The organism is Alcaligenes sp. DN25 (genome assembly GCF_023674485.1).
GTDB classification, from domain to species: Bacteria; Pseudomonadota; Gammaproteobacteria; order Burkholderiales; family Burkholderiaceae_B; genus Alcaligenes; species Alcaligenes phenolicus.
The window spans coordinates 2,044,547-2,101,078 of the sequence record NZ_CP098408.1; the positions used below are offsets into that span (position 1 = coordinate 2,044,547).

Below are 56,532 nucleotides of genomic sequence, written 5' to 3' on the forward strand. Positions count from 1 at the left end.
CTGTCCGCGAAAAAACGCGAACCGGAGTTCATGCTGGAATGGCGCCTGGCTGCTTACCGCCAGTGGCTGACCATGAAGTATCCCAAGTGGTCGATTGTGGAATATCCACCTATCGACTTCCAGGACATCAGCTACTACTCCGCGCCCAAGAGCAAGGCCGACGGCCCCAAGAGCCTGGACGAGGTGGATCCTGAATTGCTGCGCACCTATGAAAAACTGGGTGTGCCCTTGCACGAGCGCGCGCGTCTGGCCGGTGTGGCAGTTGACGCCGTGTTTGACTCAGTCTCGGTGGCCACCACCTTCCGCAAAGAGCTGGAAGAAGTGGGCGTGATCTTCTGTTCCTTTTCCGAGGCTGTGCGTGAATATCCGGAACTGGTGAAAAAGTATCTGGGTACGGTTGTCCCTCCTAGCGACAACTTCTACGCCGCCTTGAACTCGGCCGTATTCTCCGATGGCTCCTTTGTGTTCATCCCCAAAGGCGTACGCTGCCCGATGGAGCTGTCCACCTACTTCCGTATCAATGCTCGCGACACCGGCCAGTTCGAGCGCACCTTGATCATTGCGGAAGAGGGCGCTTCGGTCAGCTATCTGGAAGGCTGTACGGCGCCGATGCGCGATGAAAACCAATTGCACGCAGCGGTCGTGGAACTGGTCGCCTTGGACGACGCCAAGATCAAGTACTCCACCGTGCAAAACTGGTACCCCGGCGATAAAGACGGCGTAGGCGGTATTTACAACTTCGTCACCAAGCGTGGCGAATGCCGTGGCGCACGTTCGCACATCTCCTGGACGCAGGTTGAAACTGGCTCGGCCATCACCTGGAAATACCCCAGCGTGGTGCTGCGCGGCGATGATTCCCAAGGCGAGTTCTACTCGGTCGCCCTGAGCAACCACCGCCAGCAAGCCGATACCGGCACCAAAATGATTCATATGGGTCGCAATACCCGCAGCACGATTATCTCCAAGGGGATTTCGGCTGGCCAAGGTATCAATACCTATCGCGGTCTGGTTCGTATTACCCCCAAGGCAGAAAACGCCCGCAATTACACCCAGTGTGATTCGCTGCTGATCGGCAAGCGCTGCGCTGCACACACCTTCCCAACTATGGAAGTGCAGAACCCCAGCGCCAGTGTGGAACACGAAGCAACCGCTTCGCGCATTGGCGAGGACCAGCTCTTTTATGCCATGCAGCGCGGCCTGACTGCCGAAGATGCCGTCTCCATGATCGTGAACGGCTTTTGTAAAGAAGTGATTAAAGAATTGCCCATGGAGTTTGCGGTCGAAGCACAGAATTTGCTCGGCGTCAGCTTGGAAGGCAGTGTAGGTTAAGGAGAATAATGAAATGCTGACGATTAAAGATTTGCGCGCTTCGGTTGAAGATAAACCTATCCTTAAAGGTCTGAACCTGGAAATCAAGCCCGGTGAAGTCCACGCCATCATGGGCCCGAACGGCTCGGGCAAGAGCACCTTGTCCCAAGTTCTGGCCGGTCGTGAAGACTACACCGTGGAAGGCGGTTCGGTTGATTGGCTGGGTCAAGACCTGCTGGAAATGAAGATTGAAGACCGTGCCCGTTCCGGTCTGTTCCTGGCCTTCCAGTACCCCATCGAAATTCCCGGTGTGTCCAACGCCTACTTCCTGCGCGCTTCCGTGAACGCCGTGCGCCGTCATCAGGGCTTGCCTGAGCTGGACGCCATGGACTTCCTCAAGCGTGTCAAAGAGGAAATGAAGACGGTTGGCATGCGCGAAGAGTTTCTGTACCGCTCCGTGAACGAAGGTTTTTCCGGCGGCGAAAAGAAACGCAACGAAGTTCTGCAAATGAGCCTGCTGGAACCCAAGCTGGCCATCCTGGACGAAACCGACTCCGGTCTGGATATTGACGCTTTGCGTGTGGTGGCTGACGGCGTGAACCGTCTGCGTTCCCCCGAGCGTTCCTTGCTGGTGATTACTCACTACCAACGTCTGCTGGACTACATCGTGCCTGACTTTGTGCACGTATTGGCCGGCGGCAAGATCATTCGTTCCGGTGGCCGTGAATTGGCTCTGGAACTGGAAGAGCGTGGCTACGGTTGGGTGCTGGAGCAAGCAGCTGCCGAACAAAAAGCCAAGGGAGCTGCGGTATGAGTCTGCCGGATTGGGTCAACAGCTTTGCCGCTCAGGCTGCACAAGCACCTGGAGCCGGCCTGCCATGGCTAAGCGCCGTGCGTCAGCGCGCGCTGGATCGTTTCGCTCAAGAGGGCTGGCCAACCACGCGTATTGAAGCCTGGCATCACACTTCCTTGGCTTTGCTGGAACAGCAAAGCTTTGCTCCTCAGAAATCGGCTTCGGCCGCGGAATTGGTGGCGTCAGTGCGCCAGCAAGAAGACGGGTACTTCCTGGTCTTTGTGGATGGTCACTACGATGCGGCTTTGTCGCACCTGAATGAGTTGCCAGCAGGCGTGCGTTTGGCCTCGCTCAGTACCTGTCTGGAGCAAGATGCAGATTGGTTGCAGCAGGCTTACGGGGATGAGTCCCTGGGCGCCTCGACCGCGGCCTTGAACCTGGCTTTGGCCCAGGATGGCGCGGCCTTGCACATCGCTGCGGGCAAGCACCTGGAGCAGCCTGTTCATCTGGTTTTTGTGCGCACCCAAGGTGGCAGCGCCAGCTTCACGCGTAACCTGATTTCTCTGGAATCCGGTGCCAGTGCAACGGTGGTTGAACACTATGTAGGTCAGGAAGGAACGGATGCTTCCTTGAGCAGCGTCGTGACTCGCCTGAACGTGGCGCCTGATGCCAAGCTGACACACATGAAGTTGCAGCAGGAAGCCTTGCAAGACTTCCACCTGGCCGCAATCGATGTGCAGCAAGGTCGTGGCTCGGTATTCAATTCGCACTCCCTGTCCTTCGGTGCCCGTATAGCCCGTAACGATATTGCTACTGTTTTCAACGGCGAGCGCTGCGAAACCTTGTTCAATGGTTTGTATTTTGTGGATGGCCGCCGTCACGTGGACCACAACACCATCATTGATCACGCTCAGCCTAACTGCCAAAGCCGTGAGTTCTACCGTGGCATTTTGGCCGACACCGCCCGCGGTGTGTTCAGTGGTCGCGTATTGGTAGGCAAGGGCGCGGATGGTACGGATTCGGTACAGCGTTCGGACAGCTTGCTCTTGTCCAAGATGGCACGTGCAGACTCCCGCCCTGAGTTGGAAATCTACGCCGACGACGTCAAGTGTGCACACGGTGCCACTGTGGGTCAGCTGGATGCAGATAGCCTGTTCTACCTGCGCTCGCGTGGCATGACCATGGAAGATGCACGCAATATGCTGATTTACGCATTTGCCGCTCAGTCTCTGGAGCGCATTGCGTCCGAGAGCCTGCGTAGCCGTGCCACAGTCGGTATTAATGCTTTGTTGCCTGGCGGTCTTGCCCTTGGAGATCTTGCATGAATGCGCCTATGCCCGTAACTGCTGCTGGTTTGCTGAATCACCGCGAGGATTTTCCTATCCTGGCTCGCCCCATCCGGGGCCAACGCCTGTCCTATCTGGACAATGGCGCGACGACGCAAAAGCCGCGCTCGGTCATTGAAGCCGAGGCGCGATTCTATGAGCAGTCCAATGCCAACATCCACCGTGGTGTGCATTGGCTGTCTCAGCATGCTACTGAGCTGTACGATCAGGCCAGAAGTACAGTGCGGGCATTTCTGAATGCCGCGCGCGACGAAGAAATTGTGTTTACGCGTGGCACCACAGAATCCATCAACCTGGTGGCCTATAGCTGGGGCATGGACAACCTGAAAACAGGCGACGAGATTCTGCTGACCGGCCTGGAGCATCACTCCAATATCGTGCCTTGGCAATTGGTTGCCCAGCGTACCGGTGCCGTTATTCGCGTGGTGCCTGTGCTGGATAACGGTGAGCTGGATCAGGAAGCCTTCAAGCAACTGCTCAACGAGAGAACCCGCCTGCTGGCTGTGGGCCATGTGTCCAATGCCTTGGGCACGATCAACCCCATCGCTGAAATGACCCGTCAGGCGCATGCCGTCGGCGCCAAGGTGCTGGTGGATGGTGCCCAATCCGTTCCCCACGGTGTGGTGGACGTACAAGCCCTGGATGCGGATTTTTACACGTTTTCGGCCCATAAACTGTACGGTCCTACCGGCATGGGCGCCTTGTACGTGCGCTACGAGATTCTGGACAGCATGTCGCCCTGGATGGGCGGCGGTGACATGATCACCACCGTCAGTTTCGAGCAAAGTAATTACGCCCCTGTGCCACAGCGCTTTGAGGCAGGTACGCCCAATATCGCTGGTGCCATTACCATGGCTGCCGCTATCGATTATTTGATGGGTATAGGCATGCAGCGTATTGCCGACCATGAAGCGCTGTTGCTGGACTACGCCACCGAAGCCTTGCTGGCCATGCCTGGCATTCGCATTATTGGTACGGCCGCACACAAGGCAGGCATTGTGTCCTTCCTGGTCGACGGTATTCACCCGCATGATCTGGGCACGATTCTGGACATGGACGGCGTTGCTGTGCGTGCCGGTCACCACTGTGCCATGCCCTTGATGACGCGCTTTGGCATTCCAGGTACGGCTCGTGCCTCCTTTGCCTTGTACAACGATTACGCTGATATTGATGCTTTGCTGGGCAGCCTGCGCAAAGCTCAAAAACTATTTGGAGTTGGCTAAATGAGCCAAGATTTCAACGGGCTGCGCGAGCTCTACCAAGAGGTCATTTTTGACCATAACCGTAGCCCGCGTAACTTTGAAGTAATAGAAAACGCCAGTCATTTTGCCAATGGCCACAATCCGCTGTGTGGGGATCAACTGGCTGTGTACGCCGTGGTTGAAGACGGCATTGTGCAAAAAGTCAGCTTTGTGGGGCATGGCTGCGCTATTTCCAAGGCTTCGGCATCCTTGATGACCGAAGCCGTAAAAGGCCTGAGTCTGGCCGAGTTTGAGTCTCTATTTCAAGATATGCACGCCATGTTGACAGAGGCCCATCCCGATCGAGATCTGGGCAAGCTGGAAGTGTTATCTGGTGTGCGTGAATTCCCCGCACGGGTTAAATGTGCCACTCTGGCCTGGCATACCCTGCATAACGCCATCAATCAGGCCAAAGAAACCGCGCAAACCGAATAAAGGCGCAAACAAGCCATGAGCTACTTTGAACGACATGATGTGCTGGTCAGCCGGGATTGTCCGGCTGTCAGTATCCCTTACGGTGCTCCCGTTACGATCGAGGCGGGTTGTACAGCAACGATTACCCAGAAGCTGGGTGGCAGCTATACCGTGATGGTAGAGGGCAACCTGTACCGAATTGAAGGTGTCGATGCCGATGCGCTGGGTTTTGAGGCCCAGGACAAGCCCGAGGTTTTTGTACCCGAGCTGCCCCTGAGCGAAAAAACCATTGAAGACGCCGCCTGGATTGTGCTGGCTAGCGTTTATGATCCGGAGATTCCGGTCGATATCGTTAATCTGGGCTTGGTGTACGCTTGTCACGTGAAGCAGACTGGTCCAGAAGCGTTCTCCATCACCATGGAAATGACGCTGACGGCTCCGGGTTGCGGTATGGGCACCATGATTGCCGATGAGGCCCGCTACAAGCTGGAGACTATCCAGGGCGTAGAGAAGGCCGTAGTGGATCTGGTTTGGGATCCACCGTGGAGCCGGGAACGTATGAGTGAATCAGCTCGCTTGCAACTAGGAATGCTGTAATAGAAAAGCCTGCGGTTAGCAGGCTTTTTCGATGTGGGTGTTGGGCATCCCTAGCCTGGCTCCTTTGGAGACCGCGTGATAGACGGCCTCGTTACGGTTGTGTACGTTCATCCGCATATACAGGGTTTCAGCATGCGCCTTGGCTGTAGCCGATGAAATATTCAACTGCCGGGCCACGCCCTTGATGGTCATGCCTCGTGCCAATAACACCAGCACTTCATACTGGCGCGGTGTCAGGCCCAGCAGCCGCGCTTCGTCAAGATGGTCTGTCTCAGGATCGGCGGGTGGCCAGCGTATGGGCTCGTAGGACGTAATCAGCTTGTCGGAATGAGCTTGGGACGGCGATGGACTCGATGGCTGGGTTACAGTCGTGGTCATTGCCATCGTTTGACGCTGGGGCGCAGGCGATGGAAAACAGGAGCCGCCGGCCAACACCAGATTGATCGAAGCCGCCATTAATTCCGGTGTGGCGGTCTTGAGCAAATGTCCCATAACGCCGGCAGGCATGTCTTGAAGCGCAGGCAAGGCGTAGTGGGAGTCGGCTATCAGGAGTACGGCGCTGGGTTGCAGGCTGCGGTACGCATCAGCCAGCAGCTTCAAACAGGCCTTGGCCGATGGCACCGACAATAGCAGCAGCTCACAACATCGTGTCTGCAGACCGGTTTCCATAGATTCGTAGTCCATGCTGAGCAGTTCCGCGCTGGGCAGGGTGTCTGCCAGCAGCCGTACGATACCCAACCTGTATAAGGTGTGTGGCTCTACGATGATAATTGTTGTCATTTTATGTCTCCCTCGCTGCGTCATGGGCTCTATGTCATTACGTTGAATAAGCCTTTTGTTGGTTCGATTGCATGTGTCATTGTCTTTGGTAGTTATGGGTATTTTCTTTTTTCATTCCTATTGGCAGCCTAATTTTCAGATGGCTAGCCGCATTCAGAACGGGCGAATCATGTGAAATTGTTAATCATTGTTTGTTTTGGTTAAATTTTGATGTTTTAAACGCCATACCGTGCCCAAAAGCGCGGATCAGGTATCTGGAAAGCCTTATAAACTCGGGTTACTCCTATGCTCCATAATCCCTAAACCGCTTACATATCAATAGCTTGAGTGTTGTCAGCGGCGCCTACTATATAACATATTGCCGCTGACATTTGGCTTACGTCAGCCGGTTAATGTTGGTTGACATACGCATTGTTGAAATTACCCGTCTGGGTGACGGTACTGTTGTGGTTCAGGCCGCTTTGCACCACTTGGGCACGGTTGCCCCAACCGTTCTGCATAACCGACGAATCCAGGTTGAAACCGACCTGGGTAACCACGGCCTTGTTATAGCCGCCGCTCTGGCTGATGTAGGAATCGTTGCCGATGCCTGCTTGGGAGTTATAGGCGTCATTGCCCAGGCCACTTTGGATGATGTTGCTGTCGTTGCTGTAGCCGGTCTGTTCAGTAACGGCTTTGTTATGCGAGCCGATCTGGACAATACTGGCGTGCAGGCGATCCGAATTGCCCCACCACGTGCCGGTTTGGCTGATAGTGGCATCATTTTTGTGGCCACCGCCCTGGACGATGGAGGCGTTCGAGTTGGAGACATTCCACTGATCGATCACGCCTTTGTCGTACTTGCCCCTGTCGGTGATGCTGGCGGTCGAGCTCATGCTTTTGTATTGATTGATGTACGCATCTCCTTTGTACCCCGATTGGGTAATGAAGGCGTTGACATGGCTGCTGTTGTCTTGCTCAATGACTGAGTCGTTGCGCGCGCCGCTGTCGTTGATGACAGCCAGTGCGTCACGGGTTCGGTATTGATTGACATAGGCATCGCCCGCTTGTCCCGTTTGGTTTACCCAGGCCTGGTCACCAGTGCTGCGGACTTGTTCCACAACCGCCTTGTTGTCCGAGCGTAATTGCTTGATGCCGATTTGCGATCCGTTGGCCTGCCATTGGCTGGCAAAGGCGTCGTTGCGGTTGCGTGACTGGGTGATGGTGATCGTGGAGTTGCCGCCGCTGCGGCTTTGTTCCACCACGGCCTTGTTGTCGTTGCCGTTGATGACCTTCACGGTGGTGCGAACCGTACCGTTATCCCACTGGTTGATGTAATCGTCGTTGCGGTCTCCCTTCACGTCGATGGTCGCGTTGGCGTTGGCGTTGTGGTTTTGAAGAACTACGCCTTTGTTGAAATTGCCGGTCTGCGTCACGGTGGCGTTGTCAGCCAGCGCCAGTGTGGGCAGGGCCAGCGCGGTGCCCAGGGCAATAGCTAATGTGGACAGTTTGCCGTTCATATACTTCTCCTCAGTGCATGTCGAAGACCGTTGTTAGGAAAGAGAGCGGTGGCCGGTCTTCTCGGAACCACCGCGCTGTCTGCTCGTGTTCAACTGCCGGTGACTGGAGCTGTCTGCACCTCATCGCTTGTGGCCTCATTGGCTTGCGTGGCCTCAGGAGCGGCCACAGCGGTCTGGGTGCGCATGCTGCGATAGGTTTCGTTTTGCTTCATGTAGTTCTGCACGATGGGGTTGTTACGGTCGGCCTCGTTTTGCAGTCGCCATTGGCCTTCCTTCATGCCTTGCACGATCAGATGCACCACCGCCGATTCAATGGCCTCTTTGACCGAGAGCTGGGCCGGTTCGTTGTTGGTTACGCCAGCCTCGATTTCCAGCAGGTCTTTGAAGTTCACGAACTTGTAGACGCTGGGCCGGACTTCGTAGGAAAAGATGGTCTTGGTCGTGGACACGCTTTGCAAAATGTTGCCGGTGCGCACGTCGATGGCCCGCAGGTTGACCGTGACTTGGTCCACCCGATACTGGGTAGACAGGCCTACGCCCAGAAAGCGTGCGCCCGCGCCGCCCGTGCGCACATTGCTTTCATAGGAGATGATGCCTCCGTCCATCATGATTTCGGCCGGGGCTAGCGGCGGGATGTTAATGGCGGTGCGCTGGCCGTTTTCCTGCGATCCGTCCAGGGCGCGCACGATGCGCCGCTCGGTCAGCAGTTCCTGCAGGCTTTCGCGCTCGACCGGAGTGAACCAGCGCGAGTCACGCAAGGCTTTGACCAGCAGGGCGGCGGCTCCCTGGGTGACTGAGGTGGAAAAGGAACTGTCCGGATTGGGCTTGTATTGGCCGGTCTGGTCACGAAACCCGTAGACGGCCACGGTCAGGCGCTGGGCGGGCGCGGGGAGCTCCAGCAGATCGTGTGTGGCTGGCGAGGCGGGCGTCAGGTAGGCAGAGCCTTTGACTTCGGCCGGGGTGGAGGGGACGGCGCAGGCAGCCAGGGCCCAGGTCAGGGCCAGCACGCTTAACAGGCGTGTTGGGCGCGCGTTCAGGACGGTCACTGTGCTCATCATGGTTGCATCACTCGGAAAGTAGTGGAAGCGCCGGTGATCCGGTCCGTAGTGGTGATCGTCAGTGCTCCGCCGCCGATATCGACGACGCTGACAGTAAAGCTGCCGGTCTCGAAGGTCCCGGGTACAAATTTGCCGTTGCTGTCCACAAACTGCGAGGACGCGGCCGAGGCCAGGCGACTGAGTACCGAGCGCTCCAACTGATCGTTGAAGTCCTGGAAGGGCGTGCGCTGCTCAAAGGATGAGCCCAGGTCTTCGGCGTCGGGGTCCGTGTGCTTGTTGGTGACCTGGGCCGAGTTCAGTAGCCATTGCCCATTGAGCGGGCTGCCGCCGAAATTGGGATTGACGGGGGTATATATCAGTTCGGTTGCGTGGACGGGAGCAAATAGCGCACCGGTCAGCAGAACAGAGGCAAGGGGCAGGAAGGTCTTCACGTTATGTCTCTCTTGTTAAAGTTCGTCCGGAGCAAGGTCCGGGTTGTTGGTGAGTACGCGTTCGATCTCGCTTTTATTGACGTTTTCCAGAACAAGATCCACAGCCCGCTCACTGGCCTTCTTTGTGCCGGAACGCGCGGGCGTGAGAAAAGCGTGATACATGCGCTGGCGGCGGTATTCGACCCAAATTTCGCTGCCCCAGCGGGCCGACGGGCGCTCCACCACCGTCAGGGTGAAGGGACTGGCCCCGGTCAGCTCGCGCCAGCGATTGCTGAAGTAGCGGTAAAAGTCTTGTCCTTGCACCGTTACGGTGCGGTTGATGACGATGCCCGCGAGCGGATCGTCAAACAGGTTCTTGCGAACTACTTCAGCCTGCCGGATGGCTTCCATGAAGTTGGCCGGTTTGGGCTTGCTGGTATCTCTGCCTGGTTGCGCAGCGGCGCTGCTCATGACACACAGCATTGCCAGGAGCACGGCCCCTTGTTGGTATGGTTTTGTCATTGCAGCACCTGTTGTTCCTTCGCCTTACGGCTTGATACATCGGCGTTACTGACTATGGTAGAGACGGCCATCTGCAATTACATGAGCCGCATTTCCTAGGCTGTTTGCCCTTGCACAGGGCTGTTTTTGCGTCGGTGCTACTGATTCGGCGTAGGCTGTTTGGGGTAGGCGCGCGGACGAAAGATCAGCGGTGTCAGTGGTTCTCCGTCGTGTGGGCCGGTTGCCTGCTGCATGGGTAGCGGATTGGCTGCTTCTACATGCTGTACCGCGCCGTCCTGGGCGTTGTAGAGCACGACGATGCGGCTGTGGCGCACGGTATCGATCTGCTCGTGATCAAAGTGCGGCAGGGGGGGCTGCTTGACGCGATGCGAGCGGCTGCGTTGGCGGTACAGGGCCTGGCGCAGGTGGCGCTGCTGGCGCTGCTGGCGTCGCCAGCGTGACCAGGCCAACAGCAGCAGGCCGTTGGTCAGCAGAACCGCCCCGTAGAACAGAAAGGTGGTCAGGGTTGGGAAGATCGGATCTATCTGTTCGTAGCCAGCTTTGTCCATGGTGTGACCGATCAATAGGAGCAAGCCTTTGGCGATCAGGTAACTGAAGACGAACCAGCCGGCGATGGTCAGTAGACGGTCTATCCAGCGAGTGATGGGATGGCGTTGGGTCGTGATGATCATGACAGCTCCTTGATACCCCGGTCGGGGCTGCTCCAGCGGGCGCGTTTGCGACGCAGGCGCAGCATGACCATGGGGAAACTCCACAGCGTGGTTAAAAAATTGATCAACCAGTAGGCAAATGGGTACCAGATGATCCAGAACATCGTCAGGGGCAGATCGGGCTCGTAGCGACGGTCGATCCAGATACTGACGGCGAACTGCAGCAGGCACATGCCGGCCAGCACCATACCGGTGAACGAGGGCGGGAACAGGCCGTCGATCTGGGTGGCGGCAGGCAAGTGGAGCATTTGTCCAAGCAACCAGATCAGCATCGCTACGCCCAGGGCGAAACTCCATAAGGTCGAACACAGGTATTCCAGGGTCAGGGGCCACATGCCGCGGTTTTCCCAGCGCAGCACCTGCGGGGTGTATTTCAGGAAGGTTTCCGCACCGCCCTGAGCCCAGCGCAAACGCTGCTTGAACAGGCCTTTCAGTGTTTCGGGCATCAGCACCCAGCACAGGGCGCGCGGCTCATAGAACACCTGCCAGCCGGCCAGCTGCAACTTCCAGGTCACATCGATGTCCTCGGTGATCATGTCCAGACTCCAGTAGTCCACTTCGTCCAAGGCCTGGCGACGAAAGCCTGCGATCACGCCGGAAATCGTGAAGATTTTTCCGTAGACGCGCTGCGTGCGCTTGATTAGCCCGATGATCGAGGAGAACTCGCCAACCTGGATGCGGCCGATCAGGGTGGAGCGCGTGCGGATGCGCGGATTACCGGTGGTGGCACCGACTTCCGGGTTACGCAGCATGGGGGCGACCAGGTAATTGACGCCTTCCGGGTCCAGGTAAGCATCCCCGTCTATACACACGAAGTAATCGCCGCTGGCGCTCAGGGCTCCCATGCGCAGGGCCAGTGCCTTGCCCTGGTTCTGGGCCAGGTGGATGACGCGCAGCTTGTCGTACTCCTCGCTCAGATCATTGAGCACTTGGGCGGTGCGGTCGCTGGAGCCGTCGTTGATGGCGATGACTTCGATGTTGGGATAGACCTGGTTCAGCGCGGACAGGATGGTAGAGCGGGCGTTGGCCTGTTCGTTAAAGCAGGGGATCAGGATGCTGACCAGCGGCATGCCTTCCAGTTCGGGTGGGGCGTGTGGTTTATAGGTCCAGCGGCGTTCATGCTGGAACCAGAAGATCAAGCCGCCGCCTATCCATATGCCCGACATGAACAGCGGGTACATGAAGATGAAGTAGAGCAGTAGGTGGCTGGTCAGGGCGACGGTGATTCCCAGGGGAATTCCGACGATCAGGCACAGGGCCAATAGGGCGATCAGTCGTTCAATCATTTTTTGTTGGATACCATTCAATCGTGATTTCCGGACGAATCACGTTCATCTTGGGCTGATTGTTGACAAAGTCGTCGGGGTAATAGCCGACATGTCGCGCCCCTCTTGCCGTCAGTGCATTGAGCCAGCCGGCCACTAGATGGGAGTCCAGCGGACGGGATGGTTGACCTTGGCCGGGCCAATCGACCGATTGCACTTCGAACACGGTGCGGCGCAGGCCTTCTGGGTGGCTGGCCACCTTATCGACCAGCTCGTTCAGCCAGGTCACGGCATGCTGATCGAGGATGTCTTCCATGCGGGGCATGGCCATCACGGCAGTCCAGTCATAGGCTTGCAGAAAATCGTTCAGGTTCTGGGCAAACCACTGTTCGCTCTGGGGCTTCAGAACCGGTAGAGCGTACATATTGCGGGCCGTACTGATCTGCGGGCCGCGCTGCTTGCGTACCCGATCAGCTAGTTCCCGGGTCAAGTCGATCAGGGTTTGTGATTTAAAGCGCGTCCAGCGCTCAAACTGCTCGGGATTGGCTCGTATCGTTCTGATGTCCCTGCCAAAGCCGGCGTTTTCGTAGGCGTCCAGGGCGGCGGGCGAGGCATCTTCAAAGTCGGTCAGCGTGGCATCGTCATGGAATACGACACCAAAGAAGATGGCGCTGCGTCCCAGGTCTTCGTACAGATCGCCCATGATCTGGCGAGTGCGAGGGTCAAAGGGGGACAGGCGGCGGTAGCCTTGTGTGGGCAGGGAAGGTGGGCTGCCGTCGGCATGCCATTGCAGCACGCGTTGCGCCGGCTCGGACGTCTCGATGGCCAGCACGGGCATCCATGCAAAGACATTGACGTGGGCGCGCGAACTTAATTGCCAGGCCGTGCGATTGAACAGGTCGGCGCGCATGGGCAGGTGGCGGTTGGGGAAGTAGACCGCGCGCACCAGGCCATCGCCTGTGGGGTCGGCGAAGGCTTGCAGATAGACACTACGTGGTTTCAGGTCTGCGATGCGTTGCACCAGGGCGCTCAAGTTGCGTTCCATCTGCGCCGGATCGGGGTCGTACACATAATCCAGATCCACATGCACCACGCGCTCGGCCTGACGGTCTTCACGGGCGGTGATAAAGCCTGCAAAGGTGCTGATGTCCGGGTCGTTATCCACCAGATAGCGGGGCATATTCATCGGGTCGTGGACATTGGCCACGCCGTCGGTCAGCGTCAGGGCCATCTGATAGCCTTCTTGCTCCAGAATTTGCAGGCCCAGGCCGCTGATCCGGCCATAGGGCCAGACCCAGACGCGCGGCGGCTTACCGGCGTGCTGTTTGACGCGGGCACTGATGGCGCGCACATCCTCGCGAAAGCGGGCGGTGTACTCGGCATCGGTCTCGTAGCGTTTCTGATCGGTCAGGTAGCGATGTGCGGCAGCCACTGGCTGGATATTGCCTTGTGGGTTGGCGATGGCACCGTAATGCATGTTTTGGGTGTGCGCGCCGATTTCCACCAAACCGGATTTGGCCATTTCGTCGATTTGTGCCCAGTGCAAAAAGCGCGAACGTTCGGTGGGAAGACCGCCAAAGTCCACTTTTTCGTTGTCGGGGGTGTCCAACCATTTGCCGACCGGGGCCAGCAGCGCAGGCCAGTGATAGGCTTTTAGCAGCGGGAACACGCGGGTATAGAAACTTTGATACCCGTCGTCAAATGACAGCAGCACTGCCTTTTCAGGCAGAGGCTCCACACCTTGGCGGGCGCGCATAATCTGCTCTACGCTGACGGGCACATAGTTGTTTTCCTGTAGCCAGGAAAACTGCTGGCGCAGGTGCTCGGTACTGACGCTCAGGTACGCCTGGTTAGGATCGTGGTCCTCCACGTCGTGGTAGGCGATGATGAGTAGCTCGTCATTGCGCCAGGGCTGCTCTTGTTGTTCGAGGCGACGCTGCTCGGGCGGTACATACAGGGCCGGCGGGCTGGCGCTGCAGGCGGATAAAAGGGCGCTGAAGGCCACTATCAGAAGGGTCAGGATTCGTGTGCTCATTGTCGTGGCCGCTTAGAATTTGATCTTGAGTTCAACCATGCCGCTGTACTGCTGTTCGCGCTGGCCGTCATAGGGGCGGGACAGGGCCTGCAGGCGCAGGCCGACTTCCAGATTGCGGTCGTGCTGGTAGTTCAGTTCGTAGGCGACGGAACCTACGGTGCCATTGCCATAGCCGCTTTGGTGATGTAAGCCCACACCCAGTGTGAGGGCTTGGGTCAGGCGCTCGTCATAGTGTTGGTAAAGCAGGTGCTCCAGACGTAGGGCAGGCACAGCCATGTATTCGCGCCGTGGGCTGTAGTAGGGTCTGTCTTCGTCTTTGTTGCCGGAAGCCCATAGTTCCAGCTGGGCGTCGGCCTTGATGCGCGGGCTGGTGTAGATGCGTTGGTTACCTGTGATCTGCAGACTCTGACGTACGTTGTTGTCAGAGAATTTTGTCCCGGTATAGGCGGCTTGCACCCATTGTTCGGGGCCGTTTTTCCAGCGCAGCCGTACTTGTCCCTGGTTGGCCGTGATGCCTGCGGCCAGGGCGCGATTCGGAATATCCAGGGTGCGATAGTCCAGGGTGCCGCCGATGCTCCAGTGATCGCTCAGCTCGTGATCAAGCTGCAGGCTGGCTCCCATCTTGTTGCCCTGACCCCAGTTCTGGTTGTTGATTGTCAACTGTGATTGCCAGTCGCGGCCGCGGTACTCCAGGCCGGCTCCCTGCCAGTTCACGTTGTGACCAAGCTCGTCGCTGGTATCAAGGTGACCGGCCAGGGCGGTGGCGCGCCAGTTGTAGTTGATGGGGGCGCTGTACCATTGCGCCTCGGTGCGAATGCCGTCATTGCCCGAGATATCGCCGCCGTTGCTGGTTTCAAAACCGCTGCGCAGGATCAATTCATTCTTGCGGTAGGACTGCCAGTCTTTTTCCAGTTCCGCGACCCGCATATTGGTGGGGTAGTGCGCTTTGGCATACGCCAATAGTTCTTCGGCCTGGCGGTATTCGTGCAGATCCAGGGCGGTCTGGGCCTGGCTGATGATGACGTCTTCTTGGCGCGGCGCGTAGGTTTCGGCGATCTTCAGATTGCGTTCCGCCGCCCGTGGCATGCCCGACATGCGCTGGGCATCGGCCAGCGGCACGCGTAGGTTGACGTTACTCGGTGCCTGTGCGCTGGCCTTGCCCAGATTTTCGCGCGCCTCCTTGAGCAAACCCGTATAGGTATAGAGCGAGTTTTTCAAAATCAAGGCGTCGGTATAGCCTGGATTGGGCTGGGGGATTGGATTCCCGCGTAGCCACCGAGTGGCGGGCATGTCTTTTTCCATGCGCTCGGCCAATGCCAGTGCCTGATCTTCGCGGCCAGACTCCAGCAAGGAAAAGGCCAATCCGGTTTGATAGCGTGTGCGTGTTTTTGCGTCCAGCGAGGGTTCGGCCAACGCCCGCTCGTAGCTGGATACGGCTTGTTCGGGGTGACGGGCGCGCAGTTGCAGGGCTCCTAGCGAGGCATAGGCATAGCCTGGATATTGGGCCGCCCGTTCGGGAGCAATGTCTACTGTAGAGGGTGCGTCTTCGCGTGTGTCCATCGCAATCAGACGGTCACCACGGATGCGGCGGGCGAAAGCGGGGTTACCCAGAAAGCTGGCGCTGTCAGCCAGTTTGTCTTGCAACGCGATGGCTCGATTGGCGACCAGAAAACGTTCGGGTAGTGTGCGTGTGGGCTGGGGCGACAGCCGTGTCAATTCAGCGGCATAGTCGGCTTGACGGTCAGCCAGGTCTGCGTTCGAGAAGATGTCGGGATGTTGTGTTTGCCATTCCATCGCCTGGCGGTGCAGTCCGGCGGCATGCAGGGACTGGTCATAATCCCGGATAACATCGGTTTTGTCTGGCTGGACAGCCAGAGCGTCCTGGCTGACGCGCAGGGCTTCGTAGTTCTGGCCGGCAGCGCGGTAGATGTAGCTGCGCGTCAGCAGGTACATGGTGTTTTGGCGTGTGGCCGGCTGCAGTTGCTGGGCGCAGCTCAAGGCCTGGGCAGTCAGTCCGGCATCGGCCAGGCTCATGCACAGGCCCATGGTGAAGGCGGCTTGTTGTGGAAAGCGCCGCATTCCTTCCCGATACAGGTTTTGGGCCGGTGTCCATTGGCGCGCATCTTTGTAGGCGCGTGCTGTCAGCAGCAATACATCGGCCGGCAAGGGCAGGTTGGTCGGCCAGCTTTGGTACAGGCGGATGACCTCTTGCGGCTGGCCTGCCCAGGCATGAATGCGCATCAGATCAAGCTGGACACGTGTCTCTTGCGGATGCTGTTGCCGGTACTGCTGCAAGCCGGCAATGGCGGATTGGTATTGGCCTTGGCGTGCCTGTTTGATCCAATCCTCGTAGGAGGCGGCATACAGGCTGGTGCTACACGCGGTCAGTACCAGCAGGGTAAAGGAATCCAGCCAGAACCGGCGCAGAAACGAGGTTCTGGCTGGGAAGAGACCGACGTTTTGCAGAGCTTGTCTTTTTATTGATCGCCTGGACACTTCTCTTCCCCTTGTTGTTTGTGTGTACGTCCTGCCACTGTTCGTTACTGAGCGAACAGAAGGGTCTTAAGGGGTATCCTAGGAGTCTGGGCCTCTGGCGGTAATTGGCCTTTTGATGTAAACCACCAGGTTTTTTGTAGTAAGCCACTCGGCCTAAGCTAGATGCTTCTTAAGAAAAAGCTTGCACAACAGAGCAAACAGGGTCGGGGCTTGATTCTTTCGGGGCGTAGCGCACTTGCATGGGGTGCAATGGGTCGAAGGTTCTAATCCTTCCGTTCCGACCATATTTATCAAGGGCTTACAGCATTATTGCTGTAAGCCCTTGTTCATTGCTGTGGGGATTCTGTGGGGACTCGTTTTTCACCGATCACCCCGTCTTCTCAGAAGCGTAACCGCCGGCGCTTTTTCGGCATTGTGGGCAAGCTTCTCAACTTCGTTCAGCAATTTGGACAAATCAGCGGCTGAATAGTCGGTTGTGATTGACCCATTCGTGGGATCTAGCAGAACTTGCCTGTTTGCCAAATGCATTCCCGCAGCACGCAGCCGTCGCCCAAATGTGTGCTTTAAGTCATGTACTCGCACTGCGCTGAAACCGGCATTGGCTGGACATTGGTACAAATCCTCTCACGGTTGGGCCGCTCGTCACTTGGCAGCCCACCAGAGGCATTCATTTCGCTATGGGTTCACCCTTGTATGGAAAAACACATACGGCTCGTGCCTTGAAAGGGTAGGGGCTACTGCTGCAACCATACCAAAGTGCGTGTACGTCCAGACATCTGGCCTTGCGAGGGGGGGGCATGGTTATGGGGCCGGTTGGTTCAATGCCTGTTATGCTGGATGAGGTGACAGGTTATCCGTGATGATTCCTGTGGCCGAGATTAAACCGAGCGAACGCAAAATAAACGCAAGTTGACCAAACTGGAGAGATTCCCATGGGCACCAAAATTGTTACCGAGGCCGACCGTAAGCGTACTCCTCCTCCTGCCACTCCCAAAGGCGTGAACCTCAGCACGAAATTCCGGGGCCAATGTGTTAGCCAGGAACGTGGTGCGCATACCCGCAGCAAGAAAAATCCCGGCAAGCGAGCACATTCGGGTTAATTTCTGGAGACAGCTTGGTACCTGGCAAGGCTTCAACGGCGGATGCTGGAAGAATTAAGCATTTCCACACGCAAAAATGCCCGCCTGTTGAAAAATTGAACTGCACCCCAAAAGTTTGATACCCATCCAAGCTTTGGGGTGTTTTATATGGCGAAGCATACGGAAGCATTCAAGCTAGAAGTTGCACAGACGTATTGATCAACGCAGATAGGGGCGTGATCCTTAGCTGCCCAGTATCGTCTGGACCACCGGACGGTGTGTCGCTGGATGTTATGGTAGTTCCCTTCATTATCAAAGGGGGAAATGGCTGGAGAGAAGGAGTTACATCTTGAGTGATCAGCCAAGCGATAAGGCGTTGTGTGAAGCCTTGTCGGAATTGTTTGTAGATAGGCCGGTTAATTACCAGGCTATTGCGAACGTGGCCAAGTACTTTTCGGTCCACCATGTAGAAAGGGCTTTGTTCGAGTGGGTGGCGCCGGTTTGCTATTCCAACGCGCTTGCCCCCATCCCTTCAATCTGGACCGGGTTTGAACCCGACCAACTCTGGCGCGATATTGTGGCGCATCGCCAGGCTCGTGCCGGTGCCGGTCTGTTCAGACGGGTGCGCTGGCATGCCCAGCAGCGTTTCCTGCACTATTACTTTGCCAAGGAGTGGCGTGAGCTGTCTCAGTACTTGTCATCGGGTAATCCCCCCCATTTCTAACGATCGTTAAAAATGGGGGCGTGATGCGACAAGCCTTGCAAGAGGCATCCGCGTATCGATGTGAACTGTTGGCGCTTGATGTTGAGGATGCCATGCTGGCTTGCCAGATGTATGCGCTCTGGTCCCGGGGTGTGGCCAGAAGTCTGTCCTTGGCCGATATCATGATTACGCGCTGTTTGTCTTTGTTGCCAGCGCAATAGGCTCACTTGACGGGCTTTTTCTGGCTTCTGCAAGCGGCCTTGGTGCTGAAATTTCTCTTACCAAAGCCCATGATGAAATTTAAATTTCATCATGGGCTTTATGCTTTCATTGCCAAGAAACAGAAATTTATCCCAATAAGGGTTTATCCCTTGTTTTTCTCTGTAGGCCTTGTTTAAAGCCACTCTTGGTGGGCGTGAGGTCATGACCTTCTTTCTTTTTTCCTGTCCCCAAGGGTAAATACGGAGCCAAATCATTGCATCCATAATTGAAATTAAAATTTTATTAAGTATTATGTGAAAAACAAATTTCAATTTTAGGTTGTGTCATGGTCATCAAAGATTCGATCCTGGATATTCTCGATGTCCTGCCCAGTGCGGAGCGGCGTTTGGCCGATGTGGTTCTGTCTCATATGGGGCAGCTGGCTACTTACTCCGCCCAGGAACTGGCCGAGAAAGCAGGTGTATCGGCGGCTACCGCGGTGCGCTTTTTCCGGCGTTTGGGTTTTAACGGTTTTAACGAGTTCCGGGTTACGGCTCGCGAGCAAATGGGTGATGGCGCTCCTTTCAAGCGTCTACATTCCATGTCCAGCAGCGGTATTCAGGCCGATATGTCGCCCTTTATCAATGCGGATGTACAGAACATTTCCACCACCTTCCAGAACATCACTGAACAGCATCTGGACAACTTCACCCAAGCCGCTTTGAAAGCACGACGCATCTGGGTGTTTGGTTTCCGCAATGGCCAGATCCTGGCGTGCTACGCCCACTCCTTGTTGCAGCAGCTGCGCCCGGATGTGCATCTGGCGGTGGGCACGGTGGCCCATCTGACCGAGCAACTGGCCGATGTAGAAGCAGGGGATCTGGCCTTGGTGATGGATTTTCGTCGTCGCTCGGTACTTTTGCCTTCCTTGGTGGAGCATCTGCGGGGCGAGTCGGTACAGATGGCTTTTTTGACGGATGGTCTGGAAAGTTCCTTGCTGCGTTCGCAAGACATCGCGTTCACGGTGGCGACACGCGGGGAGTACTTGTTTGACTCGCATACCGGCACGCTCAGCCTGATCAATTACCTGGTCAGCCGGGTGGCCCTGCAGGCCGAGACCCAGGTGGCTCGCAAGTTACAGAAGATTGAATCCATTCATCGCAGTTTTCAGGACTTGAAGTCCAATAATTAAACCCATAAAAGTGGAGCAGACATGAACAAACATGCCGTTCGGGAGCAAGGCGCGGTGCAACTGTATCTGAACCCTCGTTGCGTTCAGGATAGCCAGGAATATGACGCCTCCTTGCAATCGATTTTGTCGGTGGCCGCCTACGAGCAGGCTCAGGCCAGCATCGTGCAGTGGCCCGGTTACGCGCCTACTCCTTTGCGTCATTTGCCCGGCCTGGCCGCGCAGATGAAGGTGGGCGGGGTGTATTACAAGGATGAGGCCGGTCGTTTTGGTTTGGGCAGCTTCAAGGCTTTGGGCGGTGCTTATGCCGTCAATCGTTTGCTGTTGCGTCAGTTGCAAGCTCATACCGGCAATGCCAGCCTGACGCTGGATGATCTGAAGAGTCCTGCCTACAAGGACTTTATTGCTGGTTTGACCGTGACCTGCGCGACCGATGGCAATCATGGCCGCTCGGTGGCTTGGGGGGCGAAGAATGCCGGTTGTCAGTGCGTGATCTATATCCATGAGCATGTCAGTACTGGTCGTGAGCAGGCCATTGCCTCTTACGGGGCAAAGGTAGTACGCGTGCCCGGCAATTACGATGATTCGGTGCGCCAAGCTGCTGAAGATGCCAAAGAGCATGGCTATTTTGTGGTGTCCGATACGTCCTACCCGGGCTATATGGATGTGCCCAAGGATGTGATGCAGGGCTACACCGTGATGGTGCAGGAAGCGCTGGATCAGATTGCTTCGGGCAAGCCGGTGACTCACGTCTTTATTCAGGGTGGTGTGGGTGGTTTGGCGGCGGCCGTATGCGCCCATATGTGGGAGCGTCTGGGTGCGCAGCGCCCTCGCTTGATTGTGGTGGAACCCAACAAGGCCGATTGCCTGTTCCAAAGTGCTGTTCAAGGTAAGCCCGTCACGGTCACCGGCGATTTGAATACGGTGATGGCCGGTCTGGCTTGCGGCGAAATCTCCTTGCTGGCCTGGGAAATTCTGGATCCCGGCACCTATGCCTATATGACGCTGGAAGACGATGCCGCCTTGCAAACCATGCGCCGTCTGGCCCGTGCCGATAAAGGTGATGCGCCGATTGTGGCGGGTGAGTCTGCCGTGGCCGGTGTGGCGGCTTGCATGGCTGCGTGCGAGCAAGCGGACTGGCGTCAGGCATTGGGTATTGATGAAAACAGCCAAATCCTATTTTTTGCCAGCGAAGGTGATACCGATGCAGAGCTGTATCAGCGCATTGTCGGTATGAGCGCCAAAGAAGTGCTGGCTCAGGAGCCGGTATGAACAGCCCAGCCAGCACTTGTTTAGCCATTAATGGCGAACGCCTGCTGCAGCGTATTGCGCAGTTGGCGCAGATTGGTGCAATCGACGGGGGCGGTGTCTGTCGCCTGGCCTTGACGGATGAGGACAAGGCGGGCCGCGATCAGGTGGTCAGCTGGATGCGTGATCTGGGCATGCGTGTGGAGATCGATCAGATCGGTAACATTATCGGGACACGCGCTGGCCGTCTGGATGTGGCGCCGGTCATGACGGGTTCGCACATTGATACCGTGCGTACTGGCGGACGCTACGACGGCAATCTGGGTGTGCTGGCTGGACTGGAAGTGGTGGCCAGCTTGAATGATGCCGATGTGCAACTGGATCGTCCCTTGCAAGTGGTGGCCTTTACCAATGAGGAAGGAGCGCGCTTTGCTCCGGACATGATGGGCAGTCTGGTGTTTCAAGGTGGCTTGTCCTTGCAGGAAGCACTGGACACTGTGGGCATTGATGGCAGCACCGTGCGCGAGAATCTGGAGCGTATTGGCTACGCCGGTTCCGTGCCTTGCGGCCAACCTGATGTGCATGCCTATATGGAACTGCATATTGAGCAGGGCCCGGTTCTGGAGCATGAAAGCATTGATATTGGTGCCGTGACTGGCGTGCAAGGGATTTGCTGGCTGGAGTTTGAGGTGCATGGTGTCTCCAACCATGCGGGCACCACGCCCATGCACCTGCGTCATGATGCCGGTGTCGTGGCGCAGCAAATTGGTAGTTTTGTGCGCCAGTTGACTGAGCGTTACGGCCCGCCGCAACTGGGCACAGTAGGGCGCTGCGAGCTGTTTCCGAATCTGGTCAATGTGATCCCCAGCAAAGCCGTATTTACCGTGGATTTGCGCAATGTGGACAAGGCCAGCCTGGATCAGGCCGAACAGGAAGTGCTGGATTTCGCCCGGCAGGCGGCCGAGCGTGAGGGTGTGCAGATCAAGCATCGCCATTTGGCCCGCTTTGATCCTGTGCAGTTTGATGAACGCTTGATCAGCAAGGTCGAGCAACACGCCAAGGATCTGGGCTGCTCGGTCAAGCGCATGCCCAGCGGTGCCGGGCACGATGCGCAGATGCTGGCGCGCTCTTGCCCCACAGGCATGATTTTTGTACCGAGTGTACGTGGTTTGAGCCACAACCCGGCAGAGTTTACCCACGATAAAGACCTGATAGCGGGATGTTCGATTCTGCTATCGACCTTGGTGGAGCTGGCCCGTGAATAAGCAGTAAATCCCTGATGACGGGACCGCCGCCACAAGAGCAAAGGCGGACCGCTTTTAACTACCTGGAGAGACAAAACATGAGCAACCTGCTTAAGGACCGCTTGCGTCCTGCCAAATCGTTAGCCGCTGTCTGGGCTGCCCTTGCCATCACGGCGATTGCCCCTGCGGCCGTCAGTGCGCAAACCACGCTGACCGCCGTAATGGAAGCGCCACTGCGCTCCCTGGATCCAGTCATTACTACCTCCTACATTGTGCGTAACTACGGCTATATGGTGTACGACACCTTGCTGGCGGAAGATGCGCAGGGGCAGGTCAAACCCCAGATGCTGGAAGGCTGGAAAGTGTCCGAGGACGGTCAGACCTACACCATGACTTTGCGTGAAAACCTGCGCTGGCATGATGGCTCGCCCGTGACGGCTGAAGATGCGGTCGAGTCCATCAAGCGCTGGATTCAGCTGGACAAGATGGGCCAGATCATGACGGAGTTCCTGACCAAGATGGAGGTCGTGGATGACCGCTCCTTTGTGATGCAGTTCTCTTTCCCGACCGACATCGCGTTGCGCGCCATGGGCAAACCCAGTTCCTTGCCCTTGTTTGTCATGCCCAAGGATGTGGCACGCACGCCGGTCAGTCAGGCGATTACTTCTACGGTGGGTTCGGGACCATTCCGATTTGTGGAGAAGGAATATCGCCCAGGTGTGCAGGCTGTGTTCGAGAAAAACCCGGACTACGTGCCCCGCAATGAGCCTGCCAGCGGGTTGGCCGGTGGCAAACAGGTCAAGGTAGATCGTGTGCGTTGGGTGGCCATGCCCGATGCCATGACCGGGGTGAACGCGCTGCGCAGTGGCGAGATTGATGTGATCGATCAGGTTCAGCTGGACCTCTTGCCCCTGCTGCAAAACGAGTCGGACATTGTTCTGAATGCTTCTACGGCTCGGGGCGCGCAGACCGAGATGCGCTTTAACTTCCTGCAGCCGCCATTCAATAACAAGCAAGTGCGTCAGGCCGCCATGATGGCGCTGAACCAGAAGCCCTTGATGCAGGCGCAAGTGGGCAACCCGGAATACTTTGAAACGTGTGGTGCCGTGTTTGGATGCCACAGCGTTTTCCCGTCACAAGCCGGTTCTGAAGCCTACTTCAAGGGGGATGCTGCCGGTGCGAAAAAGCTGCTGGAGCAGGCCGGCTACAAGGGCGAGCCCGTGGTCTTGCTGCATCCCACCGACTTCCTGACTTCGCCCGTGGTGCCTGTGATTGCCCAGCAACTGCGCAATGCCGGGTTCACCGTCAATGTGGAAGCCATGGACTGGCAAACCGTGCAGACTCGCCGCACCTCCAAGCGTCCCGTGCAAGAGGGGGGCTGGAGCATCATCACCACCTATTCCGGGCTGGTGGATGTCAGCAATCCGCTGAGCTTCATGGCGGTGGCCTCCAACGGCGACAAGGCCTGGTTTGGCTGGCCGGATGTCCCTGCCATTGAAAAGACACGCATGGAATTTGCCCGCGCCAGTGGCGAGTCCGAGCTGGTGCGTTTGGCCACGGACTTGCAAAAACACATCATGGATGAAGGTGTGATCGTCCCTCTGGGTGAGTTCAAGATGGTCAGCGCCGTGCGCAAGAACCTGAATGGCTTTCTGCAAACGCCGGTTCCGGTCTTCTGGAATGTGGAGAAGCGATGATTGGGCTTATTTTCAAGCGCGTACTGGCCACCATCCCGGTATTGCTGATTGTGGCGCTGGTGATCTTTGTGGTCCTGCGCATGACACATGGCGATGCCGCTGTACTGGTGGCGGGTGATAACGCGACGGATGCACAGATCGCGGAAATCCGTCATCAGATGGGGCTGGACCAGCCAGTGCCGGTGCAGTTTGTGCAATGGCTGGGCAGCATGGTGCAAGGGGACTTTGGCACGTCCCTGATCTCCAGCCGCCCGGTCAAGGATCTGGTGCTGGATCGTCTGGGGCCTACGGTTTCGCTGACCTTGTTGACCCTGGCCTACACCCTGGCCATTTCCATTCCGCTAGGGGTGTGCTCGGCCTGGTATCGAGGCAAGTCGCTGGATCGCTTTGTGATGGCAGGGTCGGTGGCGGGCTTTTCCGTGCCGGTATTCATCGTGGCTTATTTGTTGATCCTGCTGTTTTCGCTGGAGCTGCGCTGGTTGCCGGTACAGGGCTACAAGCCCTTGAGTGAAGGCCTGTGGGAACACCTGCGGCATTTGATTCTGCCGGCGGTGTCCCTGGGTACGGTGTACATCGCCCTGATTACCCGCATTGTGCGCACCAGTGTGATCGACACCTTGAACGAGGACTACATCCGCACCGCCCGTGCCAAAGGCTTGAACGAGCGTCGTGTCCTGACACGTCATGCCCTGGGCAATGCGGCAGTTCCCATCCTGACGATTATCGGCATCAGCATCACCATGCTGATCGGCGGGGTGGTGGTGACCGAATCGGTCTTCAACATTCCGGGGCTTGGGCGCTTGGTGCTGGATGCGGTGCTGTCGCGCGACTTTACGGTGATTCAGAGCCTGATCGTGCTGTTTTCGCTGGTGTATGTAGGGGTGAATCTGCTGATTGATATCTCCTACATGCTGGTCGATCCCCGTATCGATTATTGAGCCCTCGCTTTTTACAGGTAGAACAATATGCAAAAGCTCAACAAATTGAAGAAAGTGGTCGCCAGCAATTCGGCCCGTGCTGCCTTGCTGTTCCTGATCCTGATGGCCGCCATGGCGATCTTTGCTCCGTTTCTGGGTACGCAAGATCCCACCCAACTGGACCCCAGTGTGCGTCTGCAACCGCCTTCCGAGCAGTTCTGGCTGGGGACGGATGCACTGGGTCGGGATCTGTATTCCCGCGTGGTGTATGGGGCGCAAGTGTCCTTTATGGTGGGGTTCGGTGTCCTGGCCATCAGCGTGTTCTTTGGCGTGATTCTGGGTTCGCTGGCGGGTTACTTCCGCCGTCTGGACGCCGTCATCATGCGAGTGATGGATGGTGTGATGGCCATCCCTGGCATCTTGCTGGCCATTGCGCTGGTGTCGGTGTCCGGTGCCAGCCTGACCACGGTACTGATCGCCATTGCCATCCCGGAGATCCCACGCATGACACGGTTGGTGCGGGGCGTGATTCTTAGCGTGCGTTCCGAGCCCTATGTGGAAGCGGCCATGACAGTGGGGACTTCGGCCTACGTGATCTTGTCGCGCCATATGTTCCCCAACACCTTTGCCCCTCTGATTGTGCAGGGCACTTATGTGTTTGCCTCGGCGGTGTTGTTGGAAGCGATCTTGAGTTTCCTGGGGGCGGGCATCCCTCCCGAGATGGCCTCCTGGGGCAACATCATTGCCGAAGGTCGCCTGTACTTTCAGCTGATTCCCGGCATCGTGCTGTACCCCGGCATTGTGCTGTCCATCACCATTCTCAGTATCAACGTCCTGGGCGACGCCTTGCGCGATGCTCTGGATCCCAAGCTGGTCACACGGCTGTAAATGACGAGGGCAGGAGACATAACAATGAATACCTCTACGACCAAGCCCCACTGTGTTTTGTCGGTGAAGGACTTGTGCATCGAAACTAAAGCGACTAATCCCCGCCAGTTGGTGAACAAGCTCAGCTTTGATGTGTATGCAGGCGAGACCCTGTGCATTGTGGGCGAGTCCGGCTCGGGCAAATCCTTGAGTTCCTTTGCCATCATGGGCTTGTTGCCGCCCGATACCTTGCGTGTCAGCCAAGGCAGTATCGAGCTGATGGGCGAGAACCTGCTGACCATGAACAAGGAGCATTTGCTGTCCTTGCGGGCTTCGGCCATGTCCATGGTGTTTCAGGAGCCCATGACCGCGCTGAATCCGGTGCAGCGGGTGGGCGAGCAGATCGACGAAGTGATCCGTATCCACGAAAAGAACAGTTCCCGGCAGGAGCGTCGCCAGCGTGTGATCAATATGCTGGAGCGCGTGCGTTTGCCGGAGCCGGAAAAACTCTTCATGGCCTATCCGCATGAGCTGTCCGGCGGTCAGCGCCAGCGCATCATGATTGCCATGGCCTTGATCCTGCAGCCACGTTTGCTGATTGCGGATGAGCCTACCACGGCGTTGGACGTGACCACGCAAAAGCAGATTCTAAGCCTGATCAAGGAACTGCAAAGCGAATGCGGCACCTCGGTCATTTTCGTGACGCACGACTTTGGTGTGGTGGCCGATATTGCTGACCGGATTCTGGTGATGAAGCGTGGCGATAGTGTGGAGATGGGGACGTGTCAGCAGATTCTGTCCAATCCCAAAGAAGCGTATACCCGCTCCCTGATTGCGTCCGTTCCCAATGTGCATCCGCCTGCAAAAGAGGAAGTGCAAAACGAGATCGTGTTGAGCGCCCGTGGTTTGGGCAAGGTCTATGGCTCGGATTGCTGGTTCTCCAAAGGTCGCAAGATGCATGCGCTTAGCGATATCAATCTGGATATACGCCGTGATGAAGTGCTGGGTGTCGTGGGGGAGTCCGGCTCGGGCAAGTCCACCTTGGCGCGCTGCATTATTGGCCTGGTCGAGGCCAGCTCGGGGCAGATCACCCTGAACGGTGAAACCTTGCCCGCCGCCTGCAAGGACCGCAGCCTGGCGCAGCGGCGCAAAGTGCAGATCGTGTTTCAGGACCCGTATCGCTCGCTGAATCCCCGCGTAACGATTGGCCAATCTTTGACAGAGGGCATGCACAACATCGGCGTCGATCCCAAAGTCGCTATCGAGCGCGTGACCCAGGTCTTGTCCATTGTGGGGCTGGATGCGGATGTGCTCGAACGCTATCCGCATCAATTTTCGGGTGGTCAGCGGCAACGGCTTTGTCTGGCCCGCGCCATTGTGATGGAGCCGGATGTCCTGATTGCGGACGAATCCGTGTCGGCGCTGGATGTGCTGGTGCAAGAGCAAGTGCTCAAGTTGCTGGTCGATATCAAGCGCAAAACTGGTGTGGCCATTCTGTTTATTACGCACGATTTAAGGGTGGCGGCCCAGATTTCCGATCGCATTGTGGTGATGCAAAAAGGCTGGATTGTGGAGGCCGGGGACCCAGGCCGTGTCATTAGCCAGCCTAGTCAGGCTTACACCCGTGAACTGGTGGAATCCGCACCCGGTGTGCATTGGGATTTTCAGAATTTTTGTGCTTATGCCTGATTGATGCGCGTGTCAGCGCAACTGGGGGCTGAGCCTTGTGCGCAGCCCGGCGCGCAGTCTGTTTTCGATTTCTGGCCCTTGATTGAGAGGGGCCGGGCGTTCCGAATCCCGCCCAGGGCGGATCTTAATTGTTGATGGAGTTCATATTTCATGTCCAGGTTCGTCAATGTAGCTGCGGCCCAATTGGGTCCTATCGCACGCAATGAAACAAAAAAACAGGTGGTGGACCGCTTGCTGGCCCATTTGCATCAAGCCAAGAAAATGGATGTTGATGTGGTGGTGTTTCCCGAGCTGGCACTGACCACGTTTTTCCCGCGCTGGTTCAGCGAGGATATTTCCGATTTTGATTGTTTTTACGAAACCCAGATGCCGGGGCCGGACACCCAGCCCTTGTTTGATGCCGCTGCCAAATTGCAGATAGGTTTCTACCTGGGCTATGCCGAGCTGGTCATTGAAAACGGCGTAAAGCGTCGCTTTAACGTATCCATTCTGGTCGATAAAACCGGCACGATTGTGGGCAAGTATCGCAAGGTGCATTTGCCCGGTCACGGCCAGGACGAGCCCTGGCGTGCTTTCCAGCATCTGGAGAAATATTACTTTGAACCCGGCCACGAGTTCGGTGTGTGGTCGGCCTTTGGGGGCGTGATGGGCATGGCTTTGTGCAACGACCGCCGCTGGTCAGAAACCTACCGCGTCATGGGTTTGAAGGGCGTGGAAATGGTCATGCTGGGCTACAACACGCCGGTTCACAACCCGCCCGCCCCGGAGCACGACGATCTGTCCATGTTCCACAACCATCTGGTGATGCAGGCCGGGGCCTATCAGAACGGCACCTGGGTGGTGGGCGTGGCCAAGGCGGGTAGCGAAGAGGGCATCGAGATGATTGGCGGCAGCGCCATCATTGCGCCGTCTGGGGAGATTGTTGCGGCTTGCTCGACCAAGGGTGACGAGCTGGCCATTGCCCGCTGCGATCTGGATCTGTGCCATTCCTACAAAAGCACGACCTTCAACTTTGAGCGTCATCGTCGACCAGAGGCTTATGGTTTGATCAGCTCGCAACGTGGAGCGGTAGTGCCATGGGCGTGAGCGAACGCAAGCAAATGGATCTGGCCTGGGACGCGGTCAGCCTGACACAGGCTTTTGTGCGCATCCCCAGCCTGTCCGGACAAGAGCAGGCCATGGCGGACTTTGTGCAGCAAGTCATGCGGGACTTGGGCTTTGATCAAATCAGTGTTGATGAAAAAGGTTCGGTGCTGGGCTTTGTGGGCCCGGCCCAGGCCCCGCTGGCGCTGTTATTCGATGCTCATATGGATGTGGTCCCTATTGCTGGAACCTGGACGGTGGAGCCTTTTGGAGCGCAGATCAAGGACGGTCGCATGTATGGGCGCGGCACCAGTGACATGAAGGCAGGCTTGGCCGCTGCTCTGTGTGGCGCGGCGGCAGCGGCTCGTAACGGCGCCTTGAAACAGCGTATTGCCGTGTCTGCCAGCGTGATGGAGGAGGTGATCGAAGGCTATGCCTTGTCTCACGCTCTGGAACAATGCACGCCAGCCGCCGTGGTGATTTGTGAGCCATCACGTTTGCGCATCATGGTGGGTCAGAAAGGGCGGCAGGAGATCCTGTTGCGTCTGCAAGGCCGTCCTGCCCATGCAGCCTTGCCGCACCTGGGAGTTAATCCGGTTCAGGCCGCAGCCAGGGCGATTTCGGCCCTACAGACGCTGGAATTGCCGCAGGATGCGCAGGTGGGGCAGGCTTTGCTGGTGCCGACCGACATTATTTCTGACCCGCATCCGTCCATTTCGCTGATTCCTTCTTCCGTTACCGTCCGTTTTGATCGTCGCACCCTGGTGGGAGAAAGCAGTGAATCGGTGCTCAAGCAAATGGAGCAATGCTTGCAAGCCGCAGGGGTGGAGGGCTTTTCGCTGGAACTGGTGGACAGTCAGGTACAAACCTATACAGGTCAGCAGGCCAGTCCGGGGCGGGACTTGCCCGCCTGGCGATTGGATGAGTCGGCTCCTTTGGCGCAGGCCATGGTGCAAGCGGTCCAGCAAGCTGGTCGTGTGGTGGAAATGGATACCTGGTGGTTTTGCACCAATGGCTCCGAGTCCGCCGGGCGACGTGGCATTCCCACCATCGGTTTGGGACCGGGCGAGGAGGCACAGGCACATACGGCAGACGAGTCGGTAGCGATCGACGATGTCCTGGGGGCCAAGGACATTTACGAGCAGCTGTGTATCCAACTGGCGGGACAAGCGTAATAGCAATCGGAGACAAGTGATGCGTATTGCAGTAGCGGGTTTTCAGCATGAGACCAATACCTTTGGCCCGGCCATGGCAACGATGGCGGACTTTGAGCATGGGGGCGGCTGGCCGGGAATGTGCCGGGCAGAGGCGATTGAACCTGCCTTGCGTGGTGCCAACATCCCGGCAGCCGGGTTTATGGCTGCCGCCTCACAAGCCGGGGTCGAGTGCGTCCCGCTATTGTGGGCCGCGGCCAGTCCTTCCGCTCCCGTCGAAGCCATGACGTATGAGGCGATCGTGGCGGAGATTCTGTACCGCCTGGAGCAAGTTTTGCCCGTGGATGCGGTGTATCTGGACTTGCACGGCGCCATGGTGGCCGAGCATCGGGACGATGGGGAAGGGCATTTGCTGGTTCTGGTGCGCGAGATGGTGGGGCCGGACGTGCCGGTGGTCGCCAGTCTGGACTTGCACGCCAATGTCAGCGACACCATGCTGGCGCAGGCCGATATGCTGGTGGCGTACAAAACTTACCCGCATGTGGATATGGCGCAAACGGGTGAGCGTACTTTTCAGGCGCTGATGCGATGTCTGCAAAGCGATCGTCGCCCGGAATTGGCCTGGCATCGACTGCCCTTCCTGATCCCGGCGATCTGGCAAAGCACCGAGATGGAACCGGCTGCCAGCCTGTACCGTCACTTGTCATCGCTGGAAGAAATAGAAGGCGAGGGGAGCTTGTCCTTCGCCATGGGCTTTCCTGCTGCTGACGTGCCCGAATGCGGAGCGGTTTTGTGGGCCTATGCGCAGACGCAGGAAGAAGCCGATAGCCGTTTAGCAGGCTTTCTGGACGAGGTGCTTGATAAAGCCCAAGGCTTCCAAGGCAAGCTGTACGAACCGGACGAAGCTGTGCAATGGGCGCTGAGTCATCCCGGCAAAGGCCCGGTGATTATTGCCGATGCGCACGATAACCCCGGAGGCGGTGCCAGCTCCGATACCTGTGGGCTCTTGCGTGCCTTGCTGAAAGCCAAGGTATCCGATGCGGCTTTAGGCTTGATCGTGGATCCGGAAAGCGCTGCTCTGGTTCACCAGGCAGGGGTTGGTAAAAGCATCGAGCTGTCCCTGGGCGGTAAATCCGGTGTTCCCGGTGATATGCCCTTGCATGCACGCTTCTATATCGAGTCCGTATCCGATGGTCAGTTCTCCGCCACCGGTCCGTATTACGCAGGCTGTGCCATGAACCTGGGGCCTAGTGCCTGTTTGCGCATAGAGGGCGTGCGTATCGTTCTGGCCTCCTACAAGTCGCAAATGGCAGATCAAAGCATGTTCCGTTTTGTGGGGATAGAGCCGGAGCAAATGAAGATACTGGTCTTGAAAAGCGCTGTACATTTCAGGGCGGACTTTGGCTGTATCAGTGACCGTATCATTGTCGGAGCCGCCCCGGGAGGCGTTTCCATGCGCACGACAGACCTGCCATGGGAGCGCTTGCCGGCAGAGCGCCTGCTGTATCCCGGTGGCCCCAGCCTGTCTCAATGGCGAATCATGCAATCAGAAGGGCAGGCCTGTTCACAATAGCTTTGCATTTTTTACCTAAGTAGGTATACTCCTGCCTTCACGGTTTTGATGCGGATTAGCTCGGTAAAACGAGCTTTAAAAATCAGACCGCCTGTTCAGACAAGTGTAGATTTCAATCGACACCGGGATTAACTATCAATAATCTCGAATCGAAAGAAAAAATCTAAAAAACACTTGCAAGAAAGGAAGAACAGGGTTATAGTTTAATTCTTTCGGGGCGTAGCGCAGCCTGGTAGCGCACTTGCATGGGGTGCAAGGGGTCGAAGGTTCAAATCCTTCCGTTCCGACCAAATTTAAAAAGGCCTACAGCATTTTTGCTGTAGGCCTTTTTTATTGCTGTAGTGGTTTTATGGGATGTGCCCGCCAATGGCGGGTAGAGCAGGATCAGGCTTTCAAAGGAATAACGCTCCAGGAGGCGTATTCTCCAAAATTCGCCCGGCAATGCGGGCAGGTTTCGCTGAGCAAAGGGATTATTTGGTCGCAATTTGGACATGTGCCTTTCGGACCGAGGTCAGCAAGTCGCTTGTTTTCCCGACGCGCTTGTTCTGCTTCCAGAGCCGGGTCTGGCCAATTTGGCGAAGAGAGCAGTCTTGCCTTGAAGGTTTCTGCTTCTGCGTCGGAAATTGTGCCGCTGATCAGTTGATCCTCGATCACTCTTGCTCTTTCATGGCGCCATTGGGTGTTCAGAAAGCGCAGGCGGACAAAGATACCGCCCAGAAATATGCGTAGCGCTGCGGGTTCCATCAGGCTGTAGTGCAGATGGAGTTCACCAAAATTCGTGGTCAAAACAATAAATGTTTGTGTCGTTTTCTTGCTGGTTAAGGCATTCAAGACACCTGCTATTGCCATCCCGGTCAGTGCCCCATCGACATCGAATCCACCTCCAATAAAACCTCCGCCGCTTACGACTGTGCCGGGACCATTGACAGAGAGATCGGCAACTTCGATTAGAGAGAAGGGGATGGTTCTGGTAGCCGAGTTGCAGCTTACCGTGTCACCTTCAAAAACGAGATTGACACTATCGCCGGGTAGAAACGGAAATCCGGGAGCGCCCAGGACGGTGCATTCATGAAGAATGATGGGGGAGTTTTGAGCTTGATTGGTCATCTGCCTACGGCCGCTTATCTATTTGGAGTGACTGTTTTAAAACTGGAACTTTTGGGGAGCACCGGATTCGCTTATTTCCATTTCGATGCAGCTCTCTAAAATGGAATAACTGCCGCCGGTCGTGCGTGCCACGCGGTCGCAATAAGTGCTTGTCTTGCTAGGGACAGACTCCCAAATTCTTTTCAAGTTGTTGTAGGCAGTCTGCTCCATTTTGATGCATTCGTTTGTGATCATTGCCGAACCTCCTGAGACAGCGGAGACGCTTTCACAGTAGGAGTTTGGGTCGTATCGGGGTAGCTCAGCAGCATACGCGGCTGATGACATACAAAAAGCAGTGGCTCCGATCAAGGCTGTTCTCATCTTCATAATCTCTCCAATGATGATTTGCTTGTAAAGCTCAGGAGCCAGGTGGCTCCTGGCTTCTTTAATGGTGTCTGTGCTGCAGGAAGTTTTCCAGGGTGTACCTTGTGCAAGGATTGAGGCCAACCCTGTCAGACAGATGATTTGGAGGCTGTGTGCCTGTGTTTGGCCTACTTGGAGTCTTCCGCCAGAAGTGTTTTGAAATCCGCGTGGGTAACCAGTGCGCGGATCGCATCCTGAATGGCACCCAAGCCTGCCTGTGCCGTTTGATTGCATGCCGTTTCACCATAAAAACTGGAGGTGTATTTATGGGTGTTGTTGACGGCAATTGACTTTCCATTTGAAGAGCTAAGTTCCATACCCACTGTCCATGTTCCGCCCATGGAGTCAAAATCCAGGGTAGTCAGCCTGCCTGTAAGTTCAAGGGTGGATTCTTTTTCATAAATATTTGCGATGATCAATTCGCTAATTAGCGCTTTGCGAACATAGTCGGCATAGCTTTCTCCATCAGGTGTTTTGATGGGCCCGACTGCACGACACATGATTTCCCCAGGCTGACTGTCTTTATTTGTGGGACTGTCGTTATGGAAGTCCCCAACACTGGCCTTTACATCGCCAACAGCCCGTAGAGCGACTACTGTATCGGTAGAGATGCTGTATCGTGGAACAGCATAAGTAGAACAACCAACCAATACGGTCGAAAGAGCTAAAACTGCGATTGTTTTCATAACGCTATCTCACCTTCCTCTATCAAACTAAAATTTTGTTACTTGATTTCTAAAAAATAAGGAGCCGAATTGCTCCTTTTCTTCTTTTGCTTAATTTTTCTTGTGTAAAGTCCTCAAAGCTTGAACTGCGTTCGTCGTCATTGCTTGTTCGTTCGATTTATATTCTCAAGATTGATAGGGGCATGAGATTTCAGGATGTTTTTCTTGATTTTTTCCGCAGTAAATCGTTGCGCCTTATGAATTTCTTGATGTTGTTTCATAGAGCAATTTGTTGTTCCCTTAATCAATAGCCTGTCGATCATAGCTATTTTCTTCTTGAATGGCGATGGAGTTATTCTTGTTGATTTGATGAGTATTGGTGAAAGGGATTGCTCGCTTGTCTCAAGAGTGGGGAAAGTCCAAGTTGTTGCGGTGCGTCTAGCTATTTAAAAAGCCCGCATTGCGGGCTTTTTATTTGATCAGGTTCTGACTAGCTTTATTACCACCCCCAGCAAGTCCCCGCCGCAGGCTTGCCGCAATTGCGGTAGTTCACTGCAAACCACAGCTTTCCTGCACCCCGTGGGCTACCGTCAGATTTGACGTCGTTGCGTGGCAGTTCTTCCAAGGTGTCGCGCGCTGTTTTAGTGTCGGAGTCACTGGCAGCGTCCGGTTCCAGGACGATACGGCCTAAAGCTGCTGCATCACGGTCTTCAAAGACCAGATCCGTGTCTTTCAGAGCCGTCATTTTCAAGGCTGCATCGCGCACGGCAGCCGCGTAGCTGTCGTTTGAACCACCGGGTTTCAAGGTCTTGTTCAAGGTGCTCACCGCTAGAATCTGGGCTGGTGTGGCGGGTGGGGCCATCTGGTATTCGTCCAGCTTGGGCAGTTGGCCCTCGGAAGCTTGGCGGCGCAGCCAGTCGCCCCACAGAAACTCTGCGTATTCAGGCAGCTTGCCGTTTTTATAGGCAAGGTCGCGGGTGAAATACACCAGGGAGCGATAGCGATCTTCCTGCATGCCACCGGCTTCTTTTTCGCTGGCCAGCCCAACGCGGGTAGGCAGTTGCTCGACAGTAATAGCCTGGTTTTCACCATCACGCAGCCAGACCAGTTTCTCTTTGCTCATGCGCTCCCAGAAGGCGGACGCTTCGCGGATGTCGCTGTAGTTGGCGCTGACTTTTACCCAGACGGGCAGTTTGGGGCCGCCGTCCGGGATTTCGCGCAGGGATGAGAAGGTGTGGTGGCCATCGGTCAGATAGAGATTGCCGTCCCAGCCTACGACCACGGTTTTCAGGTTTTCTGTTTGCGAGCCCAGAGGGTCTTTGCACAGATAGGTGGTGGGCTGGTCCAGGCGGGCAGCTTGAACCTCAGCGATGGTCAGAAATTTTTGAGCACGTTCGGTTCCGCCCATATCCTCGCAGTAGTCGTCAAACTTCTTGCCGATGGTGCGATTCAGGTAGTCCAGTTGCTGTTTGGGGTCCTTAGCCCAGGTGGGCCGATCCAGATCGCCTTGCCAGCGTCCCAGCTTGTAGTAAACCTGATCGTAGCCAATGGCCGCTTGGGTGGGATGCAGTTCTTCGATGCGGACCTTGATGACATCGCCTGCCTTGCTGTCCAGATAGGCGGTGTTGCGAGGTGGTTCCGGGTCTTCAGTGACGGGTGGCGTCACGACGGGGGCTTCGGGGGAGTGGCTGCCGCCTGTGCTGGAGCCGCTGTCGCAGGCTGCCAAGGCCAAGGGCAACAGGGCGATACCCAGGGCACGCAGAAGCTGTTGTCGGGCGGGGACAAGAGAGTGCAAAGAAGCGAGGTTCATGGTCCGTTGGGGATTTTGTTGGAAGATCCTAGATCATGAGGGATGGGTATTGCCGGAACATTGCATTCAGAAACATTCATCGCTTGTGCGGGATAGCTGCCCGCTTGTCACGGCCGGGGCGAAATTGTGACCAGCTTGCTCAGTCCTCTCCCATGCGGACTGAATCCCGTAAACTGTCCACGCTTGAATTAAATCGCTAAATCACTTCCTGGCTGTGGGAGCTGGTTTTAAAAGGTCATTAATGTCGCTCTACAAAAAAGCCTGGCTGTTCACCTTGTTCAATATCTTGCTCCTGGTCGCCTTGTATTTTGGGCTGCCTGTGTTCGACCGTGTGTTGGGGACCTTCGGGTTTTTAGTCTTTGGCTTTTATATTCTGGGCCAGGGCTTGGTAGCCATGACCGTTTTTACTTGCCCAAAGTGCGGTTTGTCGCCGTTCATGGGTAGCCAGAGCTTGTTCACCAGTTATTCGCCCTTTCCGCGCAAGAAGTGTGGACAGTGCGGGCATGACCACACTCAGACTGAGTAGGGCAAGTTGCGATCCGGCGGCCCGGCGGCCCGGCCCGGTGCACTGATTCCTTGTTGACTCAGTCCTTGCGCAGCGGGTTCTCCTTCCTGGATTAGTCGGGTTGATGGTTGTGATCCACCACCATATTGTCTCCAAAGGTGGAGAATTTGGCGGTCACTTCGGCGGGCAGTTTGGCTTCTGCTGCGCTAGTGTTCTTGACCAGGCGTTCTGCCGCTTCAACGCTCATGCCTGCCATGGTTAGAGTCTCGACATCGTTCAAGCCATCGCCACCACACATATGAACATTCCATTCCCCATGTCGACTCTTTAATAGCGCACGACCACCACGTGTCAGTTGCGTCCAACCCGCCAGGGCGTAGTCACCCTCGATTACGATAGGCTCCACCACAAGAGGGGCTTCGGGGCTGTCCCAAATCGCCTTCATGGCTTGGGAGATGCGATCGGCCTCTGATGGTGCAGCGTGAGCCATGCCCGTGAACATAGCGAACAAGATGAATAAAGCCATGGCGAAGAAAAGCCCATGGAGTGCCACTTTGAAGGTCTGGCGATGTTGTGAAGCGGTTTTCATAAGACTCCTTGTTTTTCAAGCTAATAAAAGACAGGGTGGGGCTGTCGCCCCAAGCAGAGTGCTCAGCTGACTTGTTGGCAGCCAAGAGGCAGTGATCTGGCATATAAAGCGCGATAGTGGCGATTTGACGGGCATGACAAACCCCTTAGCAAGATAAAAAAAGTGGAATTAATACTGGATCTGCACACCGGCAAAGACCGATCTCCCTGTGCCCGGCTCGAACAAGGGCGAGGAGGCTGTGGCATAGTCGGTAATGCTGGCGCTGGCGATGTATCGACGATCTGTCAGGTTGCGGCCATCTATATAGAAGGAGTAGGGGCCGAGTTCCCATCCGGCTCGCAAGCCGAGCAAGGCATAGGAGCTGGTCTTGGTGGTATTGGCGTTGTCGACGTAATAGGCCTGGGGCACCCATTCCACATTGGGGCCAATGTGAAAGCCCGACGGGTGTTTGTAGATAATCTCTGCCCGCAGATAATGCTTGGGTACGCCGGGCATTTGATTGTTGTTCCAGTCCCGATCATTGTCGAATTTGAAGTTGCTGTAGGTGTAGGCGCCTTTGATGTCCAGGCTGTCACTTTGCAGACCTTGCACCAACAAGCCACGAGCGGCCGTCCACTGCACACCCAGTTCTATGCCTTGATGGGTTGTGTGATCTGCGTTGACGGTTTTGTCGCAAATGTTCCAAGGCGCGCTGATGCATTGCAGCTCGTTTTTGACGCGGGCATGGTACAGGGAGACGTCCCAGGCCACGTTTCCGTTTTCCCCCCGGGTGCCTATTTCGAAGGTGGTGGCACGTTGAGCTTGCAGACGATCCAGATCATTGCGGGTCGAGAATGTCATATCGTCAAAAGTTGGCGGCTCGGCGCTGCGGGAAATATTGCCGTAGATTTGCCACTGCGGACCTGCATCCCATAACAGGCCTAATTTGGGATTGAAGAAGTTGTAGCTCTTGTCCCCGGATCGGGTGGCGGGCAGGCCGCCGTTATACAAGTCCTGACGCTTACGTTGGGCGTGCATGTACTGCAGGCCGGTAATCAGGGATAAGTCCGAACCAAGACTCCAGGCGTTTTCGGCATAGGCGCTCAGGTTGCTGGCCCTGTCTTTGCTGGCAGACAGCTTCTCCTGCCGTTTGCCTCCTGCGTTTACAGAGTTTTGAGCATCAATCTTGCCTGCCGACCAAGTCAAGCCTAGCGTGAAGCGGTTGTCTCTGCCTGCAAGCGGGCTGGTGTTGACCAGCCTGCCGTAAGCGCCGTAGCTGCTCGTGTCTCTATCAACAAACTGATAAATAGGGTGCCGTAGTGAGCTTTGCTCGAACCAGCCACCCAGTTCGTATTGAGTCTCTCCCATGACCAGCACTGTGCGGTTGGCAATGCGGCCTCCGTCCAGGTTGAGCTGCCAGTCGTGCTCTTTATTGGCTTTGGCAGCTTGCCGTGGATTATTCAGAGCCTGATCGCGGCTGACCGAGCCGGGAATATCCTGGTGAATTTGATAGCCGCTCAAGTAAAAACGGGTTTCTGACCGGTCTGAAAGCCGCCAAGCCAGGTTTGCGCTGGCTCGCAAGGAATGGCCAGCACTTTGCTCTCTGTAGCCATCTTGAGTTTGCCAGGAGCCGGAAATCACGCCATCCAGCTTCTCGCCCGCAAAACCGCTGCCAAGTTGCACGCGCCGCCAGCCAAAGCTACCGGTATCCAGACGCCCTTGAAAGGCGTCGGCATCATGGCCGGTAGGGGTGACGAAGTTGATGGCTCCACCTAAAGTAGCGGCTCCGTACTGCAAGACGTTGGCGCCTTTATAGACCTCGGTATAGCGGTAGGCTGTAGGGTCGATGCGATGAAAATTGCTGCTGCCGTCCGGGTCATTTAATGGAATGCCATCCTGGTACAAGCTGATGCCGCGCAGATGGTAATACCGCGACAGACCCGAGCCACGTATGGACAGACGTGCATCATCTCCCCATTTGGGCTGTGCAAACACCCCGGCTGTGTAGTCCAGCATGTCTTTGACGGTGGCGGCCCTAGTGTCACGCCAGGCGCTCTCGGGCACCAGCGCCACCCCGCCCGCGACTTGTTCAATGGTTTTTTGAGCGCTTTGCAGGTCTGGAACGGTCAGACTTTTACCACGCTCTGGAGTGACGATGACGGGAGCCAGTGTTGGCGTCTGTGCATGTGCAAGACTGGTCCAGGAGCTGGAAAACAGCAAGGTCAGAGCCAGGACGCTGCTTCGTGTGCGTGGTGATGTTTGTGCCGAGTGACGAGAGCGCGAAAAAGGGGCGGTCTGCACGGCGCATGCCTGTGCAGAAACACAAAAAATGGACATAAAAAAACCTTGAATGACTTCGCTGAAAGGCGACTGCACATACGGCAGTCGACGACGAGAGATCAAGCAAGGTTGACAGGGGGAGCGCGTGACCCTAGTGGTGGCCCCAAGGCAGGCAGGGGCGGCAAGCTCTGATTACGGTGTACTAGCAACAAAGGCTGGTGAACCACCGGGACATCCAGGCTTGCCATATCAGCGCTGGGTAGGGCTACTTGAGACAGGACCAGTGCGTAAGGGCACTTCTGCATATCCGCCTGTTCATTGGATTGCGGCGGATCGGCCTGTCCTGTCAGGCTCATCCAGATCGTGCTGGGCGTTCCTCCGGGGGCGCAAAGCGTGACGGAAAAGAAGCCATTCTGTTCACCCGAGCTATCGGGCATGTAGCCTGCCGGGACCAGCGAACGGCTCAGAAATGACAGGATCGCCAGGCAAAAAAGAATTTGCCAGGCTATGCCATTCTTAGCGAGAGAGCAGTGCCGGTGGATAGACATGGCGGGATTGTATTACAACTGCTTCTCAATTAGCTTTGATTTATCTTATGCCCGGACTCCGTCATTAGTGATGGATCACGATTTTTCCAAAGCGATCGCGCTGTTGCAGATAGCGGTAGGCTTCATGAGCGTTGTTGAAATCGAAGACCCGGTCGATTACCGGATGGATCCGGTGCTGGCTAATGACTCGATTCATGGCTTCCAGATCACTGCGACTACCCACACCAATGGCTTTGTAGTTGGCCTGACTAAAGACCAGATCCATGACATCCAGCGATTGCACGGATTTTCCCAAGGAGCCGATCAAGGACACTTGCCCACCTACAGCAATCGCTTTGATGGATTGCGCAATTGTCACCGGACCACCGACATCGACAATACGATTGACGCCTTCGCCGTGCGTGTAGTCTCGTACAAGCTCGGACCATTCTGGCGTGTCTTTGTAGTTGAAAACCTGGTCAGCCCCTAACTGCAGCAGCTTGTCGAACTTATTGTCTGAAGAAGTGCTGGAGATGACGTAGGCTCCCATTGCCTTGGCCAATTGAATGGCAAAAATGGACACGCCACCTGCTCCTTGTGTCAGCACTGTATCGCCTGCATTAATACCGGCCAGTGCGGACCAGGCCGTCAAGGCTGCGCAAGGCAGGGTTGCTGCCTCTTCAAAACTCAGATGGGCGGGCATAGGCGACAAGGCCTCTGCCGACACGACTTTGTATTGAGTCAGCCAGCCGTCATGCTCAACACCATATTGTTCCCGGCCTGCGTAGGCTGGGCCACCGAACCAGTTCGGGAAAAAACTGTTGATGACACGGTCGCCCAACTTGAAGCGCTGCACGCCGGGGCCAAGGGCATCAATGATTCCTGCTGCATCTGACAGTGGTACAGCTCCTGGCGTAGTGGGATAGCGCAATGTACCTTTCATGACCAACAGGTCTCTGAAGTTCAAGGACGAGGCCATGACTTGAACCCGCACTTGTCCGGGACCTGGTTCGGGAAGCGGTTCCTGACCTCGTGCCAGGTAGTCCAAACTGCCATATCGTGTAAAACGGTAGGTGTCCATGCATGCTCCTGTTGATACTTACATGGAGCATGCTAGGCTTGAGGCTTCAGACGATCTATAGTTAAAAATCCAATTTTCCTGTCTTATCGTCTGATAGTCATGAACCCCTTTGATGAAATCCTGGATGGCATGCGTTTGCAGCATGCTTTGTATGCGTGCTTCCAACTGCGTGCGCCTTGGGGCGTCAGCTTTGACACCGGCGAGTATGCGCGGCTGTTGATTGTCAGCAAAGGGGGGTGTTATTTGAAGGGAGAGCAGCGAGCCGATCCCGTGCTGCTGGAAGCGGACACCTGCATGCTTGTTCAACCAGGGGTGCAATTCTCGCTGTGTGACGGCAAGGAAAATCCGCTGGTTTCCTGTGAGACTTTGGCTCGGTATCCGCATGCTGAGCCGATCATCCATGGGGGCGATGGGGCTGTGACTGAAATCGTGACGGCCCGCTTTGCTTTTAACAAGTTGGCTGCCGAACCCCTGTTCAGTGCGCTTGGCCCCTTGGTACACACTCGCTTGAGGGCGGAAGATGCTGTCGCCATAAAAAGCATCCTGCATGTGCTGCAAACCGAAGCGCAAAGCCGGGATTACGGAACTCAGCTGATTAACGCCCGCCTGGTTGATGTGATGTTCATTCAGGTGATGCGGGCTTTATCGCACTGTGCCTCCTTGGGGGCAGGGCTGTTGGCGGGTATTCGAGACCCCAGGATGGCCCCGGTCTTGCAAGCTGTGCATCAGCAGATTGCGCGTCCGTGGTCGGTGGAGGAAATGGGCGCACTGATCGGGCTGTCCCGGTCCACCTTTTCTGCTTTGTTCAAGGCGGCTGTCGGGCAAGCTCCCTTGGCGTATCTGACGGCTTGGCGTATCTATAAAGCCAAGCTTTTGTTGGCAGCCGGTTCGCAGACGATAGGGCAAATTGCCGCGCAGGTGGGGTATGACAATGAGTCCAGCCTGAGCCGTGCTTTTAGCCGTTTGGAAGGAGTCTCGCCCGGTGTGTGGCGGCAGAGGCAAAGAGCCGGAGTTTGATGTCCGGCCCTACGTCAGAAGATTGAACAGGCGCAGCCTTGCCTGAGAGCCTGTTCTGTCAGTTTCCGCTTACAGGCTGCGCCCCTTATCCAGATAGGTTTGAAACTCCGCCTCCGGCACCATGCTACCGCCCGTTCCCCAAACCAGGTGGGTAGCGTTCTCCAGCTGAACATGCGTAAAACCCATACGCTGCAGATATTCAGGCGAGTTCAATACCCGCGCCATGCCGGGCACGCCAGCCAGGGCGGAGGGTTCCAGTTTGACCTTGTCCTGCTCATAGGCAATGACCATCAAACGGTATAACTCTTCGTCCGTGACGGTGTAATAGCCGTCGATCAGACGCTGCATGGCTTTGCCCACGAAGCCCGAAGTGTCCGCCTAGTAAAAACCCTCTTGGATGTTTTTCTTGGAAAGACCTACTATTAGCCCTCAATTATCGGATATGAGAATTTTATGGTGTACGACTACGTAATTGTTGGAGCCGGGATGGCAGGCGTGTCTTTGGCCTACCGTTTGCCCGAAAGTGCCCAAGTGCTGGTTCTGGAAAGAGAGTCCCATGCTGCGTATCACTCCACGGGACGCTCGGCCGCGATGTTTGTTGAAACCTACGGTACGGAAACGATTCGTGCCTTGACTGTTGCGGGCAATGATTTTTTCAGCCATCCACCCGCGGGCTTTAGCGATCAGCCAATTTTGCTGCCGCGCGGTGTGCTGTATGTGGGGACCGCCGATCAGCAGGATTTGCTGGACAGCCAGTATCAGGATTGGCATGAACAAGGTCTGGATGTTAGCCGCTTGAGTGCCGAAGAAGCCTTGGCCATGGTGCCCTGTCTGGACCCTGCGCAATTGGCCGGTGCCTTGTATGACGGTCAGGGTCAGGACATGGATGTACATGCCTTGCACCAAGGGTTTCTGAAAGGTGCACAAGCCAAGGGTGTGAAACTGCGTCTGGATACGGAAGTGGTGTCGGCCAAGTGGGATGGCGAATGTTGGGAAGTTCAGCTCAACGCCGAGCCTGCAAGTTTGCGCACTCGTGTGCTGGTCAATGCGGCGGGGGCCTGGGCTGATACCTTGGCAGAACGCTGTGGCGTGCAGGCCTTGGGCATTCAACCCAAACGTCGTTCCGCCTTCCTGTTTTCGCCGCCCGAAGGTGTGGATCATCGTGACTGGCCTGCCGTCATTGATATTGGCGAAGAGTTTTACTTCAAGCCCGATGCTGGCATGTTGCTGGGTTCACCTGCCAATGCCGACGACGTGGATGCCCATGATGTCGTGGCTGAAGAGCTGGATGTGGCCACCGGTATTTACCGTATTGAAGAGCGCACTCAGCTCCGTATCCGTCGTCCTAGCCACACTTGGGCGGGGCTGCGCAGTTTTGCTCCTGATGGCGAGCTGGTGATTGGTCAGGATGCACACTGCCCCGGCTTTTTCTGGCTGGCCGGTCAAGGTGGCTATGGGATTCAGACCGCCGCAGGCGCGTCCTTGCTGGCGGCCAGTTTGTTGCAAAAGCAGGATCTGCCCGATTCTTTGAAGGCCCTGAATATTGATCCGGCAGTGGTATCACCCGCTCGTTTCAGAACATAAAAACAGCAGCACTTTGATCTCCCGGAGGAGAAAGCATGTCGAATATAAAAAATATCCTGGGCATTGCGATGGCCTTTGTCGGTGTGGTGGTGGGGGCCGGCTTTGCATCAGGACAAGAGATATTGCAGTTTTTCAGCAGCTTTGGGTATTGGGGGCTGCTGGGAGGGGTGGTCAGTGGTCTGTGCTTCACGATACTGGGCATGGCGGTGGGGGAGCTTAGCCAGGTTTCGGTATCGCATTCCTTCAAAGAGGGCTTGTATCTGATTTGTGGGCCGCGTCTGGGTGTGGTGGTCGACATCATGATTACCTTCTTCATGTATGCGATTGCCGTGGTGATGTTTGCTGGTGGCGGCTCGCTGATGGAGCAGCAATGGGGCGTGCCGGCGCAATACGGCAGTATCGCCGTCATGCTGATTACCGTGCTGATTGTGTTCTTGCGCGTGGATCGGGTGATGGCCTTTATTGGCAGCATCACGCCCATCCTGGTTCTGATGATGATTTTCCTGTGTATTTACAGCTGGAATACGCGGGATTTGCCATTGGAAGAACTGGATGTGATTGCGCAGACTAAACCACAAGGTGCGGGGCATTGGCTGGTTGGCTCTTTGCTGTACGTGTCCTACAACATGGTGGTGGGGGCACCGTTCCTGATGATTGCCGGTGCGCAAGCGACTTCTCGGCGCAATGCCTTGCTCGGTGGACTGGTAGGTGGTTTGTTGCTGGGCTTTTTGATCGTGCTGATCAGCGCCGGTGTGTTTGGCCGTATCGATACGATTGGCTCGGCGGCCTTGCCCATGCTGATGCTGGCTACTGAACAGTCCAAACTGCTGGGAACCATTATGTCCGTGGTGATTTTCGCCATGATTCTGACAACCTCGGTGGGTGTGCTGTATTCCTTCTCGGCCCGGATTTTTACGCCCAATACCCGTAAATTCAATATCGGTACGGCTATTGCCGGGGTGCTGGGACTGGTGGGCGCCAAGATTGGTTTCATCAATCTGGTGGGCACGGTATACCCGTTTTTCGGCTACCTGGGCTTTGTTTTGATGGCCTGGATTCTGATTGCCTGGTTCCGTTTGCGCCGCTTACAATCCAGGAATGCTACGTAATGAACTGCTCAGCAAGGAACAGGTAGGAACCCGCCTGCGCCAAGCCCGACATAATCAAAAACAGACACTCAAGCAGTTGTCTGAAAAAACCGGCTTGGCGCTATCTACCATTTCCAAAGCAGAGTTGGGGCAGGTCACTTTAAGCTATGAAAAGTTTGTGGTCCTGGCCCGTGCCCTGAATATTGAAGTCGGTTCTTTGTTTGCCGTTCCCGATCAGGAAACTGCGCAGCCATTGCCCACCACCGAAGTGGGCATTTCCAGCCATAAATCTACGGCCACCCCTGGCTATGCCACCCGCAACTATGAATACGGCCTGTTGTTTGGCGAGCTCAGCGGCAAGCACATGAATCCGATTCTGGCCGTGATTGATTCACGCGATGCCAGCGAGTTTGACGACTATATCCGTCACGCTGGGCAGGAGTTTGTGATCGTGCTGTCAGGCTCTATTGCCATTCAGTTTGAAACTGGCGAAACCCTGTTTCTGGAAGCCCACGAGTCAGCATATTTTGACAGCGGTATCGGACATATCTATTTATCCACCAGCGAAGACGACGCCAAGGTTGTGGCTGTCTGTACCAGCGGCTTGCCGCCGGGGATTGTTTAAGGTTCGTCGCTTGGTTTGCGCTTGTCCGTTACATCATCAAAAATCGTTGGCAGGATGGTGTTTTGCGTGGCCGATACGGGTGGCGTGCCGTTGGTTTTCAAGGGGGCCACACAACGCGCGGTGGCGTGCTGGAAATACACCGTGCCTACTGGGCGGCCTTTCAGACGAGCCAGTTCGGGCTTGGCGTCAATAGCCGCTTCCGACAAGGGAAAGACAATGCCGCGTGTGGGGATGGTGTGGCGTGAGCTGGCTCCCTCATTGCTGCCGCCTTTGAAAATCCGTACGTGGGCTGGATCCCGGGTCGGGTCTGAGATCACCCATTCATGCAGGCCATTGGCCATATCCTGAATGCCCAGCGGATTGGGTGGGAAGGCGCCCGTCTTGTTTTTGTCTGCTTCATTGCCTTGCTCAGGCACGTTGCGGCCTGCCTGCCACTGGCCGTTGTCGGTTGCCCAGGGAAAGGGCTGGCCACGGCTGCGGGCCGCGTATTCCCATTCAGCCTCTGTAGGCAGGCGCATGTCCAGGCCGGTGTTTTTTCCTAACCAGGCGCAAAAGGCTTCCGCTTCGTCGTAGGGCATATTGGCGACTTGTTCGCCATCGCCTTTTACCGGCTGCCAGCGCGCAGGGCGCTTGGTTTGCTTCAAGAAGCGATCATACAAGGCGTTAGTTGCCTCTTTTTTCATGATGGAAAAGGCGTTGACCTCTACCGGGTAGGGCTCCAGAGCCCCCTGATCCGGCTGCGCCACCCATTGCACGGACAACTCACCGTCGGAGTTACGCATGGGAACCTGAAAATTGCCGGCCATAAAAGAGCCGCCTTCTACCTGGATCAGTTCAGGACCGGGTTCGGGGCGCGTGGGTAGTGATCTCAGCACCAGCAGGAGCAGGACGCTGGCAACGATGAGGGTGGCGCTGATCCGAAAGGGGGTATGACGCAATCTTGTTTCCTTGCTCTCACCGCATGTGAGCTGAGAGCTTTGTCGATTAATTTCGCTTATATGGCCCCGTATTATTCCATGCCTGTTTATAAGACGGGTCTGTCTGAGCGCAGAGTTTAATGATTTATTGGTATGGAGGGGGCGTCTATTATGTTTATTCAGCGTTTTTAGACGGTTTTTCAGGGACAACCGTCAAAGGAATGCGGATAGCCTGGCCTTCCTGGATCATAAAGTGCCAGCGAGTGGCATCAAACAAGGCTGGGCTGATCTCAAAGACTGCGACATCCGAAACGCTCACCAAGGGGTTGATTTTGTCAGGGCCAACCGTGTCCAGATCATGAGCGTAGCGATAGTCCTGTGTCGCTCGCTGATTGGGCGCTACTTTCTGGCCTGAAGGGTCAACCAGAAACAGGCGTGGCCGATGGATCTGCGGGCTCAGTGGGCGTGGGCTGGTGTTGGTGTAGCGGTAGTGCAAGACGATAAACAGATTGTCCTGACGCGCCGGAGTTGCCAGTTCCCCGGAGTCCAGCTGAGTCTGACGCTGCCATTCATCCAGGTAAGTATGCAGGCGCACACCCTGATAGTCGGGCGTGAACAAGGTCGTCCCGTAGTTCAGAACGGGGGCCGCAGGCGGGATAGGCGCAATGCCGGGAAGGGAGCCTGGCTGCTTTTGTGTAGATAGAACCCGATCGTTTTGACTGTAGGCAGTGGCAGAACACAAGGCTAAAGCGGCGCACAGCCAAAAACGGGGCAGGGTGACAGTCATGGATGTGAACAGGGCCGCTTCAAGAGGTGTAGGCAGGGGAATGGGGGCCTTAATCGCAGGCAAAAAAATAAACGGCTCATGAGCCGTTTTTCTTAACTACTTTTTTTAGATCGTCCAGCTCTTTGCGCAGGGCGACAACTTCGTCACTGAGCAAACCAATAACGGCCATTTGACTTTGATACATTTCGACCAGCGGGTGGTAGCTAATCCCACGGCTGGTCAGTTCCCGGCAAAGCGCGCTAAGCCCGGTGCCAGCGCGCTTGGTTAAAGTAGCCATCTTCCTGTGATCCATAAGCCTGCATCCTGATCAGTAGTTGTTCGATGTTTACATCCATTAACCATACCAAAATTCGGTGACAATAGTCGTTTTTCTTAAAACTTCTTGTATATCTGTGGTTTAGCGACAGGTCTAGCCCACTTGGAAGTTGCCTTCCGGGTAGCGAATACGGCTGCGTTTGCGTGTGGCCAGCGAGTAAATCAAGGTTAGAGGCCCGAGTCGGCCTGCAAACATCAGCACCATGATCAGGATCTGGCTAGGCGTGGACAGCTTGTGGGTAATGCCGTGACTCATGCCGGTGGTACTCAAGGCCGACGCGGCTTCAAACAGCAGGCTGGTAATGGGCATGTCCTCAAACAAGGTCAGCAGCAAGACGCTGATGAAGTACAGTGCGCCGGTAATCAGGAAAAGGGCCAGGGCTTTTTGTACGGTTTCTGGAGCCACGCTGCGTTCCATCAAGACCACTTCTTCGCGTTGACGGATGTAGGAGCGTACCGCCGCCAGCAAGACAATCAGGGTGCCGATTTTGATACCGCTGGCCGTACTGAGCGAGCCGCCACCAATCAGCATCAGCACAATCAGGGTCAACTGAGTGCTGTCGCGCAGGCTGGCAATGTCCATGGTGGTAAAACCCGCGGTACGGGTGGCCGCATTCTGCATCCAGGCGGCCAGCGCCTGATCGCCCAGGCCCAGCATGCCCAAGGTGTTTGGATTCGTGAATTCCAGCGCCCAGAGACTGAAAAAACCAATCAGGTTCAGGATGAGTGTTCCGATCAGGATCAGCTTTGTGTACGGCAAAAGTGTTTGCCAGCGTTTTTTCTGGCCTACGTCGGCCAGTACGGTAAAGCCAATCCCGCCCAAAATAATCAGGCCGGATAAAGTCATGACTGACACGAAATCCCCGGAAATGGGGATCAAGGAGTCATGAAATAGCGAGAAGCCCGCATTATTGAAAGCCGTGACCGCATGGAACAAGGCGCGATAAAGGGCTGTGGTCCACGGTAAATCAATGGTCCATCGCAGAAACAGAATGGCGGCGGCGATCAGCTCAATCAGGGCAGCAATCTTGAACACTTGAAAGGCTGTACTGCGGATGCGGGACACGCTGGTTTGATTAAAAGCCTCCAGTGCCAGTGCCTGCTGGTTGACACTGATGCGTTTGTGCATGGTGATGGCCGCAATCACGGCAAAGGTCACAAAGCCCATACCGCCAATTTGCACGAGCAGCGCCAGCACAATTTGCCCAAAGTGCGTCAAGTCTGTTGCCGGATCAATGACCGCCAGGCCCGTGACAGTGACGGCCGAGGTAGCCATGAACAGCGCCTGAAAAATCCCCAGCCGGGGCGTAGCTGCTTGTGGCAGGCTCAGCAAAATCGCGCCCAGAATAATCAGGGCCATAAAACCCAGCGCCAGCACCAGTGGCGGGCTGGCGCTCAGGGTGCGGGTATGAGGATTGACCTCAAGACGGCGAGTCAGACTATTAGGCAGCCAATTGCGCATACATCAGACCAATTTGGGGGCGGCGGTACGAAGTGCTTGCAGTTGTCCAAGCAGGATCAGCAGATCCTTGGCATGCAGGGCAAAATCAGCATCGGGCTGGATGGTGGTTTGGCCACGACGTTTGACCAGCAGGACCTGCACGTCGGCCATTTGCTCGCGCAATATGTCCTTGATGGTCTGGCCGTTCATATTGTCGCTGGCGGTGACTTCCACAACATAATCGCCGTTACCCAGGGAAATGTAATCGTTGACCATGGGGTAGCTGAGCATTTGGGCGACTCGTATGCCCATTTCTTCTTCGGGGTGAATAATCCGGTTCACACCAATCTTGGCCAGAATCAAATGCTGGGTATGGGAAATGGCTTTGGCCCAGATTGTCGGGACACCAAAACTTTTCAGGTGAACCACGCAAACGAGGCAGGATTCAATATCAGCTCCAATCGCAACCAGAACTACGTCATAATTGTCCAGCCCCAGCTCTTCCAGAGCCTGGCGGTCAGTGACATCGGCAATGACGGCACGGTTTAATTGGTCCGCATATTTGTTGACCAGTTTCGGATTGGTATCCACTCCCAGTACGGAGTGGCCCATTTTCATGAGTTCCAGGGCGCAGGCCGAACCGAAGCGGCCTAATCCTATGACGGCGAACTGTGCCATAGCTTATTTGATCCGTTTGATGCTTGAAACAATTTCAAGCCAAATTAAGCGTTGATGGTATAAAGACATATCTGGTAAAAACCCTTATCGGGTATTCCCTTGGGCGCGTGTCGTTCAAGCCCTGGCGGAAACATCAATAGTGGACAGTGTAAAACAATGGTTAGTTTGTTTGATCCAATCAAACTGGGTGATATTGAACTCATGAACCGCATCATCATGGCGCCCATGACACGCGCACGCGCCTCGGAGGGCCGTATGCCCAATGATTTGATGCGTATGTACTATTGCCAGCGGGCCAGCGCGGGGCTGATTGTAGCCGAAGCCACTTCGGTATCGCCGCAAGGTGTGGGCTATGCCCACACGCCGGGCATCTGGAGTAGTGCACAGGTAGATGCGTGGCGCACGATTACCGAAGCCGTCCATGCCAAGGGTGGCCGTATTGTCTTGCAATTGTGGCATGTGGGGCGTGTGTCTGATCCGGAATTTCTGAATGGCCAAATGCCGGTTGCGCCCAGCGCAATTGCCTGTGAGGGCATGGTCAGTCATTTAAGCCCGGAACGTCCTTTTGTGGTGCCGCGTGCCCTGCGCAGTGAAGAAATTGCCGATATTGTGGACGACTTTGCCGTTGCCGCTCAAAACGCGCTGAGCGCCGGCTTTGATGGGGTGGAGATACACGGTGCCAATGGCTACCTGATCGACCAGTTCCTGCATGATGGCTCCAATACCCGCACGGATGCTTACGGTGGCTCGATTGAAAACCGGGCTCGTTTCCTGTTGGAGATTGTGGACGCCTGTGTCGCCATTTGGGGCGCTGGCCGAGTCGGTGTGCATTTGTCCCCCCGTGGTGGCTTGCATGGCATGAAGGATTCCGATCCGGCCCGTTTGTTCTCTTACGTGGCTTGCGAACTGGATCGCCGTGATATTGCCTTTTTGTTCCTGCGCGAAAGCCCGGCTTCGGACAGCTTGTTGCCCATGATCAAATGCCAGTTTGGTGGAGCGATTATCGCTAACGAACATTTCGATTTGCCGACAGCACAGACCACTTTATCCAAAGGCATGGCAGACGCCGTGTCGTTCGGTAAGGCTTTTTTGTCCAATCCGGACTTGCCCTTGCGTTTGCAGTTGCGTGCGCCCTTGAATGGCTGGGATCGGGATTCGTTTTACACCCAGGGGCCTAAAGGCTATACGGATTATCCATTTTTGAAATCCAACCCGGAATGGGATCAGCCTGTGGGTGAGGATTTGCAGGCGCATTAAGCTTGCCTGTGATTAAGTAGGTGGAAATAAAAAAGCCCGTTTGATACGGGCTTTTTTAATGGGCTTTATTGTAGATCGGTAGCAGTTTGGGGCAGCGTGCCACTTTCCAAGGTGTATTGCACCTGGTGTTCAGCTACCGCGCACCACTCGAAAAGTGGCTGCCGCTTTAACCAGCAAGCGTTCCTTCTCGTCATACCCGCCACCTTCGCAGTAAGCGGTATCGCCTTCCAGATACAGGCATTGGGCCTTGAACCAGACATCGCCACGAGCAGGCAGTAGAAACTGCGAGTTCATGTCTATGGTGGCCATCCCTGAGCCAGGACGTTGTGCCCGTGCGGCGGCGCTAAGGGTGAAATCCAGAATCGCCATCAAGGTGCCCCCGTGCACATCGGCACGGGAGTTGGCATTACAGGCTTGCCAGGGCAGAAAAGTAATCACTTCCTGCTCGGTGCTGCTAACGGTTTGCAGGCCCAGGTGCTGCATCAGGGGGATATGTGTGCCGAAAAAGTCCTGTTTGGGCTGCGCCAGTTCGGCCTGCAAATGCTTCATGGGTTCAGCTTTTGCTTCACTTGAGCGGAAACCTGGGACATATCGGCACGGCCAGCCAGTTTGGCTTTCACCAGACCCATGACCTTGCCCATCAATGCGGGGCCTTGAGCGCCGTCAGCCTGAGCCTGGGTAATCGCATCGGCAATGGTCGCATCAATTTCGGCGCTATCGGCTTGCTGTGGCAGGTATTCCTGCAGAATCAGCAATTCGGATTTTTCTTTCTCGGCGCTTTCGGTACGGCCAGCAGATTCAAAAGCCTGGATGGATTCGCGGCGTTGCTTGACTTGTTTTTCAATGATGCTGCTTACTTCAGCATCGCCCAGCTCGGTACGTTCGTCCACTTCGCGTTGTTTGATCGCGGCTTGCAGAAAACGCAAGGTCTCCAGGCGTCCGCTATCGCGAGCGCGCATCGCCGTTTTGATATCTTCAGCTAAACGGGTTTTGAGTGTTTGACTCATGGTGGTTCCTGGTTGAACGGGCAAAGCCCTAGTTTAACGCAGGGCGGGGGTAGGGAAAAATCCGATTATTGAAAATCCCGGCTGCGTGCGACCAGATCACCAATCAGGTGATTCATGGATACCAGACGGCGGGCAATTAAATGGCAAACGCTTCCATCCCGTTGCCAGACACCATAGACACCCAGCAGGCGAGATTGAAGCAAGGCCTGAGATTGCGCCTGCGCCAACTCTTCACGCACGATGACATTGACACTGCCGGTTTCATCTTCCAGCGTTACAAATACGGTGCCTTTGGCGGTGCCGGGGCGTTGGCGGGTGGTCACCAGCCCGCAGGCTCGTGCCAGCCGCCTATCCGGGCAAGCTTGGTTGAGTTGTTCTGCGGTGGAGAATCGCAAGGGGGACAACTGTGTGCGTAGCAAGGACAGGGGGTGACGATTCAGGCTCAAGCCCACGGCCTGATAATCACTTAACACTTCCAGTCCCACACTGGCTCGTGGCAAATTCGGGGTGTGCTCCGGCGTTTCAGCATGACTAAGCAATCCTGCCTGACTGGGGCGTCGGGCGTCCCAAACACTGTGGCGGCGTTGGCTATAAGCACTGCGTAAAGCATGGGCCTGGGCCAGCGCTTGCTGATCGTGGGCTGACAGAGCCAGCTCCTGGCGCAAGCAGGCCAGATTCAGCGTACGTTCCGGGTGGCTTTGCCGGTAACTTACGATGGCTTGTGCGCCTTGTTCGCTCAAGCCTTTGACCATGTGCAGGCCCAGACGTACCTGAGGCGGGCCGCCAAGCTCGGAACACACGTGGCTGTCATACAGGCTGTATTGCACATCAACAGGCAAGACCTGAACGCCGTGACGGCGTGCATCCTGGACCAATTGGCTGGGGCCGTAAAAACCCATGGGTTGAGAGTTCAGCAAGGCCGCCAGAAAGTGCTCCGGGTAACGTGCTTTCAGATAGGCGCTGAACCAGGCCAGTTTGGCGAAGCTGGCCGAGTGACTTTCCGGAAAACCGTATTCCCCAAAACCGCTGATCTGATCGAACAGGCGCTTGGCAAATTCTGGAGAATATTTTTTGGCAGCCATACCATCCAGCAACTCCTGTTCAAAAGAGCCCAAACCACCACGACGACGCCAGGCCGCCATGGCCCGCCGCAAGGCGTCCGCTTTGTCAGCCGAGAAACCCGCCGCCTCCATGGCCAGTTCCATGGCCTGCTCCTGAAAAATAGGCACGCCCAGGGTGCGTTCCAGCACATGGCGGATTTCGGGAGCGGGGTAGTCGACTTTGCTGTGGTCGCGACGGCGTTCCAGATAAGGATGCACCATGCCCCCTTGAATGGGGCCGGGGCGCACAATGGCCACTTGCACCACCAAGTCGTAAAAGCATTGGGGACGCAGGCGCGGCAACATGCTCATCTGGGCGCGGGACTCGATCTGGAACACGCCTATGGTGTCAGCGCGCCGTATCATCCGAAAGGTTTTGGCGCTTTGCAAAGGGATGTCCTGCAAGCGGAATGGTTTGCCTTTTTGCTGGCTGATACTGTCCAGGCAGCGACGCAAGGCGCTCAACATACCTAAGGCCAGAATATCGACTTTCAGCAAACCCAGCACATCCAGATCATCCTTGTCCCATTGCACAACACTGCGCCCTGGCATGGCGGCGTTTTGAATTGGCACCAGCCTGTGCAAGGGTGTTTGTGAAATGACAAAACCGCCAGGGTGCTGGGACAGGTGACGTGGAAAGCCCATCAGCTGGCGGGTCAAGGACAACCATTGATGCGCTTGCTCTGGCGGGCATTCGGGAAAGCGTGCCAGGACTTCATCCTGAATGTGGCTGTCTTTAAGCCAGGCACGGTCGCATTGAATCAAGGCCTCGATCAAGGCGGAAGGAATGCTTAGCGCCTTGCCGGTGTCCCGCAAGGCGCTGCGGCGTCTATAGGTGGTGATCACCGCTGTTAAGGCCGCTCGTTGCCGGCCATATTTGCGGTAAATGTATTGAATCACCTCTTCGCGACGCTGGTGCTCGAAGTCCACATCAATATCGGGCGGTTCAGCCCGTGCGCGGCTGATGAAGCGCGCAAACAAGGTATGGCTGCTGGCAGGATCAACTTCAGTAATGCCCAGGCAGTAGCACACGGCCGAGTTGGCGGCAGAGCCTCGGCCCTGGCACAAAATCCCCTGACTGCGCGCGTAACTGACGATGTCATGCAAAGTCAGAAAGTAGGACTCGTATTGAAGGTCTGCAATCAGGCTGAGTTCCTCTTCCAGGCGCGTGCGCAAGCTGTCGCTAATCCCTTTGGGGTAGCGCTTTTGCGCGCCACGCTCGGTTTCCTGTCGCAGATACTCAATGCCACTGAGACCGGGCGGGACAATCTCGACCGGGTACTCGTACTTGATTTCACTTAAACAAAACTGGCATAGCTCCTGGATGTGATCGGTGGTCTCACGCAGTTCGACCGGGTAAAGATTGGCCAGTTGGAAACGACTGCGTAAGTGATGTTCTGCATTGCTGGCCAGGGACCAGCCGCATTCTTGCACAGGTGTTTTCAGGCGTATGGCTGCCAAAGTATCGTGCAAAGGCTGGCGAGAGCGCACGTGCATATGGACACCACCCAACGCGGCACAGCGCAAGCCACATGCCTGCGCTGCCAGCCTGACGGCGCGCAAATGCTGCATGTCCTGATCGCGCCTATGCAGACTGATGCCTAAAAACAGTCGGCCTGCAAACAGGTCCAGCAAATGCTGTGTTTGAAGACGGATGTGCTCGCTATCCAAGCCATAGGCCGGCTTGTAGATGACAAGACAGTCTGGCAGAACCTGTTGTTGGGAACCTTGGCGGGCTTGTTGCAAAAAAGACCAGTCAATCGAGGCTTCCTGCTTCAAGTCCAGTGATTGGTGCAGGTGCGAGATGAATTGACAGAGATTGCCGTAGCCTTCCTTGTTGCGCGGCAGAATCAGCAGCTCATGGGGCTGAGTGCCGTTGCAGGTTCTTGTCTCAGCCTTGGCGACTTGTGGGCGCTGATTGTCCCAAACCCCCGTAAAGCGGAACCGACTTCCAACCAACAGGCGGATTTCCGGATGCAACTTGGCCTGCGCATAAGCGCGCACCACACCGGCCATGGAGGCGTAATCGCATAAGGCCAGCGCCTTGTAGCCCAATTCGGCAGCGCGGCTGATCAGCTCTTCGGGGTGGGACGCGCCATTCAAGAAGCTGTAATTGGACAGGCAGTCCAGTTCGGAATACAGCAGGTCTATATGGGGTTTCATCCAAAGACTCCGTGCAGATACCAGGCATGCTCCTGGCTCAAGTCCCGATAAACCCAATACAAGCGTCCCTGCGGACACAGGGCAATAAAGTAGTCCCGCTGCTGATGCCCGGTGCCGCTCCACCAGCCTGTCTGTACCCGCTCCGGGCCTTGAACCAGGCGCAAGCGCTGCTGATCCAGAAGCGGAGATTGCTGATCGTGTTGTAAGGGCTGAGCCGGGTCCAGCATCCAGCATGGACGTTGCAAAGACGGACGGTTCGCATCGGGGGGCTGGCTGCGGGACAAGGGGAGCCATTGATTTGCTTGTTCAGGCAAATAGCTGGCTTGGGCGGCAGGTGTCAAAATCTGTTCAGCCCCCAGCCTGACCTGCAAGCGCTCCAACAGTTGTTGATCCTGCTCTTGCCAATGACGCGCATCGGGAAACAGGCTGCTGGCATGAGTTTGGCGCGGGTGTAGTTGCTGTGCCTGCAGCACCATGCTCTGTACGGCCGCCTGTAATTGCAGTTGCTGGAACTGTTCTTGCCATACGGGCAAAAAGTCCTGGCTACGCCAGCAGGACCGGGCCATTTGCAACTCCAGGCGGGTGGTCGTGGGGTAGTCCTTGTATCTTTCCGTGCGTAGTACTAGTTCCAGACGTCCACAAGCCAACTGGTACTGATTCAACCAGGCCTCCAGCTTGATCAATAGGCGATTTACGGCCCGCAAGACGGTGGGTTTGTTATTGGATGGCGTATCCATCTCCAGCTTGTCTGTAAATTGCGGGGCGGCATGCACCCATTCCAGCGCCCAGCTTTGTGTGCCGTAGGCTTGGTCCAACTGCAACAGCAGGGCACGCAGCCCGCGCTGGGATAGACCATCGCGGGGGAGTTGGTGCAACTGGCCCAGGGTATGGCAGCCCAGACTATGCAACCATTGCAGCTGGTCGGCAGGCGGAGCCAATAAGTGGATGGGAAGCGGGTTCAGACAGGCCTGCAAACGTCGTGCACAACGACGCTGCTTGCGTCCGGACAAAGCCAGCAAGCAGGCCGCACGGGCAGTGGGTGCCAGGGCCAGGCAGGGCTCGGGAATAAGGGCTTGCAAGTCAGCCCGGACCTGTTGGTACAGACGACGCAAACCACCAAACAGCCGGATGCTGGCACTGATATTCAGTACCCATAAATCGGCTTGAACCTGTGCCAGCTGGGGGCTGTAGCGCAGCAGAACGGCTTGAATACCGTTCTGCTGTTTTGGGCTGGCCTCAGGCGTAAGCAGGCTCTGGGGCAGTCGCAGGCACAGGTACATGAGACGGAATGGCCGCTGGCGGCATCAGGGTGTGGTGAGGGGCCAAAGCAATGCTGTCCTTGCACGGAGGCCCCCGTCGTTTGCGGATATGAACATCCAGCCAGGGCTGCCCCTGCTGGTCTTGGCGAGTCTGAAGTTCAAGACGCAAAAGGGCGGGGCTGTTGGTCTGACTGTGCGCCGGACGTAAACAAAAAAACAGGCTGTCGCTATGGCTGGCTAATAGCTGTAGTTGACGCAAGGCCGCTAAAGGCACATGGGCAGGCAGCCAGCTCAGCACAGCCGCACAGTGGCCGTGACGCAAGGCCTGGGCACTGGCCCACAAAGTATCGTTCAGGTGCTGGCTGCGTATCCAGAGCATGCGGGCGGGCAAGGCGTTTTCTGATGAGCTGTTTTGCTTGTTCGTAACAGGAGTACCACGCCACAGTTGTTGCATGGGTTGATAGGGCGGGGCGACTAAAACACGCAAGCGCTCTGCCTGCAGCGTATTCAAGGCTGGCAACAACAAGGACAAGGCACTGCTGTCTTGCTGTGCATGCAGTTCGATCAGACTGCCCACAGGCCAGCCGCCTCCTGGCAGTTCGTCATCCAGGGCGGCAAACCCGCTGGGCAGGCAAGTGCCTGCGGCATGTGCATAATGCTTGCCTGTCCAAAGGGAAGGGTGAAGATCTAAAAGGGAACGAAGTGCGCTTGCCATAGGTATGCTCCTGATTGCTGTATAAATATACAGTAAATCTGTTTGCCAGCAAACCAGGCATCTGTTTCAAAGCAGAACTTTTATATACTGTGGCCTTCTGTTTGGCGCTCTCGCATGAATTCTTCCCCTTCTGCCCGACCAGGCCGCTGTGCACAGTGTCAGCGGCCCTTGGCTCGTTGCTTGTGTCCCTTGATCCCTTCGATAGAAGCAGCGTGTCCTGTGCTGATTTTGCAGCACCATTCCGAAGTCCGGCATGCGCTTAATACTGCGCGCTTGGCGTATTTGGGTTTGAAGGGGACAGAGCTATGGGTGGGAGAACAGTTTGCTGGGCTGGAGGCCCGGCTGGCACAGGCGCATCGTCCTGTTTTGCTGTTTCCGGGACCAGAAGCCAAGGTGGCGGGCTCAACAGGCCCAGGGGAGAAGCCGGATCTGATCGTGGTGCCAGATGGCACCTGGCGCAAGGCACGCCTGATCTTGCACAGCAATCCGGTTTTGCAAGCCCTGCCGTATTGGGTA

Annotated in this window: 53 protein-coding genes and 1 tRNA gene (2 of these 54 only partly in view); 26 read left to right on the top strand and 28 right to left on the bottom strand. The window is 56.1% G+C overall.

Going from position 1 to position 56,532, the window contains the following annotated elements; genetic code table 11:
• The 6 genes in view from sufB to sufT are tightly spaced (at most 15 nt apart) and all read left to right on the top strand, a layout consistent with a single transcriptional unit that may run on beyond the window.
• Positions 1-1,329, top strand: the 3' portion of a protein-coding gene (sufB, locus tag NBV64_RS09570) for a Fe-S cluster assembly protein SufB (RefSeq protein ID WP_009454374.1). Its footprint begins 120 nt before the window's first position; only the last 1,329 of its 1,449 coding nucleotides appear in the window; its start codon lies beyond the left edge, outside the window; the stop codon is at positions 1,327-1,329.
• A 13-nt stretch (positions 1,330-1,342) separates the two neighbouring features.
• On the top strand, positions 1,343-2,122 hold the full coding sequence (gene sufC, locus NBV64_RS09575) for a Fe-S cluster assembly ATPase SufC (RefSeq protein WP_009454372.1): 780 nt from the start codon (positions 1,343-1,345) through the stop codon (positions 2,120-2,122).
• Entirely contained in the window at positions 2,119-3,426 is a 1,308-nt protein-coding gene (gene sufD / locus NBV64_RS09580) for a Fe-S cluster assembly protein SufD (protein ID WP_250757203.1), read from the top strand. The genes sufC and sufD overlap by 4 nt, the downstream gene beginning before the upstream one ends.
• Positions 3,423-4,670 carry a cysteine desulfurase gene (locus tag NBV64_RS09585; protein ID WP_250757205.1) on the top strand — a complete coding sequence of 416 codons (1,248 nt, stop codon included), beginning with the start codon at positions 3,423-3,425 and terminating at the stop codon, positions 4,668-4,670. The genes sufD and NBV64_RS09585 overlap by 4 nt, the downstream gene beginning before the upstream one ends.
• Positions 4,671-5,123, top strand: a complete 453-nt coding sequence (gene sufU / locus NBV64_RS09590; RefSeq protein WP_009454366.1) for a Fe-S cluster assembly sulfur transfer protein SufU — start codon at positions 4,671-4,673, stop codon at positions 5,121-5,123.
• A gap of 15 nt (positions 5,124-5,138) precedes the next feature.
• The gene (gene sufT, locus NBV64_RS09595) at positions 5,139-5,699 is read left to right on the top strand and encodes a putative Fe-S cluster assembly protein SufT (RefSeq protein ID WP_009454364.1); all 561 of its coding nucleotides are present in this window, start codon (positions 5,139-5,141) and stop codon (positions 5,697-5,699) included.
• Between the two features lie 15 nt (positions 5,700-5,714).
• Here the strand turns inward: sufT and NBV64_RS09600 are convergent, their stop codons facing one another.
• From NBV64_RS09600 to pgaA, 9 genes are all read right to left on the bottom strand, one after another.
• Positions 5,715-6,479 carry a response regulator transcription factor gene (locus tag NBV64_RS09600; protein WP_009454362.1) on the bottom strand — a complete coding sequence of 255 codons (765 nt, stop codon included), beginning with the start codon at positions 6,477-6,479 and terminating at the stop codon, positions 5,715-5,717.
• A gap of 389 nt (positions 6,480-6,868) precedes the next feature.
• Positions 6,869-7,978 (bottom strand): hypothetical protein, encoded by a 1,110-nt coding sequence (locus NBV64_RS09605; protein ID WP_009454359.1) that lies wholly within the window; start codon positions 7,976-7,978, stop codon positions 6,869-6,871.
• 89 nt (positions 7,979-8,067) lie between these two features.
• Positions 8,068-9,036: a CsgG/HfaB family protein gene (locus NBV64_RS09610; RefSeq protein ID WP_031232101.1), complete on the bottom strand. Its 969-nt coding sequence runs from the start codon at positions 9,034-9,036 to the stop codon at positions 8,068-8,070.
• Entirely contained in the window at positions 9,033-9,467 is a 435-nt protein-coding gene (locus NBV64_RS09615) for a curli assembly protein CsgF (RefSeq protein WP_121738856.1), read from the bottom strand. Before NBV64_RS09615 ends, NBV64_RS09610 begins: the two co-directional genes overlap by 4 nt.
• Before the next feature lie 15 nt (positions 9,468-9,482).
• On the bottom strand, positions 9,483-9,968 hold the full coding sequence (locus tag NBV64_RS09620) for a curli production assembly/transport protein CsgE (RefSeq protein ID WP_009454353.1): 486 nt from the start codon (positions 9,966-9,968) through the stop codon (positions 9,483-9,485).
• A gap of 137 nt (positions 9,969-10,105) precedes the next feature.
• A complete protein-coding gene (gene pgaD, locus NBV64_RS09625; RefSeq protein ID WP_009454351.1) occupies positions 10,106-10,639 on the bottom strand; it encodes a poly-beta-1,6-N-acetyl-D-glucosamine biosynthesis protein PgaD in 534 nt (177 codons plus the stop codon).
• Positions 10,636-11,964, bottom strand: coding sequence for a poly-beta-1,6-N-acetyl-D-glucosamine synthase (gene pgaC, locus NBV64_RS09630; protein WP_021446639.1), 1,329 nt, complete (start codon positions 11,962-11,964; stop codon positions 10,636-10,638). Before pgaC ends, pgaD begins: the two co-directional genes overlap by 4 nt.
• Entirely contained in the window at positions 11,957-13,978 is a 2,022-nt protein-coding gene (pgaB, locus tag NBV64_RS09635) for a poly-beta-1,6-N-acetyl-D-glucosamine N-deacetylase PgaB (protein WP_250757206.1), read from the bottom strand. The genes pgaC and pgaB overlap by 8 nt, the downstream gene beginning before the upstream one ends.
• A 12-nt stretch (positions 13,979-13,990) precedes the next feature.
• The gene (pgaA, locus tag NBV64_RS09640; protein WP_250757207.1) at positions 13,991-16,474 is read right to left on the bottom strand and encodes a poly-beta-1,6 N-acetyl-D-glucosamine export porin PgaA; all 2,484 of its coding nucleotides are present in this window, start codon (positions 16,472-16,474) and stop codon (positions 13,991-13,993) included.
• Between the two features lie 932 nt (positions 16,475-17,406).
• Here pgaA and NBV64_RS09645 point away from each other — a divergent pair.
• From NBV64_RS09645 to NBV64_RS09705, 13 genes are all read left to right on the top strand, one after another.
• The gene (locus NBV64_RS09645) at positions 17,407-17,574 is read left to right on the top strand and encodes a hypothetical protein (protein ID WP_009454343.1); all 168 of its coding nucleotides are present in this window, start codon (positions 17,407-17,409) and stop codon (positions 17,572-17,574) included.
• A gap of 328 nt (positions 17,575-17,902) precedes the next feature.
• Positions 17,903-18,277, top strand: a complete 375-nt coding sequence (locus NBV64_RS09650) for a DUF7079 family protein (RefSeq protein WP_009454340.1) — start codon at positions 17,903-17,905, stop codon at positions 18,275-18,277.
• A 526-nt stretch (positions 18,278-18,803) separates the two neighbouring features.
• A complete protein-coding gene (locus NBV64_RS09655; RefSeq protein WP_250757208.1) occupies positions 18,804-19,649 on the top strand; it encodes a MurR/RpiR family transcriptional regulator in 846 nt (281 codons plus the stop codon).
• 21 nt (positions 19,650-19,670) lie between these two features.
• Positions 19,671-20,918 carry a diaminopropionate ammonia-lyase gene (locus NBV64_RS09660; protein WP_021446636.1) on the top strand — a complete coding sequence of 416 codons (1,248 nt, stop codon included), beginning with the start codon at positions 19,671-19,673 and terminating at the stop codon, positions 20,916-20,918.
• A complete protein-coding gene (locus NBV64_RS09665) occupies positions 20,915-22,159 on the top strand; it encodes a Zn-dependent hydrolase (protein WP_250757209.1) in 1,245 nt (414 codons plus the stop codon). The genes NBV64_RS09660 and NBV64_RS09665 overlap by 4 nt, the downstream gene beginning before the upstream one ends.
• Positions 22,160-22,236: 77 nt before the next feature.
• Positions 22,237-23,835, top strand: a complete 1,599-nt coding sequence (locus tag NBV64_RS09670) for an ABC transporter substrate-binding protein (protein WP_009454336.1) — start codon at positions 22,237-22,239, stop codon at positions 23,833-23,835.
• The gene (locus NBV64_RS09675; RefSeq protein ID WP_009454334.1) at positions 23,832-24,773 is read left to right on the top strand and encodes an ABC transporter permease; all 942 of its coding nucleotides are present in this window, start codon (positions 23,832-23,834) and stop codon (positions 24,771-24,773) included. Before NBV64_RS09670 ends, NBV64_RS09675 begins: the two co-directional genes overlap by 4 nt.
• Positions 24,774-24,800: 27 nt before the next feature.
• Positions 24,801-25,640: an ABC transporter permease gene (locus NBV64_RS09680; protein WP_009454332.1), complete on the top strand. Its 840-nt coding sequence runs from the start codon at positions 24,801-24,803 to the stop codon at positions 25,638-25,640.
• Between the two features lie 24 nt (positions 25,641-25,664).
• A complete protein-coding gene (locus NBV64_RS09685) occupies positions 25,665-27,308 on the top strand; it encodes a dipeptide ABC transporter ATP-binding protein (RefSeq protein ID WP_250757210.1) in 1,644 nt (547 codons plus the stop codon).
• Between the two features lie 150 nt (positions 27,309-27,458).
• Positions 27,459-28,394, top strand: coding sequence for an N-carbamoyl-D-amino-acid hydrolase (locus NBV64_RS09690; protein ID WP_009454329.1), 936 nt, complete (start codon positions 27,459-27,461; stop codon positions 28,392-28,394).
• Positions 28,385-29,566 (top strand): YgeY family selenium metabolism-linked hydrolase, encoded by a 1,182-nt coding sequence (locus tag NBV64_RS09695; protein ID WP_250755608.1) that lies wholly within the window; start codon positions 28,385-28,387, stop codon positions 29,564-29,566. Before NBV64_RS09690 ends, NBV64_RS09695 begins: the two co-directional genes overlap by 10 nt.
• 19 nt (positions 29,567-29,585) lie before the next feature.
• Positions 29,586-31,118, top strand: a complete 1,533-nt coding sequence (locus NBV64_RS09700; protein WP_250755610.1) for a M81 family metallopeptidase — start codon at positions 29,586-29,588, stop codon at positions 31,116-31,118.
• Between the two features lie 213 nt (positions 31,119-31,331).
• Positions 31,332-31,408 (top strand) — tRNA-Pro (locus NBV64_RS09705).
• 94 nt (positions 31,409-31,502) lie between these two features.
• On the opposite strand, the gene NBV64_RS09710 is transcribed toward NBV64_RS09705, so the two are convergent.
• The 4 genes from NBV64_RS09710 to NBV64_RS09725 form a co-directional block, all read right to left on the bottom strand.
• Positions 31,503-32,225 (bottom strand): zinc ribbon domain-containing protein, encoded by a 723-nt coding sequence (locus NBV64_RS09710; RefSeq protein WP_009454248.1) that lies wholly within the window; start codon positions 32,223-32,225, stop codon positions 31,503-31,505.
• A gap of 36 nt (positions 32,226-32,261) precedes the next feature.
• A complete protein-coding gene (locus tag NBV64_RS09715) occupies positions 32,262-32,459 on the bottom strand; it encodes a hypothetical protein (protein ID WP_009454246.1) in 198 nt (65 codons plus the stop codon).
• 296 nt (positions 32,460-32,755) lie between these two features.
• The gene (locus NBV64_RS09720; RefSeq protein ID WP_250755612.1) at positions 32,756-33,313 is read right to left on the bottom strand and encodes a hypothetical protein; all 558 of its coding nucleotides are present in this window, start codon (positions 33,311-33,313) and stop codon (positions 32,756-32,758) included.
• A 478-nt stretch (positions 33,314-33,791) separates the two neighbouring features.
• Positions 33,792-35,102 carry a ParB/Srx family N-terminal domain-containing protein gene (locus NBV64_RS09725; RefSeq protein WP_250755614.1) on the bottom strand — a complete coding sequence of 437 codons (1,311 nt, stop codon included), beginning with the start codon at positions 35,100-35,102 and terminating at the stop codon, positions 33,792-33,794.
• A gap of 241 nt (positions 35,103-35,343) precedes the next feature.
• Between NBV64_RS09725 and NBV64_RS09730 the strand changes: the two genes are divergently transcribed.
• Positions 35,344-35,628: a hypothetical protein gene (locus NBV64_RS09730; protein ID WP_009454242.1), complete on the top strand. Its 285-nt coding sequence runs from the start codon at positions 35,344-35,346 to the stop codon at positions 35,626-35,628.
• Between the two features lie 91 nt (positions 35,629-35,719).
• Here NBV64_RS09730 and NBV64_RS09735 read toward each other — a convergent pair whose 3' ends face one another.
• The 4 genes from NBV64_RS09735 to NBV64_RS09750 all read right to left on the bottom strand — a co-directional run bounded on the left by NBV64_RS09735 (position 35,720) and on the right by NBV64_RS09750 (position 40,063).
• Positions 35,720-36,196: a copper uptake system-associated protein gene (locus NBV64_RS09735; protein ID WP_250755616.1), complete on the bottom strand. Its 477-nt coding sequence runs from the start codon at positions 36,194-36,196 to the stop codon at positions 35,720-35,722.
• Positions 36,197-36,364: 168 nt separating this feature from the next.
• The gene (locus NBV64_RS09740; RefSeq protein WP_250755618.1) at positions 36,365-38,512 is read right to left on the bottom strand and encodes a TonB-dependent receptor family protein; all 2,148 of its coding nucleotides are present in this window, start codon (positions 38,510-38,512) and stop codon (positions 36,365-36,367) included.
• 62 nt (positions 38,513-38,574) lie between these two features.
• The gene (locus NBV64_RS09745) at positions 38,575-39,003 is read right to left on the bottom strand and encodes a DUF2946 family protein (RefSeq protein WP_342466542.1); all 429 of its coding nucleotides are present in this window, start codon (positions 39,001-39,003) and stop codon (positions 38,575-38,577) included.
• Between the two features lie 64 nt (positions 39,004-39,067).
• Entirely contained in the window at positions 39,068-40,063 is a 996-nt protein-coding gene (locus NBV64_RS09750) for a zinc-dependent alcohol dehydrogenase family protein (protein WP_250755622.1), read from the bottom strand.
• 99 nt (positions 40,064-40,162) lie between these two features.
• On the opposite strand from NBV64_RS09750, the gene NBV64_RS09755 reads away from it, so the two are divergent.
• Positions 40,163-41,080 (top strand): AraC family transcriptional regulator, encoded by a 918-nt coding sequence (locus NBV64_RS09755; RefSeq protein WP_250755624.1) that lies wholly within the window; start codon positions 40,163-40,165, stop codon positions 41,078-41,080.
• A gap of 69 nt (positions 41,081-41,149) precedes the next feature.
• On the opposite strand, the gene NBV64_RS09760 is transcribed toward NBV64_RS09755, so the two are convergent.
• Entirely contained in the window at positions 41,150-41,428 is a 279-nt protein-coding gene (locus tag NBV64_RS09760; RefSeq protein WP_021446614.1) for a PALP domain-containing protein, read from the bottom strand.
• 105 nt (positions 41,429-41,533) lie between these two features.
• On the opposite strand from NBV64_RS09760, the gene NBV64_RS09765 reads away from it, so the two are divergent.
• From NBV64_RS09765 to NBV64_RS09775, 3 genes are read left to right on the top strand one after another with little or no spacing between them, the layout of a single operon-like run.
• Entirely contained in the window at positions 41,534-42,664 is a 1,131-nt protein-coding gene (locus NBV64_RS09765) for an NAD(P)/FAD-dependent oxidoreductase (RefSeq protein ID WP_009454225.1), read from the top strand.
• A gap of 35 nt (positions 42,665-42,699) precedes the next feature.
• Complete coding sequence (locus NBV64_RS09770) at positions 42,700-43,773, top strand: YkvI family membrane protein (protein ID WP_250755625.1); 1,074 nt, start codon at positions 42,700-42,702, stop codon at positions 43,771-43,773.
• Positions 43,763-44,377, top strand: coding sequence for a helix-turn-helix domain-containing protein (locus tag NBV64_RS09775; RefSeq protein WP_035273216.1), 615 nt, complete (start codon positions 43,763-43,765; stop codon positions 44,375-44,377). Before NBV64_RS09770 ends, NBV64_RS09775 begins: the two co-directional genes overlap by 11 nt.
• On the opposite strand, the gene NBV64_RS09780 is transcribed toward NBV64_RS09775, so the two are convergent.
• The 5 genes from NBV64_RS09780 to NBV64_RS09800 form a co-directional block, all read right to left on the bottom strand.
• Positions 44,374-45,315 (bottom strand): formylglycine-generating enzyme family protein, encoded by a 942-nt coding sequence (locus tag NBV64_RS09780; protein ID WP_250755627.1) that lies wholly within the window; start codon positions 45,313-45,315, stop codon positions 44,374-44,376. The genes NBV64_RS09775 and NBV64_RS09780 overlap by 4 nt on opposite strands.
• A gap of 154 nt (positions 45,316-45,469) precedes the next feature.
• On the bottom strand, positions 45,470-46,081 hold the full coding sequence (locus tag NBV64_RS09785; RefSeq protein WP_128831586.1) for a hypothetical protein: 612 nt from the start codon (positions 46,079-46,081) through the stop codon (positions 45,470-45,472).
• A 76-nt stretch (positions 46,082-46,157) separates the two neighbouring features.
• Positions 46,158-46,358, bottom strand: a complete 201-nt coding sequence (locus NBV64_RS09790) for a hypothetical protein (RefSeq protein WP_223254031.1) — start codon at positions 46,356-46,358, stop codon at positions 46,158-46,160.
• A 132-nt stretch (positions 46,359-46,490) separates the two neighbouring features.
• Positions 46,491-47,858, bottom strand: coding sequence for a TrkH family potassium uptake protein (locus tag NBV64_RS09795; protein WP_250755629.1), 1,368 nt, complete (start codon positions 47,856-47,858; stop codon positions 46,491-46,493).
• A 3-nt stretch (positions 47,859-47,861) separates the two neighbouring features.
• Positions 47,862-48,515 (bottom strand): potassium channel family protein, encoded by a 654-nt coding sequence (locus tag NBV64_RS09800; RefSeq protein ID WP_009454211.1) that lies wholly within the window; start codon positions 48,513-48,515, stop codon positions 47,862-47,864.
• Between the two features lie 156 nt (positions 48,516-48,671).
• Here NBV64_RS09800 and NBV64_RS09805 point away from each other — a divergent pair, with 156 nt between their 5' ends.
• Positions 48,672-49,772 (top strand): alkene reductase, encoded by a 1,101-nt coding sequence (locus NBV64_RS09805; RefSeq protein ID WP_009454209.1) that lies wholly within the window; start codon positions 48,672-48,674, stop codon positions 49,770-49,772.
• Between the two features lie 129 nt (positions 49,773-49,901).
• Here NBV64_RS09805 and NBV64_RS09810 read toward each other — a convergent pair whose 3' ends face one another.
• From NBV64_RS09810 to imuA, 5 genes are all read right to left on the bottom strand, one after another.
• The gene (locus NBV64_RS09810; protein WP_009454207.1) at positions 49,902-50,321 is read right to left on the bottom strand and encodes a PaaI family thioesterase; all 420 of its coding nucleotides are present in this window, start codon (positions 50,319-50,321) and stop codon (positions 49,902-49,904) included.
• A complete protein-coding gene (locus NBV64_RS09815; protein WP_009454206.1) occupies positions 50,318-50,779 on the bottom strand; it encodes a GatB/YqeY domain-containing protein in 462 nt (153 codons plus the stop codon). The genes NBV64_RS09810 and NBV64_RS09815 overlap by 4 nt, the downstream gene beginning before the upstream one ends.
• A 65-nt stretch (positions 50,780-50,844) precedes the next feature.
• Positions 50,845-54,042: an error-prone DNA polymerase gene (locus NBV64_RS09820; RefSeq protein ID WP_250755630.1), complete on the bottom strand. Its 3,198-nt coding sequence runs from the start codon at positions 54,040-54,042 to the stop codon at positions 50,845-50,847.
• A complete protein-coding gene (locus NBV64_RS09825) occupies positions 54,039-55,322 on the bottom strand; it encodes a Y-family DNA polymerase (protein ID WP_250755637.1) in 1,284 nt (427 codons plus the stop codon). Before NBV64_RS09825 ends, NBV64_RS09820 begins: the two co-directional genes overlap by 4 nt.
• Positions 55,279-56,016 carry a translesion DNA synthesis-associated protein ImuA gene (gene imuA / locus NBV64_RS09830; RefSeq protein WP_021446612.1) on the bottom strand — a complete coding sequence of 246 codons (738 nt, stop codon included), beginning with the start codon at positions 56,014-56,016 and terminating at the stop codon, positions 55,279-55,281. Before imuA ends, NBV64_RS09825 begins: the two co-directional genes overlap by 44 nt.
• A gap of 114 nt (positions 56,017-56,130) precedes the next feature.
• On the opposite strand from imuA, the gene NBV64_RS09835 reads away from it, so the two are divergent.
• Positions 56,131-56,532, top strand: the 5' portion of a protein-coding gene (locus tag NBV64_RS09835) for a tRNA-uridine aminocarboxypropyltransferase (protein ID WP_250755639.1). 213 nt of this gene lie beyond the right edge of the window; only the first 402 of its 615 coding nucleotides appear in the window; the start codon lies at positions 56,131-56,133; its stop codon lies beyond the right edge, outside the window.

Bases quoted from the DNA above. Each gene is read 5' to 3' on its own strand.
- NBV64_RS09685 (WP_250757210.1), top strand. From the start codon at position 25,665: ATGAATACCTCTACGACCAAGCCCCACTGTGTTTTGTCGGTGAAGGAC.
- pgaD (WP_009454351.1), bottom strand. From the start codon at position 10,639: ATGATCATCACGACCCAACGCCATCCCATCACTCGCTGGATAGACCGT.
- NBV64_RS09695 (WP_250755608.1), top strand. From the start codon at position 28,385: ATGGGCGTGAGCGAACGCAAGCAAATGGATCTGGCCTGGGACGCGGTC.
- NBV64_RS09620 (WP_009454353.1), bottom strand. From the start codon at position 9,968: ATGACAAAACCATACCAACAAGGGGCCGTGCTCCTGGCAATGCTGTGT.
- NBV64_RS09600 (WP_009454362.1), bottom strand. From the start codon at position 6,479: ATGACAACAATTATCATCGTAGAGCCACACACCTTATACAGGTTGGGT.
- NBV64_RS09645 (WP_009454343.1), top strand. From the start codon at position 17,407: ATGGGCACCAAAATTGTTACCGAGGCCGACCGTAAGCGTACTCCTCCT.
- NBV64_RS09730 (WP_009454242.1), top strand. From the start codon at position 35,344: ATGTCGCTCTACAAAAAAGCCTGGCTGTTCACCTTGTTCAATATCTTG.
- NBV64_RS09585 (WP_250757205.1), top strand. From the start codon at position 3,423: ATGAATGCGCCTATGCCCGTAACTGCTGCTGGTTTGCTGAATCACCGC.
- NBV64_RS09785 (WP_128831586.1), bottom strand. From the start codon at position 46,081: ATGACTGTCACCCTGCCCCGTTTTTGGCTGTGCGCCGCTTTAGCCTTG.
- NBV64_RS09795 (WP_250755629.1), bottom strand. From the start codon at position 47,858: ATGCGCAATTGGCTGCCTAATAGTCTGACTCGCCGTCTTGAGGTCAAT.
- sufC (WP_009454372.1), top strand. From the start codon at position 1,343: ATGCTGACGATTAAAGATTTGCGCGCTTCGGTTGAAGATAAACCTATC.
- NBV64_RS09770 (WP_250755625.1), top strand. From the start codon at position 42,700: ATGTCGAATATAAAAAATATCCTGGGCATTGCGATGGCCTTTGTCGGT.
- NBV64_RS09810 (WP_009454207.1), bottom strand. From the start codon at position 50,321: ATGAAGCATTTGCAGGCCGAACTGGCGCAGCCCAAACAGGACTTTTTC.
- NBV64_RS09715 (WP_009454246.1), bottom strand. From the start codon at position 32,459: ATGATCACAAACGAATGCATCAAAATGGAGCAGACTGCCTACAACAAC.
- NBV64_RS09765 (WP_009454225.1), top strand. From the start codon at position 41,534: ATGGTGTACGACTACGTAATTGTTGGAGCCGGGATGGCAGGCGTGTCT.
- NBV64_RS09820 (WP_250755630.1), bottom strand. From the start codon at position 54,042: ATGAAACCCCATATAGACCTGCTGTATTCCGAACTGGACTGCCTGTCC.
- pgaB (WP_250757206.1), bottom strand. From the start codon at position 13,978: ATGAGCACACGAATCCTGACCCTTCTGATAGTGGCCTTCAGCGCCCTT.
- NBV64_RS09655 (WP_250757208.1), top strand. From the start codon at position 18,804: ATGGTCATCAAAGATTCGATCCTGGATATTCTCGATGTCCTGCCCAGT.
- NBV64_RS09745 (WP_342466542.1), bottom strand. From the start codon at position 39,003: ATGTCTATCCACCGGCACTGCTCTCTCGCTAAGAATGGCATAGCCTGG.
- NBV64_RS09700 (WP_250755610.1), top strand. From the start codon at position 29,586: ATGCGTATTGCAGTAGCGGGTTTTCAGCATGAGACCAATACCTTTGGC.
- NBV64_RS09750 (WP_250755622.1), bottom strand. From the start codon at position 40,063: ATGGACACCTACCGTTTTACACGATATGGCAGTTTGGACTACCTGGCA.
- sufU (WP_009454366.1), top strand. From the start codon at position 4,671: ATGAGCCAAGATTTCAACGGGCTGCGCGAGCTCTACCAAGAGGTCATT.
- NBV64_RS09805 (WP_009454209.1), top strand. From the start codon at position 48,672: ATGGTTAGTTTGTTTGATCCAATCAAACTGGGTGATATTGAACTCATG.
- NBV64_RS09680 (WP_009454332.1), top strand. From the start codon at position 24,801: ATGCAAAAGCTCAACAAATTGAAGAAAGTGGTCGCCAGCAATTCGGCC.
- NBV64_RS09725 (WP_250755614.1), bottom strand. From the start codon at position 35,102: ATGAACCTCGCTTCTTTGCACTCTCTTGTCCCCGCCCGACAACAGCTT.
- sufT (WP_009454364.1), top strand. From the start codon at position 5,139: ATGAGCTACTTTGAACGACATGATGTGCTGGTCAGCCGGGATTGTCCG.
- NBV64_RS09790 (WP_223254031.1), bottom strand. From the start codon at position 46,358: ATGGCTACTTTAACCAAGCGCGCTGGCACCGGGCTTAGCGCGCTTTGC.
- NBV64_RS09760 (WP_021446614.1), bottom strand. From the start codon at position 41,428: ATGCAGCGTCTGATCGACGGCTATTACACCGTCACGGACGAAGAGTTA.
- NBV64_RS09670 (WP_009454336.1), top strand. From the start codon at position 22,237: ATGAGCAACCTGCTTAAGGACCGCTTGCGTCCTGCCAAATCGTTAGCC.
- NBV64_RS09735 (WP_250755616.1), bottom strand. From the start codon at position 36,196: ATGAAAACCGCTTCACAACATCGCCAGACCTTCAAAGTGGCACTCCAT.
- NBV64_RS09690 (WP_009454329.1), top strand. From the start codon at position 27,459: ATGTCCAGGTTCGTCAATGTAGCTGCGGCCCAATTGGGTCCTATCGCA.
- NBV64_RS09605 (WP_009454359.1), bottom strand. From the start codon at position 7,978: ATGAACGGCAAACTGTCCACATTAGCTATTGCCCTGGGCACCGCGCTG.
- NBV64_RS09775 (WP_035273216.1), top strand. From the start codon at position 43,763: ATGCTACGTAATGAACTGCTCAGCAAGGAACAGGTAGGAACCCGCCTG.
- NBV64_RS09665 (WP_250757209.1), top strand. From the start codon at position 20,915: ATGAACAGCCCAGCCAGCACTTGTTTAGCCATTAATGGCGAACGCCTG.
- NBV64_RS09740 (WP_250755618.1), bottom strand. From the start codon at position 38,512: ATGTCCATTTTTTGTGTTTCTGCACAGGCATGCGCCGTGCAGACCGCC.
- NBV64_RS09710 (WP_009454248.1), bottom strand. From the start codon at position 32,225: ATGACCAATCAAGCTCAAAACTCCCCCATCATTCTTCATGAATGCACC.
- NBV64_RS09815 (WP_009454206.1), bottom strand. From the start codon at position 50,779: ATGAGTCAAACACTCAAAACCCGTTTAGCTGAAGATATCAAAACGGCG.
- imuA (WP_021446612.1), bottom strand. From the start codon at position 56,016: ATGGCAAGCGCACTTCGTTCCCTTTTAGATCTTCACCCTTCCCTTTGG.
- NBV64_RS09825 (WP_250755637.1), bottom strand. From the start codon at position 55,322: ATGTACCTGTGCCTGCGACTGCCCCAGAGCCTGCTTACGCCTGAGGCC.
- NBV64_RS09675 (WP_009454334.1), top strand. From the start codon at position 23,832: ATGATTGGGCTTATTTTCAAGCGCGTACTGGCCACCATCCCGGTATTG.
- NBV64_RS09610 (WP_031232101.1), bottom strand. From the start codon at position 9,036: ATGATGAGCACAGTGACCGTCCTGAACGCGCGCCCAACACGCCTGTTA.
- NBV64_RS09720 (WP_250755612.1), bottom strand. From the start codon at position 33,313: ATGAAAACAATCGCAGTTTTAGCTCTTTCGACCGTATTGGTTGGTTGT.
- NBV64_RS09755 (WP_250755624.1), top strand. From the start codon at position 40,163: ATGAACCCCTTTGATGAAATCCTGGATGGCATGCGTTTGCAGCATGCT.
- pgaC (WP_021446639.1), bottom strand. From the start codon at position 11,964: ATGATTGAACGACTGATCGCCCTATTGGCCCTGTGCCTGATCGTCGGA.
- NBV64_RS09660 (WP_021446636.1), top strand. From the start codon at position 19,671: ATGAACAAACATGCCGTTCGGGAGCAAGGCGCGGTGCAACTGTATCTG.
- NBV64_RS09800 (WP_009454211.1), bottom strand. From the start codon at position 48,515: ATGGCACAGTTCGCCGTCATAGGATTAGGCCGCTTCGGTTCGGCCTGC.
- sufD (WP_250757203.1), top strand. From the start codon at position 2,119: ATGAGTCTGCCGGATTGGGTCAACAGCTTTGCCGCTCAGGCTGCACAA.